The following is a 55,342-nucleotide window of genomic DNA, read 5'->3' as shown; positions in this document are numbered from 1 at the left end:
CGTCGCCGGTCAGTACGCGGGCATCGCGACCCTGGTGGCCGTCTCGGCAGCGGTCGCGCTCGGGCTCGCCGTGGTGCCGGACCGCTGGGTGGGACTGCTCGGCCTGGTGCCGTTCGGTCTCGGGGTGCGCGGGCTGGTCGGAGCCGCGCGAAGCGGCGGGGAGGAGGCGCCGCCGGTCGCCTCCGGGGTGATCTCGATCGCCGGGGTGACCATCGCCAACGGGGCCGACAACATCTCCGTCTACACCCCGCTGTTCCGTACGATCGGCCCGGTGCCGAGCGGCGTCACGATCGCGGTTTTCGCGGTGCTCGTCGCGGTCTGGTGCGCGGTGGCCTCCTGGCTGGGATCGCACGGGAAGGTCATCGCGCTGGTGGAGAGGTGGGGCAGATGGCTGGTGCCCGTGGTGTTCATGGTCATCGGCGCGGTCATTGTCCTCGAGTCGATATTTAGATAAATATGGACAATTCGCCCGAATTCAGGGTATATGGATCGGGGAATTATCCCTTATGCGAGAGCATTTATGCTTCTACCGTCATCGATGGTTCAAGGCGTGGATCGCCATGATCGCTCTCTCCTTCTCGCTCATCGCCGTGATGCAGACGGCCGGGAACGAGGCGTTGCTGCCCGCGGCGTTCTTCTACGGGGCCGCGGCCGGGCCCGTCGCCCTCCTGCTCGCCACCCACGACCGGACCCGGATCGGCGTCAGCGTGCCGCCCATGACGCTGGTGGGGATGTTCCTGTTCGGCGGTGGCGTCGCCCTCCTGCTCGGCGGCTGCCTCGACTCGCTCCTCATCTCGCCGAAGGACGACGTCTCGATCCTGCGGGTCGGGTGGATCGAGGAGTCCGCCAAGTTCGTCCCGCCCCTGGCGGTCGCCCTCACCGGCCGCCACCTGACCAGGGCCGCCGGGGTCGCCCTCGGGCTGTCCTGCGCGACCGGATTCGCCGTCATGGAGTCGATGGCCTACGCCTGGAAGAACGTCGCGGGCGAGGGCGGCGTGGTCGGCGCGGGCACGATCCTCTTCCTGCGGGGCCTCACCACCCCGTTCAGTCACCTCGTCTGGACCGGCCTGATCTGCGCGGTGGCGTTCGAGGCGTGGCGGATCCGCGGGCGCGTCGTGGTGACCCTCCCCGTCGTCACCGCCTTCGTGACGGCGGCCGTGCTGCACTCGCTCAGCGACGGCCTGCTCGTCCTGGACATCCCGCGCCCCGCCCGCCTGCTCTTCCTCGTCGTCGCGGCGGTGAGCTACTGGCTCTTCCACCGGGCCACCCGCGACCTGAGACCGTGGGAGGCCGACGACCGCCTCCCCTCCCACGCCTGACCACCCGCGCCCCGGAACCCGTCCGCGCTTCCCGGGACCCGTCGCGCGCCTCGGGAATCGCCCTGCACCTAGGAACCCGCCCGGCGCGGGCCACGGGGTGACCTACTCGTACGGCTCGTCGGGGGCCTTCACCGTGGTGAGGCTCTCCCCGGTGATCTGCGGATACACCACACCGTTGGGCATCTTGCCGAAGGTCTGCGGGATCCAGGTGCCCGTGACCTCGACCCAGGTGTCGGCCGGTGGCGCGTCCAGCCCCTTGACCGCGACCTTGAGCGGGAAGGCGTCCGCGGCGCAGCAGGCGATCTGCATCCGCGTGACGTACCACTGCCCCTTCTTCTTGGCCGGGGAGACGAAGCCGGTCAGCCTGACCGTGCGGCCGGTGAGGGACTTCTTGTCGTCGTCCCAGGCCCGGCCGATGAACTCACCGACCGTCATGTCCACGGGACCGTTGCCGGCCAGCGGGGTGAACGAGCTCAGGCTCTGGTCGCGGGGCGGCGGGGTGTCGTCACGGGAGGCGGCGAACGAGCCGAGCGCGGGCGGGGCGATCAGGAAGATCGCGAACACCGGCAGGCAGAGCAGCCACGCGACCCGGGGGCCTCCGTGCGCGTGCCCCCCGTGCGCGTCGTGTCCCTCACGATCCCCGGAAGAGCCCCCCGGCCCGTCCGAGCCGTTCGGACCGCTCGACCCGCGGGCGTCGTCGTGATCGTGTCCGGACGGCCGGTCCAGCGCCTCGTCGCGACCGCGCGGCGGGTGGCCGTGCCCCTCGGGTGCGGACTCCCCGGCGGCCAGGTCTCCGGCCCTGGAGGCCTGGAGCAGCCCGACGACCCCGAGGATCACCAGCACCACCCCGGCGCCGATCAGGAAAGGCCGGAAGCCGGGTTTGACGTAGTTGAGGTAGGTGGTGGAGAACGCCGAGATCCGCAGCACGGCGCAGCCCAGCAGCGTCAGGACCAGGTTCTGTGTCACACGGTTCATCGGGGGCCGCGCATTCCTTCCGCCCGGGCGGGCGTGATCGGTGAAGGGGAGACGGAGGACGCGATCGGTTCACGCGGCATCCACCGAAGCCGAAGGAGCCGCTGAGCCAGCCGGTCCCGCCGGGACCCCTTCGGCCGGGAAGACCGGGAAGACCGGGGAGGCCGGGGAGGCCGGGGCCGGGAAGGCATGGAAGGCCGGGGAGGCACGGAAGGCCTGGAGGACCGCCCCACGGGGGCCAGGGAAGGCCGCCTCACAGCAGCCACCAGCCGAACAGGACGCTCACCCCGACGGCGAGACAGAAGGTCAGCGGGACGAACCTGACCACGAAGGCCCTGCCGAACGTGCCGCTCTGCAGGGCGATCAGCTTGAGGTCGACCATCGGCCCGACCACCAGGAAGGCCAGCTTCGCGGTCGGGGAGAACGCGGTCATCGAGGCCGCCACGAACGCGTCGGCCTCCGAGCAGATCGACAGCAGCACCGCCAGCAGCGCCATCACCAGGACGGCCAGCCACGGCACCCCGGCGATCGTGGTCAGCCACTCGCGGGGGACGACGACGTTCAGCGTGGCCGCGGCCAGGCCGCCGACGATGAGGAAACCGCCCGCGTGCAGCAGGTCGTGCCGCATCGCCTCGGCGAACTGCGCCAGCCGGGGGCCGTCGCCGCGCGGGCGGGAGGGGATGCGCAGCCACTCGGTGCGGCCGAACCTCAGCCACAGCCAGCCGACCAGCACCGCCACGGCCAGCGATGCCCCGAACCGGGCGGCCACCATCAGGGGCTGCCCGGGGAAGGCGACGGCGGTGGCGACCAGCACGATCGGGTTGATCGCCGGGGAGGCGAGCAGGAACGCCAGCGCGGCGGACGGGGCCACCCCCCGTGACATCAGCCCCGAGGCGACCGGGACGGAGGCGCACTCACACCCCGGCAGCACCGCCCCGGCCATCCCGGCGACCGGTACGGCGACGGCCGGGTTGCGCGGCAGTGCCCTGGTCCAGAACGACGCCGGGACGAACGCCGTGATCGCCGCCGACAGGGCCACGCCGAAGACCAGGAACGGCAGCGCCTGCACGCAGATCGCCACGAAGATCGTGGCCCAGGTCTGCAGGGCCGGCGCGGTCAGGTGCGGGGTGAGCAGGAGACGGCCCGCCACGAGCGCGACGATGACGAGCGCGAACCCCCACGGCAGGGCGCCACCTGAGCCGCGCCGTCCCCAGGAGTCGGGGGGAACCGGGCTCTCGTCATCGATCCGCACGTCCCGCGGCCCGGCTCGAAGCTCAGACATGCCCCTCATCGTGCCAGACATCCCGTACGTCCCACGCGGAACATCACAGTTGCGACAGCAGCCATCGAGGGCCGGTGATCTCGGCGCCCAGCTCCACGACCCGTCCGCGCAGCCCGCGGTCGGCGGTGACCACCAGGACCCGCTCCCACGGCCGGGCGTCCCGTACGGCCTGGACGACGCTGTCGTCCCCGTCCGCGGGCGCGGGGATCACCGAGATTCCCGGGACCGGGACGCCGTCGCGGACGGCTCCGCGCGCGGCGCCCTCGACGACCGCGGACACCCGGGGGAACCAGCACTCCAGCGCGGGAACCTGACCGGGCACGGTCCGCAGGCCGGCGGCGGCGCGTGCCCCGATCTCGGCGAGCAACCTGGCGGTGGCCCCGGCGCGGTCGTTCCACCAGCCGTGTTCGGCACGGGCACCCACCAGGTTGGCGATGTCGAGGACGACGAGCCACGGCGAGAGCGCGAGGCCGATCGCCGGCCAGGTCTCGGCGAAGCCGGGATGCAGGTTCCTGGCGGTGACCTTCCCGGCCGGGAGCCAGCGCAGGTCCACGCTCTCGTTGTTGGCGGGGACCGCGTGCAACAGTTCCGCGGCCTCGGCGATGACGGTCTCGAAGGACCAGCCGCCGTGGTCGTCGAGGTAGACACCCTGCACCCGCAGGCCGTCGCCGTCCATCGCGGCCTCCTCGGAAGCCTCGCGCAGGGCGGCCTGGACGCCGTTCTCGTGGCTGTCGCGGGCGCCGCCCGGCAGACCCCAGGTGCCGCCGTGGTGGCTCCAGACGGCGCGTTTCTGCATCAGGACGTGCGGGGTTCCCGCGTCGTCGTGGTGAACGGCCAGCAGACCGGCCGCCCCGTACACGCCCCAGTGCCGATGACCGCGATCACACCGGGCCCAGCCGTCCCCGTCCCTGGCCGCCATGCGACCAATGATGCACCAGCCCCCGTCCCCCGCCGCCCGCCGACGGTAAGAAAGGAGGGAATGGCCGAATACGTCCGCCGATATAACGTGAAGCGCATTTCCTGTGGCCATGCCATGATCTGGCGTACGTGATCCAGCATGCTGACGTGGATCCTGCTTCCCGGTCGAAGGAATGTCATGAGCACGAGCGCGTTCTCCGTGCCTGTTCGCCGTCTGCGCCCGATCCGCGAGTTCACGACGGTCGTCGTCGTCCTGATCGCGTCGGCCTCGGTCGCGTCCGTCGTCGTTCCGGTACGGCAGCTCCTCGACGGGGAGAAGTGGCCGTGGCCGACGGCCGTCCCGGTGTACGCCCTGAGCGCCCTGCTGTGCCTCCCGGCGGGAATCGCCTTCGTGATCTGGCTGTTCTGGGCGCGTTTCAACGCCTACGCGATCTCCCCGAGGGTTTTCCACACCTACGCCACGTCGTTACTGATCCTCGGCTGGACCCCCCCGCTCTCCCTGTTCGTCCCCAAGGGGATCGTCGACGACATCTGGGCCACCTCGCGGCCCGGTGGCCTGTGGCCGGGCACCGATCTGCTCAGGGTCCGTCGTTCCGTCCTGATCCGGTCGTGGTGGCTGACCTGGTTGCTGTCGGGGGTCATGACCGTGGTGGCCGAGAGGTTCGTGGCGGGAGGGCTGAACCGGCTGGAGATCCTCGCTCTCGTCGCCTGCGTCGTGTCGTCGCTCGCCGCCGGGCTGCTGGCCGTCCGGGTGATCCTGGCGATCACCGATCTCCAGGAGGCGGCCCGTGCCGAGGACCGGCTCACGCGGGCGCGGCGGCTCGGGGAGGCCGGACCTTTCGAGGGCGGCGCTCACGGGGCGCACCTCGGGCTCGTCACCGTGTTCGTACGCGACCACGACGAGGCCATCGCCTTCTACGTCGACACCCTCGGGCTCGATCTCCTGGAGAACAGGCGCCTGGACGACGGCGGGCGCTGGGTCACCGTACGACCGAGAGGCGCGCGGGAGACGGCGCTCCTTCTCGCCCGGGCCTCCGGCCCCGAGCAGGAGGCGCGCGTGGGCGACCAGACCGGCCTGGTCTTCTGCACCGACGACCTCGTCCGCGACTACGAGCGGATGGCGGCGGCGAGCATCCCCTTCGAGGAGGCTCCGCGCCACGAGCCCTACGGTACGGTGGCCGTCTTCAGGGACCCCTACGGCAACCGGTGGGAGCTGCTCCAGCCCAACGTCTCACCGGCGTACGGCTGAGCCGTCGCGCGATCGACCTCTCGCGCGGCCGCTCGTCCGTACGGCCGGACCCCGTACGGTGCGGCCGCTCGCCCGTCGGCCGGACCTGTGCGGCGCGGTCTTCGCGCGGCTCAGCCGCCGCCCTTGGAGAAGTGCTGGTAGTCCTTGATGCCCGACCAGTCGCCGCCCCACTCCCAGCCCTCCCGTTCGAACGCCCTGACCACCCGGTCGCCCGGGTTGATCACGCCCTTGCCCCGCATCGGGCGTCCGGCGAACCTGCGGGCGTTGGCGTGCGCCACTGAGCCGTTGGCGTACACGTACGGGTTCTCGCGCGGGTTGATGTCGACGGCCCGGCCGTAGGCGTGCCGTGACCAGCTGTTCGACCCGGTGGCCGGGCGGCAGTTGAAGGCCGAGGTGTTGTCGGCGTCGATCGAGTCGAAGTCGTCGCCCCTGTAGACGTCGACCGACTGCATCCTGCGGATCGGCCAGCGCCAGTCGTACAGGCGCCGGAAGACCGAGACGACGTCCTCGGTCACGGCCCTGTGCACGACCAGTTCGCCGGTGTGCGCCCTGTCGTCGAAGCCCCAGTGGGTCATCGTGATCAGCCGCAGGTCGCCGACCGGGACGGGGCATCCGGGCCGCCAGGAGTACCTGAGCCGGTCGCGGGTGACGCGGGAGACCTTGGCGGAGAACGGTGGCGGGCCGGTCGGGGTCGGTGCCGCCTCGGTGGGCCCGGGAGCCGCCGGTGTGGTGCCGGTCGGCTCCGGGGCCGTGGGCGTCGCGCCGGTCGGGTCCACCGGGGTGGTCGGCGAGGGCGCCGGGACGGGGGCCGACGCGGCGGGCGGCGCCGGGCCGGACGGGGAGGCGGCCGTGCCGCAGGCGGCGGCCGTGAGGCAGCCGACGGTGACCGCGAGCGTCGCGCGCGCGTGGATCGTGAACCTGGGCCCTGGCACGTGCCGCCCCCTCATCGAAACAGACAAAAGCGACAATGGATCATTGTAGTCGATCGGTCACCCCGGGTGGCGGAGGGTCGTGACGGCGATTTCCCGCGGGCGATCGTGGGCCGCCCGGGCCCGGCGTCCGGGAGGGGGCGTCCGGGCTTCACTCATGGCCCCATGATCCATGTTCTTTGGGGAGGCTTTTCATCGAAACGTATCGCGCCTGTGTTCGAACCCACGCTACAGTCGTGGGCACGGGATCGAACACGGGTTCGGTCTGATGTCCGCCCAGGTGAAGGGGGGTGCACGGCGATGCTCGCGATGTCGCCCATGGCACCCGCCCCGCCCGCCCCCGTTCCGGCGGCGGGCCCGGCGACACGCCGTAGCTCTTTCTACGGAAATCTAAGCCGACCGCTATATCCCGTCATAAAGTCCGAGAGCGTGGACCCCGTTCGCAATCCCTACGCGCCCGGTGCCGGGCAGCGCCCCCCCGAGCTCGCCGGACGCGACCGCGAGCTCCAGCAGTTCGAGATCGTCCTGGAGCGGGTGGCGCGAGGCCGTCCCGAGCGCAGCATGGTGGTCACCGGGCTGCGCGGCGTCGGCAAGACCGTCCTGCTCAACACCTTCAAGTCGATGGCCATGCAGCGGCTCTGGGGCACCGGGAAGATCGAGGCCCGGCCGGACCAGTCGATCCGCCGCCCGGTGGCCGCCGCCCTGCACATGGCCGTCCGGGAGCTGGCCCCCCGGCATCGGGCGCCCGAGCGCATCGAGGAGTTCCTCGGCGTGCTCAAGGCGTTCGCGATGCGCGATCCCTCCGCGGCCAAGGGCACCTCGCACTGGTCGCCCGCCATCGACGTGCCCGCCGGCCGCGGGCGCGCCGACTCCGGCGACCTGGAGATCGACCTCACCGAGCTGTTCGTCGACGCCGCCGCGGTCGCCACCGACCTCGGGGTCGGCATCGCGCTCTTCATCGACGAGATGCAGGACGTCCAGGCCCCCGACGTCTCGGCCCTGTGCGCGGCCTGCCACGAGCTCTCCCAGAGCGGCGGCCCGCTGATCGTGGTCGGCGCGGGCCTGCCGCACCTGCCCAGCGTGCTCTCGGCCAGCAAGAGCTACTCCGAACGGCTCTTCCGCTACGCCCGGATCGACCGTCTCGACCGCGAGGCGGCCGACCTGGCGCTCATCGCCCCGGCCGAGAGCGAGGGGGTGGAGTTCACCCAGGACGCCCTCGACGCCCTCTACGTGGCGGCCGACGGTTACCCCTACTTCGTCCAGGCGTACGGCAAGGTCGCCTGGGACCTGGCGCTGCGCAGCCCGATCACCGCCGAGGACATCAGGGTGTCCGCGCCGGAGGCCGAGGAGGAGCTCGCGGTCGGGTTCTTCGGCAGCCGCTACGAGAGGGCCACCCCCGCCGAGCGCGACTACATGCACGCCATGGCCGCCATCGGGGACGAGCCCGTCGCGACGTCGGAGGTGGCCGAAGGGCTGGGACGCAAGCCGTCCAGCCTCTCCCCGGCGCGCGACAGCCTGATCAAGAAGGGCCTGATCTACAGTGCCGAGCGCGGGCTGATCGCCTTCACCGTGCCACATTTTGGAAAGTTTCTACGCTCACAACCCGTCTGATGGAACGAATGTTCGATACTCTAGGGAAGTGGAGATAGCCCTCTATACGGCTCTCTAGTGGGGAAGCTAGAGAGCCGTATAGAGTCACATCGTGCCGCCCTAGAGGAATCTAGGCCTCTCTAGCGTCCCGCCGATATCGGCAGAGATTCGCCGAGCGGCTCGCTCTCCACCGGCCGTCCGTCGGAGCCGACCATGGACACCCGCACCGCCGGGTGCCGCCCGCTCAGGTAGACCGCGAAGACCACGTCGACGGCTTCGCCGGTGTGGCTCCGTCCCGGATACACGAAGAACCGCCAGCACAGCTCGCGCCAGCTGTCGACCGGGTCCGTGCTCGACAGCAGCTCCGCGTGGGAGCGCCAGACCGTGCTCGACCGCAACCGGCCGAGCGCGGTCGCCGGGTCGAAACGGCGCTGCTCGCAGGGCGCCCGGTGGCGGAGCCTCGCGACGGCCTCCTCGACCTCGGGGGAGAGCACGGCCAGCAACAGCAGGCCACCGACCGCGGCGGGAGCGTGCGCCCACGTCATCGCGGCCATCATGTCCCAGCCGGAGGCCGCCGGAGTCCAGATCAGCCCCGCGGACATGGCCGTCAGCACCACGGTCCGGCCCAGCGACCGTCGCCCCACCGGAATGGCGCTGACCTCGCCGAAGCAGCCGCAGCCCGCGTCCGGCCGCCTGCGGCGCAGCTCCCACAGGACGTAGGTGGAGATCGCGAAGAACGCGGTGGTCCCCCACCGGAAGAACGGATGGCCGGTCGCCAGCAGGCCGGCCGTCAGGATCAGCTCACCGGCCGCGCACGCCAGCATCGTGGGCGGGCGCCAGCGCTCGGGCACCAGCACGGCGGGTCCCAGCCTGCTCAGCGTGCCCGGCTCCACCCCCCGGGCGACCGTCCAGATCTTCGCGGCCGTACCGGCGGCCAGCAGCAGGAGCACGACCGGCAACTGCCCGATGGCGATCGTCGTCGGCATCCGTGTCACCCCATTCCGAGCCGGGCGTTGAAACACCCGTTGGTCAGGTCTCCGCCGAGCTCCACGAAGGAGTGCGGTGACAGTTCCAGAATCCGGCCGCGCGGGGACGTCCCGCACTCCAGGCAGCGGTCGCAGAACCGGCCGGCCATGCAGCCGCACCCCACGATCGGCAGGAGGGAGGTACGCCCGGCGCAGACGTTGCGCACGTTGAGCATCGAGCCCAGAGCCAGGTACGGGAGCCCGGTGCACGACACCCCGGCGTCGTCGCACGCCGTGTCCGATCGCTCCAGCATGGGGTAGGCGACCCCCTGCTCGTCGCAGTCGAAGGTGTCCGACCAGGTCGCCGTGCCCGAGATGCGCGACTGCATGCCGCCGTAACCGTGGGGGGGCGCGGGGACCGCCGTCCACCGGTAGGGCGGCTGGGAGGTCGCGGGCAGCCGGGCCTGCGCCACGCCGCCCTCCCGCACCCCGATGGCGTCGAACAGGTACCCGGGCTCGAACCGCGGGTGTCTCACCCGGAGCCGCCCCGACGAACGGTAGGGGATGACGATGGTGCGCCGCCCGCGGTGCGGCCCGCAGTACAGCTCCACCGTGCGGTCCTTGCCCTCGGAGCCGATCGACTGGATCACCCCGGTGATCCTGGTGATGTCCGCCCAGATCCGGTCCACGACCCGGCCGGCCTGCAACGCCTTGACGATCACGTGGGAGCCCACCGGCAGGTCGGCCGGGCTGAGGGACTCACCGCGCCAGGCGGTCGCCCACGGCGCGATGACGAGCCGCTCCTCGTGGCCGTCCGGGGTGTCGATGACGATCAGGTGGGGACTGACGTCCAGGACCGTGCCGCTGACCGAGCGCAGGAGCTCGCCTTCGAAGGGGAGGGGGCCCGGCTCCTGGACGGTCCGGCCGAGCGCGGCCGCCGCCAGCACACGGCGGCGATCGGTGCTGTGATAGGGCATCGTCGCTCCCCAGGTTCTGCGAGGTGTGGCAGCCAGCGTCACATGCTTCGCGGAATTCCGCTGTCCGCTCCACCAATAATCGGGGTAGGTGTCCACCCCGGTACTAAAGTTCCCCTTCCTGGTGGAACGCATTGGTGTCCGTTCGATGACAAACTGTGATCATCGCCGCATGCGTTCCATCGTTCATCAAAACCGATCTTTGCCTTTGATGGATGAAATATAGGTTCCGGTTCAGCCGCAGTATGGGTCCCGGCTGCGATCGTGGCCATCATGAGCACCCGGAGCGCGGGGTGGTGATCGTGGTGGCCGGCGGGATCGACGAGGAGTTCCGCGAGTACGTCGTCGCCCGCGGCCCGACCCTGCTCCGCGCCGCCCACCGGCTCGCCGGCAGTCCGAACGACGCCGAGGACCTGCTCCAGTCCGCGCTGGTCAAGACCTACCTCGCCTGGGACCGCATCCAGGACCGCGCCGCGCTGGACGGCTACGTGCGGCGGGCGATGGTCAACATCAACATCTCCTGGTGGCGGCGGCGGAGGCTGGAGGAGTACCCGCTGGAGCGCCTTCCCGAGCCCGCCCTCCCGGGGGGCCGGCACCTGCCCGAACGGGTCGAGCAGGCGCTGGAGCGGCTGCCCGCGCGGATGCGGACCGCCGTCGTGCTGCGCTACTACGAGGACATGACCGAGCCCGAGATCGCCAAGGCGCTGGGCATCAGCGTCGGGACGGTCAAGAGCACGGTCTCCCGTGGGATGGCCAAGCTCCGGGGCGATCTGACCCCCTCGGAGGCGCGGAGACCGGAGCCCCGGGCCTGAGGCCCCGCTCCCCGCCGTCCCTCACGCTCCCCGGCCCGGGTGTGACCACGCCCTCCCCGGCTCACCGGGTGTCGTCGCCGCCGGGCGTACGGCATTCCCCTTCGGCGAGCCCGGCCTGGGCGGACGGCGCCCCGTCCGCCCCCGCGGTGGCGCAGGGGCGTACGGCGTCGCGGATGGTACGGAGCACGTCGAGGAAGGCGTCGAGCTGTTCGGGGGAGAGCAGCCCGGTGAACCAGGTCTCGATGTCGGCGAGATGCTGGGGCAGGATGCCGCCGAGCCGCTCCGTCCCGGCCTCGGTGAGGACCGCGTAGGAGGTGCGCCGATCGGTGGTGCACGCCTGCCTGGCGACCAGCCCCTCGCGCTCCAGCCGGTCGACGACCCGGGTCACCCCGCTCGTGGACAGGCTGGTCTGCGCCGCCAGGTCGCTCATGCGCAGCCGCTGCCGCGGCGAACGCGCCAGCCGGATCAGCGTCTCGAAGTCGATCACCGAGAGTCCCGCGGTCGCGAAGAGCGCGCCCGTCTTCGCCGATAGGCCGGTGGAGACCTCGGCCAGCAGGCCCATGGCCGTCAGGCGGGAGTCGTCAAAGGGGATCACGTTCACACTCTATCCGACGATAGTTGACGTGAGGAATATTCCTCGTGTAGAAATCTGTTGACGCAATCATCCACGCAGCAACGATCTCATCGGGAGACAACATGACCACTCGGACCTGGGAGAACCTTCAGATTCCCGCCGCGGGCACCTACGTTCTCGACGCCGCCCACACCCGGGTCGGCTTCCTCGTCAAGCACATGATGGTGAGCAAGGTCCGCGGTAACTTCGGTGAGTTCGCCGGCACCGTCACCATCGCCGAGAACCCCCTGGACTCCTCCGCGGAGATCACGATCAAGGCGGAGAGCATCAACACCGGCGCTCCCGACCGCGACAACCACCTGCGCGGCGACGACTTCCTGGCCAGCGAGAAGTTCCCCGACCTGACCTTCCGCAGCACCCGCGTGCTCGGCCACTCCGGCGACGAGTTCACCCTCGTCGGCGACCTCACCATCCGTGACGTCACCAGGCCGGTCGAGCTGACCGTCGAGTACGGCGGCGCCGGCACCAACCCGTGGGGACAGACCCTCTGGGGCTTCTCGATCACCGCGGAGATCGACCGTGAGGAGTTCGGCCTGACCTGGAACCAGACGCTGGAGACCGGCGGCGTCCTGGTCGGCAAGAAGATCAAGATCGAGATCGAGGGCGAGGCCAACCCGGCCGCCTGACCGTCAAGGCCGCGGGCCGTCGAAACCATCCACTGCTTGAGATGTAGCGTCCCAACAGTTGGGAATCCACAGCTTTTCCGCCCTCCCCGTCTGCGGACTTCCCAACTTGTCCACAGGGCAGGGAAGAGTTATCCACCATCTGTGGATAACTCTTCCCCAACTCTTGCCCGGGACGCGATCGACAACCGCTTTGCCGCCTCGCCGGATGGCCGGTACTCTGTGCTGAGCCGAACGGCAACCAGGAGGCTTCGCCTAGTCAGGTCTATGGCGCCGCACTGCTAATGCGGTTTGGGTTTACCGCCCATCCGGGGTTCAAATCCCCGAGCCTCCGCAGATCAGAGGCCCTCTCCCGAGACTTGGGAGAGGGCCTTTTTTGATCTTCAAGGGCTTCATAGTTGCAACGAGGGGTCAGGACTCCCCCAGAGCGCCGAGGCCAGACGTTCGCCGGCGTCGCGCATGAGCGGTGTGGACACATGTGCATAACGCTCGGTCGTGGTCACCCTCGTGTGGCCCAGGACCTCCTGAACGACCCGGATGTTCACCCCCTGCTCGATGAGCAGCGTCGCGGCGGTGTGGCGAGCGTCGTGCACCCGGACGTCCCGAGGGTTGAGGAAAAAGTCGCCGTCGTCGAACTGTCCGATCAGGATGGAATCGGGGAGGTATTCGGGGCGGTAGAACACGGAATCCTGGTCGTCGCCGTAGACGAAGTAGTCCTCATCTGACGCACTGTCGATCGGGTGGAGGGGATTGGGGTCCGCCAGTTCGGCCAGCCATGGGGCGAGGGATCGCACCCGCCCAATCTCGTGGACGGGCCGGAAGATGCCCTGCCCCCACCCGTTCGCGATGCGGAGGAAGGCGCGATAACTCGGCGGGAGGCGTATCCCGAGACGTTCCTCCTGCTCGGCGATGCCGGCCTCGCTTGCGCCTATCGCCGGGAACCCCGGTGCCTGCCCTGCCCAAGAAGTTCACGCCATGCGTTGTCGGTGTCGCTCATGGCGGAGACCCTAGCGATCACATCTGACACGTCATCCGATGTACGGCAGGTCGGTTCCGTCTAGGTAGTGCTCGATCCGCATGCGCATTGATCGGTCCATCTGGAGTGCGGTGATCTGGTTGCGGGGCACTCAGCGGACTTCACGTGATTCGTTGCTCGGCGCCAGCTCCCCGTGAGCGCTTGGGCGGAGGTCCGTAACGTGCGACGTGCTCTGGATTGGTGAGGGCTATGTATCTCCTCGGAACCTGGCCCTCTTGAAAACCGCTACGCCGGATCCTGACGATCAGCTCCTCGATACCCTTGACGGGTGATCGATCATGGCATTGAGTTTCCTCAATACCGTCTGCATGTCGTCCCTGCTGTCGTCGCACTTGCGAGCCCGTCCCGGCAACATGAGGTGTGGCTGAACCCCGACGAGTTCGAGAATCTCGACTACGTGGTGCACGTCCTGTTCGATGACTTCTGCGATGCACGCGAGCCACAGTCCTGGTTGGGAAAGAGCCTGCGCACAGACGAGGAGGTCTCGTTGATGGCAGACCTCGGCGCTGCCTATTCCGAAGTACAGGAGTCAGTGGGTGTGACCGCCATGGACGAGACATATCTGGGATCGCCCGGCTGGCCGGCTGTGTCGGCTGCAGCGGCGCGACTGGCTCAGGTGCTGGTAACGAACGACCTCACCGCTTTGAGCAGGTTGCATGACGCCGGGCACCGCTGGCCTCCGACCATGATCGAATGAGCGACCGTCGAAGCGATAGGGAAGCGGCCGAGGGGAACTGGAGCCTCCTTCGCGAGGCTGTGCACCACCTCGCTTCACCCGCACACGAACAGCTTCAATGGATCGGCTCCATGTCCATCGACGAACTGGCCCTCGATTTCGATGCTTTCTACCCCGCGTCGTGGCAGTCTCGTGACGCCGGATGGATGTGCGAAGGACTCGTTGCCCTGCTCAGTGCCATCGACCGGAAGCTGATCGACCTCACCGAGCAAGGCCCCTCAGCATGGACCGAGGAAGCCTTGCACTCCTGTCCCGGATGGGAGGAACTCAGAGGACTCGCCCGCCGTGCGCTCGCCCTCATACCGGTCCAGCCATGGGCCGTCCCTTCTTGATCGAGTCGCGCCACCCGCTCATCAGACGATCGAGGAAAGAGCGACGCTCACGGGAAGGCACAGACGGCATGGAGCGACTGGCCTGGTCGCAGTTCTAGTTGCGACCAGCCCCGTTCAACCCCGTTCTGGAGGGACCGGCCGAGCCCGTTGGTCCAGGTGGGACCGATCGGAACGGACAAGATCAGAGCTGCTAACGCGGTTTGGGTTTACCGCTCATCCGGGGTTCGAATCCCCGAGCCTTTGCAGGTCAGAGGCCCTCTCCCGAGACTTGGGAGAGAGCTTTTTTGATCTCTGAGGGCTTCATAGTTGCATGCCTTGAGAAGCGATCCTGCGGTGTGCCTTGAGAAGCGCGAGCACCTTGGGAAGGCATTGAAGGGTGAGCTTGCTCCTGTCCTTTCTCTGGCCGAGGCCGATCCCCCACACGTGTGTTTCGGGCGCCTGCCGGCATGGCCCGTACAGTCCTTGAGACAGGTCCTCTTGAAGCAGATGTGTCCCTGCTTTTCCGCGGCCGTCATCGGACAGACGCCGCGGCACCGTGCCGAAATCCGGGAAGCGTGGCCGGGGCGAACGCATTTCCCGGATGTATGGCAGGCTGAACACAAAGGGACTTAGGAGGTAGGGCGGAGGTCGTTCCTTTCCACGGGGTCGTTCCCTTCTTCAGGTGGGACCGGCCAGCGCCGCAGGAGAACCGCCGCCACGCACGCCAGGACCAGCCAGCCGACCACGCCGGTGATGCCGGCGACGGCGGGGTTGTAGGGCTCCTTCGCGTCACCGACGAGGATGACCACGGACGCCGCGCTGTTGAACGCGGCATGAGAGATGGCGGCCGGCCACACGCTTCCGCTCCTGAGCCTGAGCCAGGCGAGGAGGACGCCGTAGGTGGTGGACAGGCCGATCGTCATCAAGGCGGCCCACGCGCCGAGGTCGGCGTAGTTGTAGCCAAGAAGCGTGTAGGGAGCGTGCCAGGCACCCCAGATCACTCCCGAGAGCACGAATGCCGGCCACATGCCGTAGCGCCGCAGGCGGGGCACCAGCCAGCCGCGCCAGCCCAGTTCCTCCCCGAGGGCCGGCAGCAGGAGGATCAGCGGCTCTATCAGGATGATCGACGCCAGCCTGGGCAGGATCTCGATGAGCGAGTCGCTCACGGGCTGGGCGACGACCGGAAGTTTCTGCACTTCCCGAAAGACGCTCAGACCGTTGAGATCGAGGGCCAGCAGGCCCAGCAGAGCGCTGACCGCGACGGCGGTGAACACCACGAGGGTCGTTCCGAACCAGCCGGCGGTGAACAACAGGATCGTGCGCCGCCGGTCCGGACCCCATGCCAGTCCGGTGTCCCTTCGCCAGCTCCGGTGGCGCCCGGCGCGCCTGGCCACCAGCCACGCGGCCATGGCTCCGAGCGTGGGCAGGATCATCAACGCGACCGAGGTCAACAACGACGAGAGCGGTGACTCGAACGCGGAGCCCGGCCGCTCGCCCCGTAGCCACAGAGGCAGGCTGACCAGCCAGGCCAGGCCGTAGGTCACGACAAGGAAGACCGTCAGGTCTGCGTGTCTGCGGAACACCAGGGCAACCTCCGGGGGGACGCACGCGACCTCTCTGCTCGGAACACTACGGTGCGATCTTCGATCGGGCACGGCCGCCGAGGAGCGGGTAGGCGCGGGGCCGCGGTGACGAGGTCGCCGTCCGATCGGACGAGCACGTCGATCGGCCCGCGGCCGGCGAACGGTCGCTCGGAAGGCGTCAGGGTGAAACGGATCGCGACGAGGGGCAGGACTCTCCCCGGAGGGCGGAGGCCGGGGTGTTACGCGGTGCCCGGAAGCGGCGGCAGCGGCAGGGGCAGCCCCGGAAGGCCGTCGATGCTGGTGGCGACGTGCTCCTTCTTCTGGAAGTACTCGTCGAGCGACTCGTCGGTCTCACGCGCGAAGCGCGAGGCGTGCAGCGGGCGGTCCTCCTCGTAGGTCATGAACGGGACGGCGTACCCGCAGGTGTCGCGGATCTTCTCGGCGGTCACGACGATGATCGCGCGCAGGCCGTGCGAGGTCGCGTCGATGCCGGGGAAGTGGCTCATCAGCTCGGCCCAGCGCGCGTCGTCGCGGAAGACCGGCTCTCCGCGGCCGTGCACGCGCACGATGTTGGGAGGACCGTCGAAGGCGCACCACATCAGGGTGATGCGGCCGTTCTCGCGCAGATGGGCGATCGTCTCGGCGTTGCTGCCGGCGAAGTCGAGGTAGGCCACGGTGTGTTCGTCGAGCACGGCGAACGAGCCGTTGAGGCCCTTGGGTGAAAGGTTGACGGTGCCGTCACCGTCCAGTGGCGCCGTCGCGGTGAAGAAGATGTGCTGCGCCTCGATGAAGGCACGCAGCCTGCCGTCCATCCGCTCGTAGCTCTTTCCCATGGGCCGATTATGGCAGCGTGATGATCCCTTTCCTGGGGCAGGAGACAGGGATCACACGCCGGTGGAACCGGCCGTCCGCCCGGATCACGGACGGCTCTCCGGCCTGAGCCTCGCTTCGTCTTCGGCCTGGAGCGTGACGGGTCTTCGTTTCGGTTCCAGGGTGGAGGAATCGACTCGTGACGAGGTGAGCCGGAGAGGCGTCTGAGAACTTCGGTGGCGGCACGACCGCGACGTCGGTGTTCATGACCGTCGGCAACGACGGCCTCGCCTACCGCTACGGCCGGGTGAGAGAGATCACAAGGATCGACGTGACGCGCGGGGAGGCGGTCCGTGGGGTCGCGGGCTCACCGGCCGAGCGAGAGCGGCAAGGAGACCGGGCCGCCGGGGACGCGGACGGTCAGCAGGCCCCGGAGCAGGTGATCTCGGGGTCTCCGGTGCCGGGGACGATCAGGGTCAGCACGGAGCGCGCCGCGGGGACAGGACCGTCGCCGACCACGCCGTGCGGAGGTGACCGGATGTGAACGGATGTGATCCGCGTCACCCGTCCTCGCCGGTCTCCGGGGCGGGCGAGGAGAGGTGCCCCGGTCAGTCGATCCGGATGATCACTTTTCCGAAGGGGCGGCCGTCGAGGTAGTGGGCGAAGGCCCCGTGCGCGTCGGCGAAGCCGAACACGCGGTCGATGACCGGCCGTAGCCGGTGCGCGCCGATCGCCTCGTTCATGGCCTCGTGGGCGGCGCGGCTGCCGACGAAGAGCCGCCTGACGGTCACGAGGCTGGACGCGTAGGCCTCGTTGGAGATCTCGATGCCGGACCCGCGGCCGTCGGCGGATCGGGACGCCGTCGAGAGCAGCACGATCTGCCCGTACAGGGCCGAGGCCCTGACCGACTGCTCGATGGTGGCGGGCCCGACGGTCTCGACGACGAGGTCCGCCCCCCGGCCGCCGGTGAGGTCGCGTACCGCGCGTCCCCATCCGGGGGTGGCGGCGTGGTCGACGACGTGGTCCGCGCCGAGCTCGGTGAGCCTGGCGGCCCTGGCGTCACCGGAGGTGGTGGAGATGACACGGCAGCCCAGCAGCTTCGCGAACGCGAGGGCGAAGAGCGAGACGCTCCCGGTGCCGAGGGTGAGGACGGTCTGCCCGGGCCGGAGGGGCTCGCCGCCGACGACCGCGTTCCACGCGGTCACCCCGGCGCACGGCAGGCACGCCGCCTCCTCCCAGCTCAGGTGATCCGGTACGGGCACCGCCCACTGCTGGTCGAGGAGGGCGTACTCGGCCAGCATGCCGTCCAGGGTGCAACCGAACTGGTCGAGGAGCTCGGGCCTCAGCCTGCCGTCGTGCCACCGGGGCCAGTAGGCGCCGACGACCCGGTCGCCCACCGCGAAACGCGTCACCTTCTCGCCGACGGCGACGACCTCACCGGCTCCGTCACTGACCGGGACGACGCCGGGCACCGACGGCAGGGCGTAGCGCCGCTGCAGGATGAGCGCGTCGCGCCGGTTGAGCGAGACCGCGCGGACGCGGACCAGGACGTCGGTCGGCTTCGGCGTCGGTACCGGTTCCTCACGCGGCACGATCCCGCCGGCGAGCCCGGGTCCCTCCAGCCGGTAGGAGCGCATGGTCGTCCCGCGGGTGGCCGGTTCACCCGTCATCGGCGGGTTCACGCCTGGATGAACTGGTGGTCGGTCAGGATCCGGCCGTCCTCGTCGAGGACGAGGACCTCCAGGCCGGCGCCCGCAGGCTCGCCACCGCCCGTGGGCACCATCTCCCAGGCGAACGTGACCATGTCGCCGGCACGGCCGGCGCCGCCCCGCGGCCTGAAGCGGAACGCCCCGGGCGCGACGAACTCCTCGTACGAGCGGGTCACCCTGACCTCCAGCTCCCGGTGCCCGCGCGCCTCGAGGACGGCGGTGAGGCCCAGCGCCCCGGCGGCGTCCCGGATCTCCTGCGGCGGCTGGAGTCTCTGGACGCCGTCCTTCGCCCACAGCCCGGCGACGGCCTCGCGGCGCAGCCCGGGGTCGGGTTCGTTCCAGACCGCCACGTAGCGGCCGACCAGCTCCTGGACGTCGATCATCGTTCTTCCCCCGGGGGTGACGTGTTGGTGGACACCGCCGATCCTGGGCGCGACACGACGGCCCGGCAATTCCCTCCGGGGAATGGCCGTACGCCGCTCACTGCGTTAGACAGGGTGCGGTGACCGGCACCTCGGAACGCGACGGGCTCGCCGGCGTCCTGCGCGAGTGGCGCGGGCGCCGCGGCGTCAGCCAGCTGGACCTCGCCCTGCGGGCCGGGACCACGCAGCGGCACGTCAGCTTCATCGAGAGCGGCCGGTCGCTGCCCGGCAGGGCCATGGTCGTACGGCTGGCCGAGTCCCTGGAGATCCCGCTCCGGGAGCGGAACGCGCTGCTGCTGGCCGCGGGCTACGCGCCCGCCTACCCGGAGACCCGGCTCGACGACCCCGGGCTGCGGCCGGTCCGTACCGCGCTGGAGGGCGTCCTGCGGGGGCACCAGCCGTACCCCGCGGTGATCGTCGACCGGCACAGCGACCTCGTCTCGGCCAACGACGCGTTCTGGGCGCTGACCGAGGGGGTGGCGGCCCCGCTGCTCGCGCCGCCCCTCAACGTCCCCCGGTTGTTCCTGGACCCCCGGGGCATGGCGCCGCGGATCGTCAACCTGGACGTGTGGGCCTGGCACGTGATCGACCACCTCCGGCTGGAGGCGGCGCGCAATCCCCGCGACCGGCTCTCGGAGCTGCTCGCCGAGCTCACCGCGCTGGTCCCGGAGCGACCCCGCGACCCAGGACCGGACCACCTCGGCTTCGCGGTCCCGCTGCGGCTCCGCCTCGGCGGCGGTGAGTTGCGGCTGCTGACCACGCTGACCCACTTCGGGACCGCGGTCGACGTCACCGTCGCCGAGCTGCGGATGGAGGCGTTCCTGCCGGCCGACGCGGAGACCGCCTCCGCCCTCACGGCCCTCACCGGTCTCGGACGGCCCGCACCGGCCACGCCTGCGGAACCGCCCGATGGAGGCGCCGCCACGCGCCGGATCACACCTCAACCGCCCGATGACGGCGACGCCGCGCGCCGTGCCACGTCTCCGGAACCGCCCGGCAGCGCCGCTACGCGCCGGGCCGCGGGGTCGTCTCCCGCCTGATCCACTCCAGGTAGTCGGCCGTACCGGCCACGAGCGCGACGGCGACGATCTGCGGCACCTCGTAGGAGTGCAGCTCCCGCACGCACCGGGCCAGGTCCTCGAACCGCCCGGTGGTCGTCTTCATGAGCAGCAGCCACTCGCCGGAGCGCTGGACCTCCCCGGCCCACCAGTAGGCCGACTCGACCGGCGCGATGATCTGGCAGTCGGCCGACAACCGGCGCTCCACCACCGCCGCGCAGATCAGGTCGGCCTCCTGACGGCTCGCGGCGGTGACACGGACCTCGAGGCAATCCGGAACACGTTCGATCATGCCGACACACTGCCGAATCGTTCCGCGGTCATCAACACGGCCGCGCGGCGAGCCGCCCTGCGATCCCCGCCCGGGGTACGGCTCCGGGGTGGCGTGGCGGTGGCGTGATGTCATGGCGGTGACGGGGTGCCGCGGCACCGGGCGGGAATCTCGTCCCGGAGGTCCTCCCGGCCGATGTCAAGACGGGGGCGCCGGCTCCGACCATCCGGCGAGAGGGCCCGCCGGGGTCCGCGACGACGGGAGAGACGCGATGAAGTTCCTGCTGAGCATGCACATGAACCCGGCCGTCTGGGAGTCCCTGACCGAGGACGAGCGCAACGAGATCATGGGCGGGCACTCCACGTTCATGGAGACGGTCACCGCGTCCGGTGAGATGATCATGACGCAGGGGCTGGCCGATCCGTCGCAGAGCGCCGTGGTGCGGGTCCGGGGCGGCCGGCCGGTGGTCACCGACGGGCCGTACCTGGAGGCCAAGGAGTACCTCGGCGGCTTCTACCTCATCGACTGCGAGAGCAGGGAGCGCGCGATCGAGCTCGCCGCCGTGATCCCCGACGCCGGGGTCGAGGGCATGGGCATCGAGGTGCGGCCGGTCATGTTCTCCGCGGGGCGGCTGGACGTGTGACGGCCGTCGAACACGCGACCGAGGACCTGCTGCGCGAGCTCGCGCCGCAGGTCCTCGGCGTGCTCGTCCGCCGCCACGGCCGGTTCGAGGAGTGCGAGGACGCCGTGCAGGAGGCCGTCCTCGCCGCGGCCGTCCAGTGGCCCGCCGGGGGCGTCCCCGACAACCCCCGCGGCTGGCTGGTCACCATCGCCTCGCGCAGGCTGGTCGACCAGGTCCGCAGCGACACCGCCCGCAGGGCCCGGGAGATCAGGGTCGTCGCGCGGGAGACCGAGGCCGAGGTCCCGGACGCCGACGACACGCTGGCGCTGCTGTTCCTGTGCTGCCACTCGTCGCTGACCCCGGCGTCCCAGACGGCCCTCACCCTGCGGGCCGTGGGCGGCCTGACCACCGCCGAGATCGCGCGGGCGTTCCTCGTCCCCGAGGCCACCATGGCCGCCCGCGTCAGCCGGGCCAAGCAGCGCATCAGGGCCGCGGGAAGCCGGTTCGCCATGCCCGCGCCGGAGGAGTGGCCCGAGCGGCTGGACGTCGTGCTGCACGTGCTCTACCTCATCTTCAACGAGGGGTACACCGCCACCTCCGGGGGCGACCTGCACCGCGCCGACCTGTCCCGCGAGGCCGTCCGCCTGACCCGCATGGTCCACCGGCGGCTGCCCGAGGACGGCGAGGTGGCCGGGCTGCTGGCCCTGATGCTCCTGACGGACGCGCGCCGCGCGGCGCGCGTCACCTCCTCGGGGGACCTGGTCCCCCTGGCCGACCAGGACCGCGCCCTCTGGGACGGAGATCTGATCGCCGAGGGCGTCGCCCTCGTCACCGAGGCGATGGGTCCGGGCTCGATGGGGATGGGCGTCGACTCCCGTGTCGACCTCGTCACCGGGGCGATGGTTCGGCCCCCTCTCGGGCCGTACCGGCTGCAGGCGGCGATCGCGGCGACCCACGCGAGCGCGGAGCGGGCCGAGGACACCGACTGGCGGCAGGTCCACGTCCTGTACCGGATCCTCGAACGGGTCGCGCCCAACCCGATGGTCACGCTCAACCGGGCGATCGCGCTGGCCGAGATCGAGGGGCCCGAGGCCGGGCTCGGCCTGCTGGCCACCCTCGACGGCGACGACCGGATGGCCGGTCACCACCGCCTGCACGCCGTCCGCGCCCAGCTGCTGGAGAAGACGGGTGACCTCGCGTCCGCCCGCGAGCACTACGGCAAGGCCGCGCGCGGCACCGCCAGCCTCGCCGAACGCCGCTATCTCGAATCCCGCGCCCGTCGCCTGCGCGCGTCCGGCGACCCGTTCGCGTGAGGCGATGCGACATAGGTCACACGTCATATCGTGAACTCCCGCCGTCCGTACGGGTGAAAGCCGGGTGATCGACGCACGGGGACGGGAGCACCATGTGATCATCGAGGAATTCGGCAGGGTCGACGACGCCGAGCTGATACGGCGCTCGGAGAGCGCCCCGGAGGCGTTCGCCGACCTGTTCGACCGGCACGCACCCGCGTTGCGGCGCTATGTCGCGCGGCGGCTGGGGTCCTCCCTGGCCGACGACATCGTCTCCGACGCCTTCCTGGCCGCCTTTCGGCGCCGCCACCGCTACGACGCGGGCCATCCCGACGCACGACCCTGGCTGTACGGCATCACCGCCCGGCTCATCGGCCGGCACCGCAGGACGGAGGTCCGGTTCTACCGGGCGCTGGTCCGCAGCGGCGTCGACGAGATCGCCGAGCCCTACGCCGAACGCGTCGACGACCGGGTCGCCGCCCAGCAGGCCGGGCTGGCGGCGGCACTGGCGAAGCTGTCCCCGGTGACCGGGAGGTGCTGCTCCTCGTGGCCTGGGCCGACATGTCGTACGAGGACGTCGCCCGCGCGCTGGACATCCCGGTCGGCACCGTCAGATCACGCCTGCACCGGGCCAGGGCCAGGACACGCCAGGACCTCGGTGGTTCCGACCCCGCGGCGACCCGAGAGGAGTCTTTCGATGGATGACCTGCGATCGCTGCGCGAGTGGCGCGCCGAGGTCCCCGAGCCGGAGCAGGAATGGGTCCTCCGGGAGCGGCGGCGGCTGCTGACGCGGATGCGGGGACGCGGGCGCGGGCGGGCACCGGGGCGCCGCCTGCTCGTCGTCGTGGCGGCGGGGGCCACCGCCGTGCTCGCCGTGCTCGCCGTGCTCGCCGTGACCGTCCTGCGGCCGGAACCGCCCGCCCCCGCACCGGTGAGGCTGCCGCCGGTCGTCCGGCTCGACTCCGACGTGGTGCTGGCCCGCGCCGCAGAGGTGGCGGGCAGGCGGAAGGGCGACCGGACGCCCCTGCCGACGCAGTGGCAGTACACCAGGACGCTGGACGAGCAACCGAACTCGGACACGGCCGAGACCCGGGAGGGATGGATGCGCTACGACGGCGGGCAGAGCGCCGGCTTCGACGAGAACGGCGAGCTGGTCGTCGAGGACTTCCCCCGGACCCGGGCGACGACGACCTGTCGCCACAGCGGTACGACGCCAAGCTCCGCGCGCTGCCGGCCGATCCGAGGAAACTGCTGGCCAAGGTCACCGGCGACCGCCACTGGATCGACTACCCCCGGGAGGAGAGCGGCCCCGAGAACGCCGAACCCGACGACGCCCGCGCCTACCGGGTGATCATGCTCTGTCTCAGCAGGTACGGCTCCATGCCACCGCGGCTGGAAGCGACCCTGTTCCAGGCCCTGGCGCTCATTCCGGGTGTCCGGATCGAGCAGGGCGTCGTCGACGCCGCGGGCCGCGCGGGCCTGGGCGTCTGGAAGGAGGGGCTCGGTGACCGGTCCACGCGCCGCTACTTCATCCTCGACCCGGGCACCTACCGCTACCTGGGAGAGCAGACGATCTGGGTGCGTGACGAGTTCCTGGGCGAAAGCGAGCCCGTCTTCCACAAGGGGGCGGTGTGGAGGACGGCCCTGCTGTCGTCGGTGATCGTCGATCGTCCGGGGCAGCGCGGCTGAGCGCTCGTCGTACGGCCCGAGGGGCTCGCCGCCCGCGCCGCGGGCGGACCGCCGCCCGTGGCGCGGCGCGTCCGTCCGGTACCCCGAAATTCGGGCCGCTGATCGGTAGCATGGGCGAATCGTGATGAGTTATGTGATTCTGGGCTGCCGTCTGCTGCTGCTGGGGATCTTCCTGGCGTCACTGGCCGGCAAGGTGCGGAGCCGTCAGGCGTTCCGGGAGTTCGTCGCGGCGACCGCGACCCTGCTGGCGGTCCCGTCCGCCCCGGCGCGACGGTTCGCGCTGCTCGCGATGGCGGCCGAGGCGGCGATCGTGGTGCTGCTCGCCGTGCCGCCCACCGTGCCGGCCGTCGCGCCGCCCACCCTGCCCGCCGGCTTCGCGCTGGCGGCCGTCACGCTCGCCGGTTTCGGGTACGCGCTCGCCCGCGCCCTGAGGCAGGGCAGGACGGCCCCCTGCCGCTGCTTCGGCGCGTCGTCGGCGCCCGTCGGCCGGCGTCACGTGATCCGTAACCTGGTGCTGATCGCGGCGGCGGCGACGGCGGCGGTGGCGGCGCTCGGCGGCGCGCCGCAGGCCGTCGAGACGCCGGGGGTCGTGATCACCGCGCTGGCGGCCCTGGTCTGCGTGGTGCTCGTCACGCGCCTGGACGACATCGCGGAGCTGTTCCGCCCCACGGTCACCGGACGCTGAGCTGTTCCGCCCCACGGTCACCGGACGCCGGCCCCACCGCGGAGGCGAAGGCCGCGGTCCTGACCGCGGAGGCGAGGGCCGCGGTCCTGAGACGTTTCCGCGGCGGGGCCTCCGGACCGCCGGACGGCGGCGCGTCAGGGGCGCGGGCGGGCGGACATGGCGCGGTGCACCACGCCGAGCAGGTGCTCGCCGGTGACGTACCCCCAGTGCCGGGAGTCGGCGCTGCGCGCCCGGTCGTCACCCATCACGACCAGGCACCCGGCGGGCACGCGGACGTCGCGCCCGCCGGCCTCACCGGCCTCGCCGACGGCCGGGCGGACCTCCGGGGGCACCGGCTCCCCCCGGACCGCGACGACCCGCTTGATCAGCCAGACGGCGGGAACGTCCCCGGCGGGGGACGGCCTGCGTGCCACGACGAGCTGCCCGGTACGCACCCGCGGCAGCGGCGTCCGGCGTACCAGCACCCGGTCCCCGTCCCGCAGGGTCGGCTCCATGCTGGGCCCCTCGACGGTGACCACCACCAGGCGGCGGCGTACCCACAGCCACGTCCCGGCCGGCGGCAGGACCAGCGCGCCGAGGACTCCCAGCGTGATCGCGTTCATCCCGGGGTCACCGCGGGCACCTCGCCGGCGTATCCCCGCGCCTGCAGCGCGAACAGCCGGGCGTAGACGCCGCCCTCCTCCAGGAGCTCGGCGTGGGTCCCCGTCTCGGTGATCACGCCTCCCTCCAGCACGACGAGGCGGTCGGCCTCGCGAAGCGTGCCGAGGCGGTGGGACACCAGCAGGCTGGTACGGCCGGCGCGGTGCGCGCCGATGCTCGCGTGGATCCGCGCCTCGGCCTCGGCGTCCAGGCCCGAGCTCGGCTCGTCCAGGATCAGCAGCTCCCGTTCGTCGCGCAGGAACGCCCGCGCGAGCGCGAGCCGCTGCCACTGGCCGCCGGAGAGGGTGACGCCGTTCTCCGTACCGTCGTCGGACTCGGGGGAGAACATCCTGCTGAGCATGGTCTCGTAGCCCCGGGGAAGCGCCGCGAGCACGGCGTCGACCCCGGCGCGCCGCGCCGCGTCCTCGATCCGGGACCGGTCGTGCAGGGCGTCCAGGTCCCCCAGGCCGATGTTCTCGCGCGCGGTGAGGTCGTAGGACATGTAGTCCTGGAAGACCACGCCGACGCGCCGGCGCAGGGCCGCCGGGTCCACGTGGCGCAGGTCCACCCCGTCCCACAGGACGGCTCCTCGCGTCGGGTCGTAGAGCCGGCACAGGAGCTTGACCAGTGTGCTCTTGCCCGCGCCGTTCGTCCCCACCAGCCCGACCGACTCCCCCTGGGGGATCGTCAGGTTCACGCCCCGCAGCACCCATTCGTGCTCGTCGGAGTAGCGGAACCACACGTCCCGCAGCTCGATGCCCCGGCGCAGCGCGGGCAGCGCGGCCGGTGGGCCGGCGACCGGCAGGTCCGGCGCCATGCGCGTCACCTCCAGGTAGTGCTCGAAGAGCAGCAGGTGCTGGTGGGTGCCGGCCAGGTGCTGGATCAGGCCGCTCAGCGCCGCCTGCACGCCTGCCACCGCGGCCACGAACATCGCGATGTCGCCCGCCGTCAGCGCCCCCCGTCCCGCCGCCAGCACCGCCCAGACCAGACCGGCGCCGGCCACACCGGCGCCCAGCAGCCCCAGGCCGCTCTGCGCCGCGGCCTCGCGGCGGTCGGTCCCCCGCTGCGCGGCGTGCGCGGTGCCCAGGTGCGCGAGCATCCGGCCGCGCAGGAAGTCCCCCAGGCCGAACAGGCGGACCTCCTTGGCGGCGCGGGGATCGGACAGCAGGGCGGAGTAGAACAGCCGGCGGCGCTCGACGGGGCCGAGCCGCCACATCATGGTGGCCCGCCGCCGGGACAGCGCGAGTTCGGCCAGCAGCACGGGTACGGCGGCCGCGACGACCAGGAGCGTCATGACGGGGCTGAGCAGGAACAGCGAGCCGAGGAAGCCGATCCCGGTGGCCAGTGACTGGACGAGGCCGAACGTGCCCGTCACCACCGCCGCGGGGGTGCCGTCGGCGGCCTGCTCGGCGAGCTGAAGCCGGTCCAGGAAGCGCGGCTCCTCGAACCTGCCCAGGCCCGGGAACCGGTTGACCGCCGCGTACAGCCGGTCCTGCGCCAGCAGCGTCGTTCGTCGTCGCAGCTCGGCGCGCAGGTACTGGGTGACCTGCGGAAGGGCGGCGGACGCGGCGCCGGCGAGGGCGAGCGCGAGGGCGAGGTGCAGCAGGGCCGGACCCGGCGCCGGTGTCACCACCCCGTCCAGGACCAGTTTGGTGAGCCAGGCCACCGTCACCGGCAGGGCGGCGGCGGTCACGGTCGTCACCAGCTCCAGCGCGACACAGTGCGGAGCCGCCCGGATCGCCAGCGTCCACGCCTGCGGCAGTCCCGCCGCGACCACGCGACGGGAGGGCCGCCCGGTCGTCGTGCCCGGGTCGTGCCGGGAGGGCCGCTCGGTCGTCATACCCGAGTCGCGGCGGACAGCGCCTGGAGGGTGGAGCCGTCGGCCACGACCGTGTCGTCGTCGACCAGTGCCAGGGTGGGGAAGGCGCCGACCGCGAAGGCGGCGGCGATCGGCCCGTCGTACCGCTCCATCACGACCCGCGCCACGGGCCGCGCCTGCGCGATGAGGTTCACCGACGCCTCGTCCGGCTGCTCCGCGACCACGACGACGAGGACCCGGTCACGGCCCCCGGGGAAGGTGCGCGCGTACTCCACGAACTCGGGCAGGCGCTCCAGGCACGCGGCGCAGGTCGTGGAGAAGAACCCGACCGCGTTCCGGCCCGTGAGCTGGGCGCGCGTGAACGGGTCGCCGTCCACGGTGATCGCCGTGAAATCCGGGATCCTCCCGTCGGGGGAGAGCCGCAGGTTCGCGGATCCGGCCGTCGAATGCGCGGCCAGCGATTTGTCGTGCTCCCGCAGCCGACGAATGACGCCGAACGTCAGAACAAGGTTCAGGGCCCCGACGATTCCCACGAGCACTACGGCGGCGAGCAGGTACGGCGTCACTGAATTCCTATCCTTTTCAACGATTGAATGTTCGGCCCGGACGATTCCGGAGGGCGGATCGGGAAGATCGGCCGCGGTGCGGGGCGGCGATCTTCCCCGATCGCCGCCCCGCACCGGATCACCCCTACTCGCAGCGGGCGACGCGCCAGTGGCAGCCGTTGCAGCAGTGGTAGCAGTTGGCCACCCACTTGCAGCGATAGCCGGTGCAGCTGCACAGGTCGGCCTTCGCGGTGACCCGCGGGGCGAACGCGCCGAGGAGCCTGTCGGCCATTCTCTCAATGGTTGCTGTCATGGTGCGGGCATCCTTTCGATGGTTATCGGAAATGCTTTTCACGCGGAATTCCTGTGGAACTCGGGGGAACCGTAAAACTTTCCGGTTGTCTCCGCAAGCCTCTTTTTCCGGGCGTTTCACCACTGTCTTTAAAAGGATTTCCCGCCGAGAGTCGGCACGCCGCGGTACCCCGGCCGGCGCGTCGGGTGCGGTGAAGGAGGGGTAGGGGCCACGCCGGGCCGGTTCGGCACGGACGAAGACGCGCTCGACGGGGGCGGTGGCACCGGCCCCGGAGCCGAACGCTCCGGGGCCGGGCCCACGGCGACCGCTGCGGGAGGTCGCCGCCGGTCGGTGATCACGGTTTCGTACGTCTCAACGGCGCGCGGCGCCCCGGTGGTCGCGCCCCGTCACGGCACCGCGACCGAGGCCTCGGTCCGGTCGGGTTCCCGTGCGGTCGGGTTCCCGTGCGGTCGAGGACCGGGCCTCCGGCCGCCGTGGCGAAATGGTGATCATGGTTTCTCCCGAAGAGCCGATCGGGAAGATCTGGTCATCGAGATGGTGTCACCGGCCCGGATAGGTGCCGTATATGCCGCGTATACACGGCTGACCACAGGGCCGGGCCGCCGCGTTCCCCCCGGCGCCGGAGCCGGGGTCCCGCCACGGGCGAGGGGGCCGGGGTCCCGCCTCCGGGAGGGGCGCCGGGATCTCGCCGCCGGGAGGGTCTCCCGCCGGGACTCCCGGGGCCGACGACCCGCGCCCGAAGGACGGTCAGCCGGTCGCGGTGGCGCCGAGCCGGTCGAGGTGGTCGCGTACCACCCCGGTCCTGCGGTGCCGCAGGTCCTCGAAGAGGGCCAGGGCGCTCCTGAGATGGGCCAGTGCCTCACCGTCGTGCTCCAGCGCGGCGTGGGCGAGACCGAGTGCCTCGTGCGCGTCCGCGCGCAGCGAGGTGTCGCCCGCCCGTACGGCGAGCGCGAGGGCGCGCTCCCCGCACGACACGGCCTCCTCGGAGGCGTCCATGTCGCGGTGGAGGGCGCTCATGCTGACCAGGATCTGGGCGACGTCCCGGTCGCCGCAGCCCGTCTCGCTGATCTTCAGGGAGGTCCGGTAGTGGCTCATGGCCCGGGTGAGGCGTCCGGCGAGGTGGTGGGCCTCACCCAGGTTGCTGTGCAGCAGGGCGGTGAAGTGGTGGGCGTCCGTCAGCTCCGCTCCCAGGGCTCCGGCCTCCTCCAGCCACCGGATCGCCTCCTCGGGACGGTGGGCGTTGACGTACGCGGCGGCGAGGTTCAGCAGGGCCGTGGCCGCTCCGAGGGTGTCCCCGAGCCCGAGCCGGAGCCGGTGCGCGCGGTGACAGGCCGAGACGGCACGTTCGGTGTCGCCCAGCAGGCTGTGCGCGATGGCGAGCCGGCCGGTGATCATCGCCTCGCCCGCGGGGTCCCCGGCCGTCGCGGCGGCCTCGGCCGCGACGGTGTAGAGGTCGGCCCACTGACCGGTGTGGTGGCGCCGGTGCAGCCATCCGAACATGGCCGCCGCGATCTGCCAGGCCAGGGCCGGATGGGACCGCGCCGCCCGCCGTACCGCGGCGTCCAGGTTCGCGGCCTCGGCGTCGAGCCAGGCCAGGGCCGACGCGTCGTCGGCGAACCCCACCGGCCGGGTCGGGGAGGCGAAGTTGGGCCGTTCCTTGGGCCGCAGGACCCGGTCGGCCGCGTTGGCGGCGTCGCGGTACCAGGTCAGCAGCGCGGTCAGGCACCGTTCCCGCTCGCCCGCGCCCTCCTCCGCCAGGGACCGCTCGCCCGCGTAGATCCTCACCAGATCGTGCATCGCGTAGTGGTCGCCGGGCACGGGTGCGAGCAGATGGACCGACACGAGCCGGTCGAGCAGCTCGCGTGTCTCCCCGGCGGACCCGCCCGACAGGACCGTGGCGGCGGCCAGCGACGGCTCGGGGCCGGGGTGCAGCCCCAGCAGCCGGAACATCGCGCGGACCGGTTCGTCCAGCGGGCGCAGCGAGGCGCGCAGCACCGCCCGGATCGATATCTCGTTCTCGTCGACGGCGAGCCTGTCCAGCCGCACGCGCTCGTCGGCCATCTCCGCCACCAGCGCGGGCAGGGCCGTGTCGTACGCCGACATCTCCAGCCGGGAGGCCGCGATCCGCAGGGCCAGGGGGATCCGGTCGCACAGCTCGGCGAGTTCCTCCACGCCCGTGGCGTGACCGGCGTGGGCGAGCCGGTCCCGGATCAGGGCGACGGCGTCGGCCACCGGAAGCGGTCCGAGCGGGACCCGTGGGACGCCGTGCGTGGTGGCGAGCCCGTCCAGGCGGAGCCTCGTGGTGATCAGCGTGAGGCCCGGCGCTCCCCCCGGGAGCAGCGCGCGCACCTGCGCGGCCGAGGCGGCGTTGTCGAGCACGATCAGCATCCGCCGATCGGACATCCGCGACCGGAAGACGGCGGCCCGTTCCTCGGTGTCGGCCGGGATCCCCCACGACGGGACGTCCAGGGCGCGCAGGAAACGCTCCAGCACCAGGCCCGGGTCCAGCGGCTCGCCACCCCCGAACCCGCTCAGGTCCACGAAGAACTGCCCGTCGCGGAACAGGTGACGCGCGCGGTGGGCCCACCGGACCGCCAGGGCCGTCTTGCCCACGCCCGGCGGTCCCACGACGGCGACCACCCGGGCCTCCTCGCGGGAGCCCACCGCGATCTCGTCCAGGCGCGCGAGCTCGTCGTCACGCCCCACGAACCCCAGCGGACCGGCCGGCAACTGGGCGGGCACCACCCGGTGGCCGGACGCGGGCGGACGTGCCGGTGTGGCGCGGTCGTCCGTCCCGGGCGGCGGACCCTCGGCGGTGTCCCACAGGCGCGGGTCGGAGGTGAGGATGGCCCTCTCCATCGCGCGCAGTTCCGGGCTGGGCTCCAGTCCCAGCTCGTCCGCGAGGATCCCGCGCGCCCGCCGGTAGGTCTCCAGGGCCTCCGCCTGGCGCCCGGACCGGTAGAGCGCGAGCATCAGGTACGACCACAGCCGCTCGCGGAAGGCGTGCCGGCTCACCAGCGCCGTCAGTTCGGCCACCAGGGAGGCGTCCTGCCCCAGGTGCAGATCCGCCCTTATCCGTTGCTCGACGGCCACCATGTGCCACTCCTCCAGGCGGGACCGCTCCTCGCGCAGCGCGAACTCGGTGGAGAGGCCGGAGAACGGGGGCCCCTGCCACAGCTCCAGCGCCTCGCCGAGCGACCGCCGCGCTTTCGCGGCGTCGTCCGCGGCCAGGGCCGCCTGCCCGTCCTGGACGAGCCCGACGAACCGGCAGGCGTCCACCTCGTCGCAGCCGGCGTCGAGCCGGTAGCCGGCGTGGCCCTCGCGCAGGATCCGGCCGGTTCCCAGCACCAGGCGCAGGCCGCGCGCGTAGAGCCGGATGTTGGCCTCCGCCGACGGCGGGGGCGCCGAGCCCCACAGCGCGTCGACGAGCCGGTCGACGGTGAGGAAACCGTGGGGGTGGCCGAGCAGCATCGCGAGGAGGAGCCGCTGCTTGGGCGGGCCCAGGGCCAGGGGGGCGTCACCGGACCGGACGCGCAACGGACCCAGGATCTCGAACTGCACGATGACGCTCCTTCCGCTCACCACGTACGGAACCCCACGCGCGCCCGCCGTTCGGTCATAGGACCGTCCGGTCACGGCCACCGTCCGGTCACGGCCACCGTCCGGTCACGGTCGCCGCTCGTGCGCGGCCGTCGCCGGCGGGCGCCGTGCCGGCGGCCGGTCCCAAACGGTGATCATGGACCAAAGCGTAGAGCACACCACGCCGTCCGGCGGGTCTCCCGGCTCAGCGGAGGAGCCCCGACCCGTGGGCGAGGATCGCCGCCTCGACCCGGTTCCGGACGCCGAGGCGGATGAGGATCGCGCTGACCTGGCCCTCGACGGCGCCCTCGGTCAGGAGGTGTTCCGCCGCGATCTCCGCGCTGGACCTTCCCTGTGCCAAGGACACCGGGACAAGGCGCTCACGCGGCGTGAGCCCGGCGAGGGCGCCGTGCTCGGGAGGCCACGGCGCGGCGGGACGGGGCAGCCGGCGGATGAGCCGGGCGGCGCCTGGGACGAGAGGCAGGCGCCGCCGTCCTCGTACGCGCCGCATCCGGCCGGGGACGGGGGCGGAGCGGGGGCGGAGCGGGCGGCTCAGTGGCGGGGGATGCCCAGGGTGACGAGCAGGTCCTCGTGGAGCTGGAACCACACGGCGTGGTAGGACGCGAGGTCGTCCGTCACGTACTCCAGCGCACCGGCCTCGGCGCGGGCGAGCGCGTCGGCGAGCCGGGTCCGGTACCGCCGGAACCGGAGCATCGCCGCGTACAGGTCCGCGCAGGCGGCCTCGGCACGCCGGTGGAGGTCGGCGAAGCGGTCCAGGACGCGGGCGTCGTAGGCCGGGTCGTCGTGCTCGTTCGGGACCACGACACCGTCGACGGAGCGCATCTGCCACGCCGTGCACAGATCCAGCAGCTCCGGGTTGAGCACGAGAAAGCCGTCGTAGGCCCGGGTCACCGTCTCCCTGGTCCCCGCCGCGTCCAGCTCGGCGGAGACCCACTCGGCGTCGGCGGCGCGGCCCGCCTCGGTGAGTCCCCATCCGCCGAAGACCCCCGGGGTACGCGTGACGAGACCGGCCACCGCGAGGTCGATCAGCTCGGACTCGACGTCGGGCTCGGACATCCCCGTCGCCTCGGCGAGACGGTCGAGCTCGACGAACCCGATGCAGCGGAGGGTGTGGAGCGTCAGCAGGTCCACGCCGGTCACGTGGGGCGGGTTCGACACGTCGGTATGCTACCGCGATGGGCTGGATTCACCCGATCTCGGCGGAGGTCGAGGAGACCGCGAGCGTCCTCGGCGGCAAGGGCTACGGCCTCGTCGTGCTGCGCCGTCTCGGCCTGCCCGTGCCCCCCGGGTTCGTCATCGGCACCGGCGCCTGCCGCGCCTTCCTCCGTGACGGGCGGCTTCCCGAGGGACTGGACGCCGAGCTGGCGGCCGCCGTCCGCGATCTGGAGACCGTCACGCGACGGCGCCTCGGCGCGGTCGAGCGGCCGCTGACGGTGTCGGTCCGCTCGGGCGGCGGCGTGTCGATGCCCGGCATGATGAACACGATCCTCAACCTCGGCCTCACCGCCGGGACCACGGCGGCACTGGCCGGTGAGACGGGCGATCCCCGGTTCGCGCTCGACGCGCGCCTGCGGTTCCTGTCCGGCTTCGCCTCGGCGGTCCACGGCGTGGAGCAGGACGTCCTGGAGGCCGTCGCCCGCGGGACCGCCGGACGCGGTGCCGATGACGAGGAGAGCGTCGGCGGCGTCGGCGGTGGCGGCGCGGGGAGCGGCGCCGGTGGCGAGGGGAACGGCCGGCAGGGTGAGGGAAGTGGCGCCGGTGGCGAGGAGGCACGTCTCGATCGGGCGATCCGGGCCGTCGAGGCCCTCGTCCGCGAACGGGCCGGCGAGCCGGTGCTGGACGACGCGACCGGGCAGCTGGAGCCTGCCGTCAGGGCCGTGTTCTCGTCCTGGGACACGCCGCGCGCCACCACCTACCGTGAGCTGAACGGTATCCCGCACGACCTCGGCACCGCCGTCGTCGTTCAGGCCATGGTGTACGGGAACCGCGACGACCACAGCGGCACCGGTGTCGCGTTCAGCCGCGACCCCAACACCGGTGAGAACGTCCCGTTCGGCGAGGTCCTGTTCGGCCGTCAGGGCGAGGACGTCGTCTCGGGCAGGTCGGCGACCCGGCCGCTGTCCGACCTGGCCGGCCGGGAGCCGGCGGTGTGGGCCGGTCTCCTGGACGCCATGAACCGGATCGAGGAGCACTACCGCGACACCTGCTACGTGGAGTTCACCTTCGAGGCGGGTGAGCTGTGGATCCTGCAGGTGCGGTCCGGCGGCCTCGTCGGACGCGCCGCCGTCCGCGCCGCGGTCGACCTGGCCGACGAGGGCGTCATCGGCCGCCGCGACGCGTTGCTCCGGGTCTCTCCCCGGCATCTGCGACACGTCCGTACGCCCCGGATCGAGGTGACCGGCGCGACCGACGTCCTCGTCCGGGGAACGGGCGCCTGTCCGGGGGTCACGACGGGCAGGGTGGCGACCACCGCCGACCGGGCGGTGCGGATGGCCGCCGACGGCCCGGTGGTCCTGGTGCGTCCGTACACCTCCCCGCTCGACATGCACGGCCTGGCCGCGGCCGCGGGGGTCGTGACCGCCGCCGGCGGGCCGGCCAGCCACGCCGCCGTCGTCGCGCGAGCGATGGGGAAACCCGCCGTCGTGGGCGCCGCGGGCCTCGTCGTCGACGCCGCCGCCGGCCACGTGCGAGCCGGCGGGCGCACCCTCCCGGAGGGCACGCCCATCACCATCGACGGGACCGGAGGAGAGGTCGTCGTCGGCAGCCCCCGCGTCGTGACGGCCGTGACCGACCCCCACCTGCGCCGCCTGCTGGAGTGGGCCGACGAGGTGACGGGCCAGGGCCCGGACGATGACCCCGGCCGCGGTCGGGACGGTGGCGCGGACGGTGGCGCGGACGGTGGGAAGACCGGCGGGTCCGGGGACGGGACGGGCGGTGCGCGGGCCGGCGGTTCGGGCGGTGACGAGGTGGAACGTCTCACGGCGGCCCAGGCGGTCCTCCGTCGCGCCCGGTCGTGACAGGCCAGGCCTCGGACGGCCGGTGCCCCCGGTGGGAGATCAGCGTTCGACGGCCAGTTTCACCCCGAGACCGACGAAGATCCCCCCTGTCGCGACGTCGATGCGGCGGCGAACCGCCTGTCGCCGGCGCAGCCACCCGCCGATCCGTCCCGCGAGCACGCCGACCGTGCCGTCGACGATGAACTCCAGCACGATCAGGATCGTCCCGAGGATCGCGAACTGCACCCACACCTGTCCCAGAGCCGGATTGACGAACTGCGGCAGGAAGGCGATGGTGAAGGTGACCATCTTCGGGTTCAGCAGGTTGGTCATCAGGCCGCTGAGGTAAGCCCGGCGACCCGACATCCCTCCGCCGGCGCCCGTCATGTCCAACTGCCCTTCCTCGCGGTTACGGATCATCTGGACACCCAGATAGATCAGGTACGCGGCTCCAAGGATCCGGACCACCGTGAAGGCGATCGGAACCGCCTCGAAGAGCGCGGCCAGCCCCGCGGCGGCCACGGCGATGTGCACGGCCTCACTGGTCGCCACCCCGGCCGTGGCGAGCAGCCCGGCACGCGGACCCCCGCGTATCCCGCATCCCAGGACGAACACCATGTCCGGGCCGGGAGTGATCATGGCGATGATCGTGGTCACGGTGAAGAGCATGAGCAGATGCTGATCGATCGGCATCTGGCGATCGTTCCACACGGGCCGTTGCGCGGCACAGGCGATTTCCACCGGGCACCGGGGTCTCGGGGGCGGCGACGTGTCCGAACCACGACGGGGGCGGCGACGACGGGGGCGGGCCGTCCGGGCCGGCGGCGACATGACCCGTCCGAAAACCGGTTGCCGGGGTGGAGGGTGCGTGTGGCAGGGTCGCCCGATGCCTGTTTCTCGCTGTGAGCTGTCGCGCTGGCAGTTCGATCTGACCTGGTCGCTGTTCGAGTTCCATCTGGAACGGCTGACGGCGGAGGACTTCCCGTGGGAGCCCGCCCCCCTCTGCTGGACGGTGCGACGGGGGGCCGACGGGCTGTGGAGGCCGGACTGGGAGGAGACCGAACCCGACCCCGTGCCGGTCCCCACGATCGGCTGGGTCTTCTGGCATGTCGGTTGGTGGTGGTCGGTGGCCCTCGACCATGCCCGGGGGCGGCCACCGCGCCGGAGGGAGGAGATCGAGTGGCCCGGCGACGGGCAGGCGGCGATCGGATGGCTGCGGGGCCTCCGTACGGAGTGGCTGGCGGTGCTGGACGGGTTCACCGACGCCGATCTGGACGCCACCGCGTCGTTCCCGTGGCAGGACGCCCCCGAGTTGACCGTCGCGCACACGGTCGCCTGGGTGAACGCCGAACTGATGAAGAACGTGGCCGAGATCGGCCAGCTCCGGTTGGTACGCGCCGCCTCGGCGGGGTGAGAAGGTGGCGGGCCGCGGGCTCGCCGGTGCCGTGGCCGTCGTTCCCGACACCCGCCACGCGCTCGTTCCGGCGACGTGCGCTCCGGCCACGTGGTGATCCGCGCGGCTTCCACGCGGATCCCACGCGGTCCTCACGCGCCCCTGGCCGGAGCGTGCCGTGCCAGGTGGTCACCGGGCACGACATCCGCTCTCGCTCCCGTCCGGCGTGATCCGCCGGTGGTGGACGGATCCACGCCGTACGTACTCCGGCGGATCGTCCCCGCCACGGACCGGTGGGCGACCGGCCCGGTCCCAGGGGACCTGGCCGGCTCTACCGAACGCACATGATCGGCGACTTCGCCGTATCGGCGAGAGTGGCCGTCATGACGGTTTCCGGAAGGCAGACGGTCCCGGAGAGGCCGAGGACCCCGGCGAGATCGCCAGGACCGACGGAGCACAGCACTCCGGCGTGGTCGGCGACGCCGATGGAGCAGGACGATCCGGCGTGACCGGTGGGTACGGCAAGACCGATCATGCCGATCGGTCCGGACGGACCGGTCAGGTCGAGCGAGCCGATCGAGCCGAGCGAGTCGATGACGTCGATGGAACCCATGGAGCCGACGGCGCCGACCGAACAGACCGGACCTGGCGAGGCCAGGTAGTACCCGGAGATCACGGGAACGCCGGACATGCTCGTACACCCGGTCGCCTGCGCCGGCCTCGACGTTCCTGCCGGTCCTCTGGGACCCACGGGTCCCCTCGGTCCCGCCGGCCCCCTCAGGCCCGGAGTGCTCACGGTTCTCGTCGTGTTCAGCACGGTCACGCGCCCGGCGGGTCCCACAGGTCCAACCGCCCCTGCCGGTCCCGCCGGTCCTACCGCTCCCGCCGGTCCAACCGCTCCCGCCGGTCCCGCCGGTCCTACCGCTCCCGCCGGGCCCGCCACTCCCGCGGGCCCCGCCGGTCCGGTCGCTCCTGCGCGCCCGGCCGGTCCCACGGCTCCTGCCGGTCCTACTTCCCCTGCTGGGCCCGCGGGCCCTGTCGCTCCCGCGGGTCCCACAGGCCCCGCGGGGCCTGCCGGTCCCACAGGCCCCGCCGGTCCCGCGGGTCCGGCCGGACCTGCGATTCCCGTCGGTCCCGCGGGTCCGAGGGTGGACGAGGTGGAGGAGGTGGCGGTGTTCGTGGTCCCCGTCGCGGCAGGGCCCCTCACGGTTCCCGCGTTCGTCGCGCCTCCCACTCCTACCGGGCCGGTAAGCCCGGTAAGCCCGGTGAGACCGGCGGGCCCGGGCGGTCCAGGCGGACCGGGAGGTCCGGGAGGTCCGGGCAGCCCGCGCGGACCACGCTCCCCCCTCCAGCCGTGATGCCGGCCGGAGCATCCGCAGCGGCGGTGCGCCCTGCGACACCCGCAGTGTCGGTTTCGATGGAGGATGGGTTTTTCGTCCTGGTGTATAGATCGATGAAGAAGGCCGGTCTTCCCGTTGTCGCTGTGCGGCGCGGACGTGAGAACCCCTGCCGGTTCGATCGCGGCGTTCGCCGGCATCTGGTTCGACGACATCGCGAGAACGCCTGCCATCGTCGCGACGGCCACGGTGCCGACGCGCTTGCTGGAGAGGAGGGATGGCACCCACCTGCTATTACGAGGAAGCAATTGATTTCCCCATGTCATTGCTAATTCCGAAAAATCCGGATCCGTCACGCGGTCACGGAAGTGACAGCGAACAGGAGATACCCGGGTCTTATTCGGACAACGCGCCTGCATAGTTCAGGAAGAGCAAATTAACGGTGCGCCGAAGGAAAAGCTACCCTCGTCCGTGTTTTAGTGTGACTTGATGTGATTATTCAGTCGTATGGCAAATAGAGGTTTCTGTGCTTCCCGGCCTGAAGGTGCGCCCCCTCGGAGAGGAGCCGGGCACCGCTCTGGAATGTCCGGTCCGGTGCCGGTACGAGAACCTTCTCCCATGACGCCGTACCGGCAATTCGGCGGACGGCGCCGGTGCGTACCGGCACCCGGACGGCCGTCGCCGGCTCACACCGTCCAGGCCGGGCGCCGCCTCCGGTGCCGGTCCAGGCCCCGGGGCCGGACTCGGGAACCCGAAGCCGGGACCGGGACCACGGACCGGGACCGGACCCGGATGCCGTGGTCACCCGCGGTTCCTATTGCTCACGAATGATGATCTCCGGGAACGACGGGTCGTTCTGGAGATCCCTCAGCAGCCTCTCGGATCGCGTGAGGCGGTCACGCCCCTGCCGTACGTTCCCGGCCGGGCCGTTCCCGGCCCTGCGGCCACGGTAGCGGTCGAGGGGGCGTTCCTGCTGGCCCTGCGACCGTCCGCGCCACCTGTCGTAGGACCTCGCGGGACGGTCGCGGTACTGCCGCCGGGAAGGGTCGGGGTAGGGGTCGGAAAGGCCGAAGGGAGCCCCCTCCGCGCTCGGCCGTGAGGTCGAACCGGACGGCCACTCCTGCGCCGTGGCGGCATTGACCGGCTGGGCCGACGTCATGAGGATTCCGGCGAACGCCGCGACGGCGAGAACGCCCACCCGCCTGCCGGAGGCCGGCTCCGATATCCCTCTGCTCTTTCGAGGAAGCACGTTATTTCCCCATCCGTTTCTGGTTCCGAAAACGCCTGATATGCCTCGCTGCCCCATAAGTGGTAGCAGCTAGGAGATACCCCCCGGACAGTCGGATAGGGCATTGAAACCGTTGGGGACAAGCAAATAAATGACACCGTTAATAGTGATTGTGGTTTATCTTCTTATTTAGTGCTATGTCCCTCTTGTTCGGTGCGTGTGAAAGGCGGTCCCGTCCTTCCGGCCTCCCGCGGTACGGCTCCCGTGGTGCGGCGTCCGGTCTCGCGAGCCGTCATCGACGGGCGCGAAGGTCCGACAGGAGCGGCCGGGACAGGCGTACGGTGATGAACTCGTTGTCGTCGGGCTTGCCGGGAGCGCGGCCGGACGAGAACGGGAAGTTGTTGTCGTCGAGCACGCCCAGCGTGCGGTCGTCGAGGATCACCACGTCCTCGATGGTCTGGAACGGGAAGCGGAAGGTCTCGCCGAAGCCGCCCAGCCGGCGCGGGTCGGCCAGGTCGAGCAGGTCGGCGACGAGGGTCTTGCGCAGATCCGCGTACCGGGTGTCCACCAGGTAGATGCGCTTGACGCGCGCCTGGTCCCCCTGCAGGTTGTCGCGCTCGATGACCAGGAACCGGCTACGGTCGACCGCGATCATGTCCCCGATCGCGTTGTCGGGGCTCTCCAGCCGGTAGGTCCACGTCTTGCCGGTGTAGGCCTTGCCGCGCAGGCTGAACTCGTTCATCCGCAGCGTGCCGGGGGCGTCGCCGGTCACCGTGCCCTCCAGCAGCGGGTACAGCGTCCTGCCGTCGACCGAGCGTGCCATGCCCTCGAAGCCCTTGCTCCGGCCGAGGTTGGGCTGCTCGCCGTCGAGGGACGGATTCTCCGGCGCCTTCACGCCGGGCAGCGGGACCGGTGCCTCCAGCAGCGTGCCGGAGCGGGAGAAGTGCAGCAGGAACGGGCCGAACTCGTCCCCGATCCAGTAGGTCCCGTCGGAGGTCCGCACGATCGACTCCACGTCGAAGTCGGCACCGGTCAGTTTCCGGTCCGCGCGGGTCAGCGGCCAGGTGACGTGCCCGTCGGGGTCGCTCAGGTCGAAGCCGCCCAGCACCTTCACCGCGCCACGCCGGAAGTCCGGCTTGATCCGATGCACCCGGAGCAGGAAGTCGGCACTGTTGGACTGGGAGCCGTACCCGTTGTCCGACAGCACGTCGAACGTGCCGCCGGACCGCCGTACGATGCCGCTGAACCCCTGCACCGGCTGTCCGGTGAACGGCGGGGTCACCCCGTTGACCGGGGCGGTGCCGAGCTGTGCCCCGGAAGGCTCACTGCCGGGCACGAAGGTCAGCGCGGGCAGGGAGGCGAATCCGGTCAGCGTGGCGCGGCCGAACCCGTGCCCACCGAAACCGTTCCGTCCCGCGTCGTTCCGCTCCGCGTCGGCCTGCCGGGTGGGGGCCGGTTCGGCGGTGGGAGGGGTGAGAGCGGTCCAGCCGGGCGCGGCGGCCGCCGGCGCGGCCATCGCCAGCGCCAGCGCGGCCGTGCCGATGGTGATCGTCATGCGTCGTCTCATGGCGGCACGCTAGGCAATCGGCGTGAACGGCCGATGTTACGTCGCGGGCCGTGCGGCGAAAACCAGATACGGACTGTACGGAAAAAGGAAGAGAGCTGTCCGGAAGTGACGCGAGCCGCAGGACGCGTCCGCCGGCCGGGACGCAGGCCCCGGGATCTTCTCGCCGCGCCCGCAACGGAATAAAGTTCCGCGCATGAGGATTTTCGCCAACATCACCGAGATCAAGGCCGCCGTCGGGGAACACCTCGGCCACACCGACTGGCACGAGGTCACCCAGGAGCAGGTCAACCTGTTCGCCGACGCGACCCACGACCACCAGTGGATCCACGTGGACGTCGAGAAGGCCGCGCAGGGCCCCTTCGGGGCCACCATCGCCCACGGGTACCTGAGCCTGTCGCTGCTGCCCTTCTTCATGTCGCAGCTGTTCCGGGTGAACGGCCTGGCGATGGGGATCAACTACGGGCTGAACAAGGTCCGTTTCCCCTCGCCGATCCCGGTCGGCTCCCGGATCCGCGCCGGTGCCGAACTCATCGACCTCAAGGGCACCCCGTCGGGCTATCTGTCGAACATGCGGATGACCGTGGAGATCGAGGGCCGTGACAAGCCCGCCTGCGTCGCGGAGACCCTCTCCCTCTACATCCCGGCCGAGACCTCCTGACCCTGGAGGCGCTCTTCCCCTGCGTCCGGGCCGAGACCTCCCGATCGCGGAGCCCTTCCCCCGCATCCCGGCCGAGACCTCCCGATCGCCGGGGACCGGCCGGGAACGCCCCGGCGCGCCGTCCCGCGCCCCCACCGTCGCGCGGGCTCACCTCTCCGTGGAGAGTTCCTGGGCGAGGATCGCGGCCTGGACGCGGCTTCGCAGCCCCAGCTTGTTGAGCAACCGGCTGACGTGGGTCTTCGTCGTCGCCTCGGCCATGTCCAGCTCCACCGAGATCTCCATGTTCGACATGCCCCGCCCGATGCAGGCCAGCACCTCACGCTCGCGCGGCGTGAGGACGCCGATCTCGTACGACGTGCGCTGCGGAACCGACGCGCCGAAGGCGGAGATCAGCCGCCGGGTGACCGCCGGCGCGATGAGCCCCTCGCCCGCGGCCACCAGCCGCACCGCCTGGACCAGCGCGTCGGCGTCGGTGTTCTTCAGCAGGAACCCGGCGGCCCCGGCACGGAGCGCGCCGAAGACGTACTCGTCGATGTCGAACGTGGTGAGGATCAGCACGTCGGTGATCCCGCTCAGCTCACGCGTCGCGGAGATCCCGTCGAGCCGGGGCATCCGGACGTCCATCAGCACCACGTCGGGACGGAGGTCGCGGGCCATCGCGACGGCCTGCTCCCCGTCGGACGCCTGGCCGACGACCTCGATGTCCCGGTGGCCGTCGAGAATGAGGACGATTCCGGCACGGACCGCGGCGTGGTCGTCGGCGACGAGAACTCGGATGGTCATGCGCTCTCCCGGGTGGGCAACTCGGCGCGGACGCGCCAGCCGTCGTCGTACGGTCCGGCCTCGAAGACGCCGCCCACCAGGACCGTACGCTCCCGCATGCCGACGATCCCCGTACCCGCGCCGGGAAGCCCCCGCGTCGCGTCACCGAGCGGGTTGTCCACGACCAGGGTGATCAGGCCGGGCCGGTAGCCGATCACCACCTCCGCGACCTTGCCGCCGTGCTTGAGCGCGTTGGTGAGCGACTCCTGGACGATCCGGTACCCGGCCAGGTCCACCGCGGCGGGCAGGTCCCCGGGGGCGCCGTCCACCCGGAGGCGCACGTCGAGCCCGGCCTCCCGGGCCCGTTCGACCAGTTCCCCGACCTCGGCGACCCGCCTCCGCGTCGCCTCCGGCTCCTCGCCGTCCTGGCGGAGCAGTCCGATCATGGAACGCATCTCCGCCATACCCTCGACGCTGTTCTCCCTGATCGACTCCAGCACCTCGCGTACCCTTCGCGCCTCGAGATCCCGGCGGGAGAGGACGGCGGTGGACTGGATGGCGATCGCACTGAAGTGATTTGCGATCATGTCGTGCAGTTCCCGCGCCATCCGTGTCCGCTCGGCCTGCACCGCCGCCGCCCGGTCCAGCTCCGCCAGCCGCGCCACCTGCTCGGCCCTCGCGCGCTCGGCCACCGCCTGCTCCTCCAGCTGCCTCACGAGCATCGCGGTGAAGACGGGGGTCACCCCGACCAGGCCCGCCTGCACCAGGAAGATGGCGGCGGCCGCCCACTGCCTCAGGAGGGCCCCTCCCAGCACGCCCGCCAGGACCGCGATCACCGAGGTGATGATGAGCATCCGCCGGCCCAGCGACCGGGGGCCGTACCTGACACCGGCGTACAGGTTGTCCGTGATGATCAGCACTGTGCCCAGGGACGGGCCCATGGCGAAGTCCCCGACGAAGGCCACGACCCCCAGCCCGAGCGAGAGCAACGGCCTGGTCCGCCGTACCGCGACCCCCGCGCACGTGATCACCAGCGGCCCGAGGAACAGGTACGCCGGGGCCCACCGGTGCTCGTAGGCTCCCGCGGCGAGAAGGACGACGGCCGCGACGAAACACGCCACGGCCCACAGCGCGTCGTCTCGTCTCATGCCCCCATCTCATCACCCCGGCCGACCGGGCGGATCGGGCGCGGGACGGGTAGGTCGTACACACAAGGATGTAGCCCGGCTCACCGGCGCCGACGCCCCCACGCCCGGGACGGTCCACCTTCCAAGACGGGAGGGGCCTTCCGGCAGGGGGTCTCGTTCTTCCGGCACCGCGGCCTGAAGATCACCCTGTTCGGCAGCCACTTCCTCCTTCTCCGGCGGCACCGGCGAATCCGGCTCCGGCGTCCCGAACACGGGCGGATCGGTAACCGGTTCGAGGCATCGCCCAAAACCCGCTATGCTTGCTTACGCAGCGAGCGGCCGTAGCTCAATGGATAGAGCATCTGACTACGGATCAGAAGGTTGGGGTTTCGAGTACCTCCGGCCGCACAGCAGGTCAAAGGCCCTCCGGGATGATCCCGGAGGGCCTTTTTCGTGCCTGTACAGCAGCTCCGTACAGCAACGCGAGCTCACACAGGCGATCTCCTGCGAACAGCGCGCGTCAAGGTCGGGGCGTCGCGCTCGGAGCGAGAACGACGATCGTCGAGGGCCAGAACCTGGTGCTGTGACCGGAAACCTTCACCGGTCTCGCGTGTAGCCGCCGGCGTCGGTTGGATGTGTCCTACACGTCCGGCTGGCGCGAGGAGGCGCGGTGGGAGAACCGGTCCGAGCACGAAGACCGATGCATTGCCGCTCTGCGGGAGTGGGTTGAACAGGAGCGCTCAGGTAAGAGGGGCTGCCCCTCACCCGCCCAAGTCAAGTCCTAGTCGTTTCCAAGCGTGATCTTTTAGACCTGTGGGGCGGATGAGATCCATTCGCGGCAACACAGGGGGATCCAGCAAGCATGGGAATGTTTCGTAAGGCCATGCCCGTCGCGACGGCGGTAGCCGCGCTGGCGATCGTGGCGATGGCGCCCGTCTCGGCGGCGTCGGCCTCGGCGGTGACGATCAGCGTTCAGCGCGCTCACGTCGAGACGGTGAAGGAGTGGCGGTCGAATTTCACCTGCCCGACGAACCAGGTGCTCACCGGTCGCAGCCACTACGGCGATGAGAACGCCGACACCACGTATTCCTGCAGCTTCATCTTCATCAACGGTGAGCAGGTCAGGGTGTCGCTGCTCGACTGGAGTACGCAGATGAAGGAGAAGGACTCCTTCTACGAACCCACCCTGGGGAGCGTCGCGATCGCCGGGCGGATGCACACCGGTGACGAGAACGGCATGACGCGGTACCGCCCCGCGACGCTGTTCTGGCAGGGCCGGCAGGTGCAGTTGATCAACAAGACCTGGAGCGGCATCCACAAGGAGAACAACCACTCCTGGACCGCCGGACACAACCAGGTCATGACCGGCCGCCTGCACCTCGGGGACGAGAACGGCAAGACCCAGTACCAGTACTCGACGGTGACCTTCGCGGGCTGAACCCGCAGACGTACTGGTACGAGAAAGAAGGAAAGACGATGACGAATCACCGCACGACCGTGTCCGCCGCGCTGGCCGTCGCCGCGCTGGCGGCCGTGACCATGGGTTCTCCCGCAGCGGCCGCCGATTACACGATCGAGGTCCGGGCCGATTACACCCAGACGATGCCGTCCGAGAAGAACTCCCAGTTCATCTGCCCGGTGAACCAGGTGCTCACCGGCCGCAGGCACGTCGGCAATGAGAACGCCCCGACCACGTACTACTGCGGAACGATCTACATCAACGGGCAGCAGGTCTTCGTGTACTCCGGTGACTGGACCCAGCCCCGCAAGGAGAGCGAGGGCTATATCGTCGCCCCGGCCGACCAGGTGCTGGTCGGCAGATGGCACGAGAAGGACGAGAACGGCCCCACGAGGTACCGCACCGCCGCACTGTACTGGCAGAACCGCCAGGTGAAGGTGACCGGCCCGATCTGGAGCGACCAGTACAAGGAGAGCAGCCACACCTCGATGGCACCCTCCAACCAGGTCATGACGGGCCGGGTCCATAACGGCGACGAGAACGGCAAGACCCAATACCAGTACTCCAAGCTGGTCTTCACGGACTGACCCGAGGCCACGCTGCGACATGGCTCTGCTCCTGCGCGGCCAGGGGCAGAGCCTGCGCGCGGACGGTGTCCTCATCGGCGGCCACCAGGCGCGCGATCACCGCGACGGTGTTCCCCCCGGCCGAAGCCAACACGATCATCGCCCGCCGGTACCGGACCGAACCGGTGCTGCCCCGGCGGACGATCTGCTGCAGCTTCTGCCCTTCGGCGTCATCACAACACCGCCTTACAGGATCGCCCTCCATCGGCCCGCAACCACCATCTGAGCAGGGCTGGATGCCCTGGACGAGGCATCTGCCCTTCCCTATGGATCAGAAGGCTGGGGTTTCGAGTACCTCCGGCCGCACACATGCAAGAAGGCCCCTGAACAGGTATTACGCCGTCAGGGGCCTTTTTCGTTGTGTCGCTCAGCCGGTCTCTTCGGTGTCTGTGGAAGCCAACCTGGGAGCCAAAGGCGCTGACCTGCCCAGCAGAGCCCCGGAGATCGCCGCCGACGCCGCCCGCTTGTCCCCCTCCGTCAGATGCCCGTAGACATCCTTGGTGATCGCGATGCCGGCGTGCCCGAGGACGTCGGAGACGACGTGCGGCGGCGTGCCCTGGGCGAGCATGAGCGAGGCCCCGGAGTGCCGCAGCTCGTGCGGGTGCCAGTGAACCGAGGCCGGCCTTCCGCGCCAGCTTCGAGAACAGGTGGGAGAAGGTGTCGGGGTCGGACGGATTGCCGAGCATCGAGGGGAAGATCAACCCGTTTCGGTCCACTCCTCCCCGGGCTGGAGACGTTCCGCGTTGTGCACGGCCCGATGCCGCTTGAGCGCGTCGACCAACTCGGGCGTCAGGCAGAGCGTACGGCGTGACTTCCTGGTCTTGAGTTCGGTGATCACGAGCTTGGTCTTGCGTTCCGCGCCGGGGGTACGGTTCTTGATCCGTTTCACCGCGTGCGCCACACGCAGGGTTCTGGCCTCCGGGTCGAAGCCGCTCCACATCAGCCCGAGAGCCTCACCGCGGCGAAGGCCGAAGACGAGCGCCAGGAGGACGAGCGCCCCCATTCGATGCTCCGCGACCTCGTCGAGAAGCCTGTGCGACTGGTCGATCGTGAGCGTACGGCCCTCGTCGGTGTTGAGCCGGGGAGGCATCGGCAGAGCCGCGACGGCGTGGCGTGCCGGTAGATCGACGCGGCCAGGTCACTGTCGTATCCCATCCGAGCCTTGAGGCCGGCCAGGCGCGCCCTCGATCGCGCGGCCAGCGTGTTGCCGGTGTGTCGCAGGTCGTGGAAGTGCAGGCCCTTGACGCCCATCTCCTTGAGCGCGTCCGCCCACCTGGCATGGCCGGTTCCGCCATGCCTCTGGGATGATCTCGACGATCCGTTCCCGCCGAGTGAAGAGGCCCCGCTTGAACACCGAACAGCCGCCGCCCGCCGACCTGCGCGAGTACTACCGGCGACTGATGAACAGCAGGCAGTGGCTCGGTGTGAGCATGTGCTGGACGGTGGTGGTCCCCGAAGACGGACGAGCGCTCACCCTGGACCAGGCCGCTGCCCGGCTGGCCGGAAACACCCCCTACCGGCTGCACGAACCGGCGTCGTTCGAAGCCGTCGGACCGCCCGAACGCGACGCCTATCCTGTGTTCGTCGATCGATGCGGCCCGACCACCGTTCTCTTCGAGTGGGACTCCCTCGGGACGGAGCCTGTCGTGCTTCGGCGGCTCAGTGAGGGGGCTCACGTCTACAGCGCCTGGTGGGACGTCAACGCCAACAACCAGCTGAGCTTTGCAGCCGGAGGCGAGCACCTCCTGGCGATCGACGGGATGTTCCCCGGACAGCGGGAACACCACGCCCACCTGGCCCGCTGGCCCGGGCTGCAAGCGATGACGGATTTCTTCGCCGAACCCCCGCCCGAGGACCCCGACGAGGACGAGAACGACCTCGATGGTCGTGCCTACTACGACTGGAAAGCCGCCTTCCTCGCGGTCATCGACCACACCACCGGGGTGTGGCTGACCGGCGAGTGGCTGGAGCAGCCACATCCCTACGTGACGGTCCGCATGCCCGACGCGACCCACTGACCCCTGAACGGCCGCACCTGGGTTGCGTACGCGAGAAGCACTCCCCCGGAACTTCCCTGATCCGGTGCCTGGAGATCGCGTCTTGACCGACAAGGCACTTGGCGCAGGCGCGCGAGAGCACTTTCACGCTGTTGCCCGCCCACTCGGCTGCCTGCTTCGGCGAGACACCCGCGTTGAGCCAGGTGGGCTGGCAGGCGCACCGGAGGTCATGACCCGTTTGCCGGCGGGGAGGCGTACTCCTCCGGGCTGAGGACCGTGCGGCGGGCCTTGTCCCAGACGCGTGGATGGTGCTGGTTGCCGGCACACCACCGTGAGCGCCGTAGAAGATCCGTCCGTCCGGACCGGTGCCGAAGGATCTTGAGGTGCTCGCCCATGATGGTCACAAGCTCGGGGGCGCACGGAACCGGGCGGCTCTCCCCCTCGGTGCGGTGCTCCAGGCCGCGGTCGTCGCGCTGTTCGCCCGGGACCACTCCGGCAGGTCTCACTCTGCGCGCGGTTCCGGAACGCCTTCTTCCAGGGCCTGCCGTCCGCCTGCCAGCGCACGTGATAGGCGGTGACCTTGACGCCTTGTAGACCTCGGTCTTGTAGCCACGGATGTTGTAGGCCAAGGCGCAAGAGGTCAACGGACATCTGCTGAGCCCATGATGACGGGCGAGCCGGTGACCGGTGTTCAGCGCGTCGATCGGCCATGCCGGACAGATTCCCCTTGATGCCGACGCGCTCGTGATGTCCCTCTTCATCGACTGCTCGCCGTGGGTGGCGGCCCGGGCCGGCATTGGAAGGAACATGGCCTCAGGCCGATGTTTTATGTCAGAACGATTTTCCTGTTTTTGTGCACTTCGTAGTTATTCTGCCACCACTCCAGCCTCACTGGCACCTCTGGAATTGCGTGATCGTGAAGTGTGTCGTCATGGATATTGACGGTTCCGCTGACCGGCTTCATCGTCAGGAATGACCGAGCAAGGTGGCCGCCTGTGATATAGGACCGCTGCGCTGGAGACGGGCTCGCCAACCTCCTCCGGAGAACCGAATCATGGCGTTATACGTGCCGATCCTGAAGGGCCGCTCGCCTGACCTGCAGGCACTGGAAAAGGCGAGCGATCTGGTCAAGCGCAACATCCGTCCGATTGTCGAGGTCGTACCACGAGGTGATGACAAAGATATCAAAACCACTGTGGAGAGAACCGTGGGGCAGGTGAAGAGATACGGCCTGCGCGATCTGGTGGTCGCGTTTGATGCGGCGCCTTTGAGAGTGCGTTTCGGAGAGTCGGCCTCGATGGAGGCGCTACATCTTCTCGACGCAGAACTCAGAACTTTCGATTTCTCCTGCCGGCCTGTCGTCCGTCCCGAAGACGATCCGCGTACTCTCGAAGGAGTACGACACATGGTGGGAACCCATCACCTGGGCGTATGTCTTCGCGTGAACGAGCCCTATGTGTACACCCTCAGTGATTCGCGCATTCTCCTTGAGCAGCTCGATGCCCTGGGATTGGCAGCCGAGCAGGCCGACGTCGTACTTGACTGCGGCTTCATCCGAGACGTTCACGACACGGCCGACCGCCTGTCTGGACCTTTACGGCATCTGCAGGAACATCCTTGGTGTTCGGTGACGATCGTGGCGGGATCGTTCCCGGGGCCCGACTTCTTCGCCAACACTCCTCGCCGGAGAGTCATGTCGATTCCTAGACTGGAGGCGGCGCTGTGGACTCGCGTCTCCCGGCGCTGGCCTGAAGTCCACTATGGCGACTATGGAGTCGATCACCCCGGCCCGCCGTCGGAAGGACTGCGCCCCGATCCCAACCTCCGCTATACCGTGGACAGAGAATGGCGCTTCTATCGACAGCCGAAGGACACAGGCGGCAGACACCGATTGTTTCACCGTCTCTGTCGGGATCTGCTGAAATCCCCCGACTGGCCGCTAGAGGGCTCCGCTTTCTCCTGGGGGGACGATCGGATCGCCTCGGCCGCACGCGAGGACATCGGTCCGGGGTCCGGCGCTGAGTGGAAGGCATACTCGGTGTCGCACCACCTGGCGGTCATCGTGGCCTTGCTGGAGTCTGAGTATGTGCCGCAGCGTGCCGCGTCGCCGGCTGGAATGTCCGACGGCCACGGTGGCACGCGGACGTGATGCCGGAACGCGAGGGCACATCTCCGTTCACTTCTGGTGACGCTGATCGTCAGCAGGGCACTCAATGTCGCGCGGAGGGCCGTTCTCGGGTGCCTGGAGGGTGATTCGACCTCCGGCCGGGCCTGCAGGCGTCGGCGTGGCCGGAGATCACCCTCCCGAAGCCGGTGGGCAGCGGTATCAGCCGAGAACCGTCGCCGAGCGCCCCTCGTCCACGGTGTACGCGCCCGCGGAGATCACGCGAGGTCCACGGTGTACGCGCCCGCGGAGACCGCGCCGAGGTGCGCGGGGTTGGGGGTCAGCGAGACGACGCCGCCGGGCAGTACGCGCGAGCTCTCCTCGACGGTCGTGAACGTCGCGGGCATCGATCCCCCCGGGAACAGGCGCTTCCCCGTCCCGATGACGACCGGGTACTGGAGCAGCCGGTAGACGTCGACGGGTCCCGCCTGGTGCAGCGTCTGCACGGGCTTCCAGCTTCCGTGAACCTGGAGCTCCCTACCGGGAAGCTCCTCGAGGCGGCGTACCTCGTCGACCAGGTCCCGCGTAGGACCGCCGTCGGGTTCCAGGCGGCTTCCTCGTGGGTCAGCGTCGAGCTGACCGCGCACTTCGGCAGCGTGTTGAGTTTTACGGCGATCAGGTCGTCAGGGTCGGTGGCCTTCGACCAGTACCCGCCGAGCAGGCCGAAGCTCGTGCGGCCGAAGAGGAACGCGTCGGCCTCGCGGAACCAGCCCTCGACGACCTCGTCGGTGTGCGCCGAGGCGTGCGGGACGAGCCACCCGCCGCGGTCGAAGCCGTCGGAGCGGTCCTCGTGATCGAACGCGTCTGTTCGGCTGGAGATCACTGATGTGAGGGGGACCGGATCGAGCCACTGATGCCGGCCGGTCCGGTCCGTGGACGACGGTGGGCAGACCACCGCATCCCCTGAGGCCATCGCTTGGAAATATCGCGTCGGCTCGCCCTGGCAGGCGCACGGCGGTGGTGACCTTCCGGGCCTCGACGGGGACTTCCCGCCGCCCGGAAAGCAGGGAGAGGCGGATGCGCGGGGACCCGGCCGGCCGGTTCGGGGTACTCAGCTCAGCCTGAACGAGCTGGCGCGCTTGTAGCAGCCGTAGTGGCCGAGATGCCCGTACTTGTCGATCCACCGCTTACCGGCGCAGTCCTTGACGAGATCTATGGTGGAAGAACACGTCGCAGTGCGTGCCGTTGCCCAGCTTGGTGTTCACCGAGCTGACCCGGTCGCCCCAGCCCATGTGGTCCAGCCTCTTGAACTCGTAGTCCGCCTTGCCGGACGTGCTCCCGCTGCAGTCGCGGGGAACGGAGATGGTCACGGTGTCGCCCCGGGAGTTGTAGTTGATCCAGTCGTAGAGCACGGCCACGGCGTAACCGGCCGCGTTGGCCACTTTGATCGCCCGGGACAGGCTGCCGTAACAGCCCATTCCCTTACCGTACCTGTCGGCCACGCAGTGGCTGGCCGCCCTACCGGCGGGCGCCGAGACCGACGCGGCAGACGCGGCAGACGCACCGAACTCACTTCGATCGGCCGTCCGATCACGGCACGACCTGGCGGCGAGACCGCCCGGATCGAGTCGGGTAGGCAACGGGGCGCCCACGAGATCCGGTCGTCGACGGACGCCCACCGCTGCCGGTAGGCGATTCGGACAGCTTCGGCACGAGACCACGTCCTGCCGGCGTCCATCGTTGTCAGCATGCACCGACAGGATCGCTCTGACGATCGGCGGCGTACCGATTCACACCCGCGACAAGGACGCCGGGGGAATACGAGCCGCTTCATCCTCGGGACCTCTCCGCGACTCTGGAAGAGCTCGGCGCCATCACGCTTCCGGTGCTCAGGGGAGCGATGCGATCACCCTCGCGTCTCGCTCGACGGGGGACTTCGGCCGGACGGAACGGCTGGGTTCTGTCTCCTTTCGTCGGTGTGCGTACAGCCCTCGGGAAAGGCGGCGACGACGGGGCCGAGGAACTGGCCGCCGTCCCAGTGACCGATGTCGCCGGTGTGGTGATCGGGTTCGTAACCGATGGGGATGACCTCGGGAACCGCCATGTGCGGGAGAGTAGCGGCCGGGGCCGACGGAGCCTTCGCTATGCGTGATCTTGCTAACGGAAGCGCTGACATCGTCCATGGACACGAGCGGACACCTGTGGAAGATGATCAAAAGCGAGTGGTTCCGAGCGGGACTTCCTGACACTCGTGGACGCTGGCGGATGATCTCGAACCGGCTGCGGATCAGGAGGTCGGGGTTTCGAGGCCTCCGGCCGCACAGCAGGTCAAAGCTTCTCCGAGATCACTTCCGGAGGGCCATTTCGTGCCCGTACAGCGGCGTCGTACAGCAACGTGGGCTCGCACGGGTGATCTCATCCGGCTGAGTCGCTCCTCATGGAAAGAGGAGCGCCGCCACTGATGGGGGCAGCGGCGAGGGCGTCGGACAGCTGGTGCAGGGACGAGACGACGACCGAGCCGTTGATGTCGGCCATGTGCTTGCGGCTGTCACGCAGGCCCGCGACGCCGATCGCCTGGGTGCCGAGGTCCGCGGCCACCGTCATCATCTGGACGGAGGCGCCGACCACGGTGCATTCGGCGGGTCTCACGGCCAACGCCTTCCTTGCCCGGCGTAGGAGGGCGATTCCCGTCGGCCTGCTCGAGGGACGGTGGTGCCGGTACCCGATGGCCGGTCCCACCAGGTGCCGCAGCTCGTGCCGGTCCAGGTAGGACTCGATGGTGGCGGAGTAACGGCTGCCCACCACCGCGGCTCTTCTGCCGCCGGCCTGACACGCCAGCAGGGCCTCGCGTACCCCGGGCGTGGGAACGGCCGTCGTGACCGCGGCCGTCTCGGCCGCGCGCAGGATGTTCTCCGCCTCATCACCGTGGGCGGGACTGACCTGGTAGGCGTAGGCCACCATCCACAACGGGCTGGTGGTCGTGAGGAAGGCGACGGCCTCCACCAGCGTCGCCGGGTGTGGGGCCGGGAGTCGCGCGCGGATGTCGTCGACGATCGCCGGAGTGTCCGTACCGGCGAACAGGTCACAGATGACGCTGTCGAAAACGAACAGCATGGCGCGAGTGCCTTCCAGGACTCGCGCGACATGGGGGCGTACTCGCATGGCGGGCAAAAGGCCTCCTGGGCACGATGTCGTGGCCGTCTTGACGCGACACCATGCGAACCGGGTCTTTTTTCCTGATGTTGGAAGGTAGCACCACGAAGCCGGATCCCTGCTGTGCAGATCATGTGGCCACGGGAAGTGCGCGTGCGGAGGCTCGAAGGTCGCTCAGGTGGTGGAAGGCATGGCTCCTGCTCTGGTCCAGGGCGAGCGGAAGCTCCAGTCGAGTGATCAGCGCAGACCCGGCGTTCCACGGCTACGGGCGTACCAGCCGGCACACCTGGGCGTTGTCGGACATCCAGATGGTCAGCTCCCTTTCGCCGGGTCGATGTCATCCCCGCTTCCCGCGAGGTCCCCCTCGTGCGGCACAACGGAGCGGCTGACTGGCTGCTCCCCCTGCACCAGGCCCGGCCATCCCCGTCGTGAGGTCTTCCTCAGCAGGGTTCGTAAGCGCTTCGCGGAGAGCATCGGATCGCCGTCGGCCCAAGCGCATGGCCGACAACGACTTATCCGAGGCTGTTCAAGCAATCCCTGCACCTGCGGACGGCGGCCAGACGGAGGTTTCCCTCGGTGGCCTGAACAGGGCTGCCGTCGCCGATGCGATCCCAGACGCCGGGTTCTGGCCCACGGACCCACCCCCAGGCTGGAGCGACCACATCGGACTCGCTCATGTGATCACACGCGCCCGGCAGGTGAGCCATCCTCCTGGAGGAGATCAGGATGGTGTCCGGCGCGAACCTCACCCAGCGAATCGGACCGGCCGCGTTCTGCGTACCGCGTGACGCATCGGCTCCGGGCAAGCCACACGCACAGCCCTCACCGACGATCAAATCACACCGTTCGCAATGCCCCACGCGCCTCTCCCGCCACCCGGAATGCTCAAGAGTCTAATGACAGCACTCACGAAACAGCGCGCGGAATGGCAGCGGCTCTCACCGGCCGGCTCTTCTACGATGCGGCGAACCGCTGCCTGACGATCACCGACGCCGGCGACCCGGAGCCAGGGACCAGTGTGATCCCGGTCTGGCCGAGCGGCACCCGCCCGGTGATCGAAGCGGGAAAACACGGTGTGGATCTGCCCGGAGACGGTCCCGTTCTCCTGGAAGGAGAGTCGATCGAACTCGGCGGCGGATACGTCGATTGGGAGGCTCATCCCCCATCCGGGTTGAAGATCCCGAACGCCTGCATCCCGGATCTCGCGAACTCGATGATTTTTCAGCTGCATCCGAAGCAGCCGATGGTCTGAGACCAAAGAGGCCAAAGAGGCCAAAGAGGCCAAGAAGGCCACGGGCCACCACCTGGAGGCGGTGACCATGAACGCCTGACACCGCCGGTCCGCCTCATCGGCGCCTTGATCACGGCCATGTCGTCCCGATCGGCCGGCCATGGTTCACCGGCTCGGCAGGTGGCCGGCACTCGGTCAGCCTGCCCTTTCCCCTCGGCCCCGGCTTCGAGGCCCGCACGAGGGACGGCGGCCACGCCCGCATCCTCCGGCTCCTGCCGATCACCCCGGCGGAACGCCACCTTGTCATGGACGCCGGTCTCGAAGCCCTCGAACCGCTCTGCGAGGAGAAGCAGGTCGACCACACCGAGCCTCGCCGGCCGTCGGTCGTCTGACGGTGGTTTCGCCAGAAGCCACCGGCCGGGGCGGCCGTTCCCAGGCTTGGGACCTTTGAACGGGGCGGCGGGCCCGCCCGGCAGAGTGCCGGAGATCGCCGCCGACGCCGTCCGCCTGTCGGTCAGCGGTTGAGGTTCTTGCGGTAGCGCACCTTGGTGACGGGCGGGACGTCGCTGCGGTCGACAACGACCGCGCCGTCGTGGTGCCAGCCGTTTCGCTCATAGAAGGTGCGGGCTCGGGTGTTGCCTTCCAGGACCCAGAGGGTCGCCTCGGCGTATCCGGCCGCTGTCATGGCGTCGAGGACGGCGGTGGCCAGTGCCTTGCCCACACCGGTGCCCCAGACGTCGGGGGGCGTGTAGAGCGAGCCGATCATGCCCACCTGCGTGGAGTCGTCGTCCTCGTCGTCCGTAGGGTAGAAGCGCGAGTATCCGACAGCGCGGTCCGCCCGCTCGGCGATCAGGGTGCCGGCCAGTGGCCCTCCGAAGCCGGTCAGCAGGCCTTCCCATGTCTTCGTCAGTGCCTCATGGTCGAGGCCGTCCAGATACTCGTCCGACAGAAGTCCGCGGAAGGCCGCCTGCCATGACGCCCTCTGGACACCGGCCAGGGCCGGGGCGTCCTGCCGCGTGGCGAATCTGATGTGGTGCGTCAGTGGTCTTCTCCGATGGTGTCGTCATTCCGCGTGCTCGCGGACCCCGGTCGTGACCGGGTGACGGGCGTAAAACAATGATGTACCTCCCCGAAGAAGGGAGGGACACGGCGGGGGAGGTAGACGGGCGATCCGGAGGGTTCTCCGGGAGCCGTTCCGCGGCGTGATGGACGGATCGGCATGGTCGGACGGGATTCTCCTGTCCGCTTCGGGCCGACGCGATGGAGTCCGCGCGCTCGACCGGACTCCGGGCCGGATCTCCCCTCAGATCTCAGCGGCCAGCTCGGGGAAGACCTTGGCGACCTTGGCCGTCAGGTAGTCGCCGTACGTGCCGGAGAAGGCTCTGAGGTCCTGGCCGTCCCAGCGCGGGCGGTCCTCGCGGCCGGGGACCGGCGGGAGGGGCGGGACCTCGTCGTGCCAGCCGGGGTCGAAGAAGAACGGGAACGACAGGCGGTCGCGGCCGGAGGCGTTGCGGACGCGGTGCGGCGTGGAGCGGTAGTGGCCGGCCGTCAGCCTGTCGAGCATGTCGCCGATGTTGCACACGAACGTGCCGGGGATCGGCGGGGCGTCGATCCAGCCGTCTCGGGTGCGGACCTGGAGGCCGGCGTTGTCGTCCTGGAGCAGCAGGGTCAGCAGTCCGTAGTCGGTGTGCTCGCCGACGCCCCACTCCTCGGCGGCGCCCGTGCCGGGCGGGTAGTGGAAGATCCGGAACAGGATCGTCGGGTCCTTGGTGTACCCGTCGGCGAAGTAGTCCTCGGGCAGGCCGAGGCTCAGCGCGACGCCGCTCATCACCCGCTGCGCCGTCGCGGTCATGACGTCGAGGTACGTCAGGACCGCCCCGCGCAACTCGGGGACGTCGGCGTCGGGGAACAGGTTGCGGCCCCTGAGCGGGGTGCCGTCGGGCTCGGCCTCGGCGCCGAAGTAGACGCCCTCCTTCAGGTCGGGGCGGCCCGAGGTGAGTTCGCCGCCGACGGGGAAGAAGCCGCGCCAGGCCCGGCCACCGCGCGCCATCGCGATCCGGAGTTTGCGCTCCTCGGGCAGCGCGAAGAAGCGGCGCGCGGCCGCGTCCAGCTCGCCGATCAGGCTTTCGGGGACGCCGTGGCCGCTGACGTAGAAGAAGCCGCTGTCGACGCACGCGGCCTCGATCCGGGCGGGGACGTCGGGGGCCGACAGGTCGATGACCGGTAGTTCTCTCGTCATACCGGCATTGTGCCGTCTTCTTCGGGTGGGTATTTGGACCGGGAGCGGGCGTGTACTT

The 55,342-nt window shown here is 70.4% G+C and carries 54 protein-coding genes, 2 tRNA genes and 5 pseudogenes (1 of these 61 cut by a window edge); 28 read left to right on the top strand and 33 right to left on the bottom strand.

What is annotated here, in order from left to right; all coding sequences use genetic code 11:
* Positions 1-454, top strand: the 3' portion of a protein-coding gene (locus AB0G16_RS25645) for a cadmium resistance transporter (RefSeq protein ID WP_362809815.1). The gene continues 122 nt to the left of window position 1, outside the view; only the last 454 of its 576 coding nucleotides appear in the window; its start codon lies off the left edge, out of view; it ends in the stop codon at positions 452-454.
* Between the two features lie 52 nt (positions 455-506).
* The gene (locus AB0G16_RS25640) at positions 507-1,319 is read left to right on the top strand and encodes a PrsW family glutamic-type intramembrane protease (protein ID WP_362809812.1); all 813 of its coding nucleotides are present in this window, start codon (positions 507-509) and stop codon (positions 1,317-1,319) included.
* 102 nt (positions 1,320-1,421) lie between these two features.
* On the opposite strand, the gene AB0G16_RS25635 is transcribed toward AB0G16_RS25640, so the two are convergent.
* The 3 genes from AB0G16_RS25635 to AB0G16_RS25625 all read right to left on the bottom strand — a co-directional run bounded on the left by AB0G16_RS25635 (position 1,422) and on the right by AB0G16_RS25625 (position 4,492).
* Positions 1,422-2,294 (bottom strand): TIGR03943 family protein, encoded by an 873-nt coding sequence (locus AB0G16_RS25635; protein WP_362809809.1) that lies wholly within the window; start codon positions 2,292-2,294, stop codon positions 1,422-1,424.
* Between the two features lie 250 nt (positions 2,295-2,544).
* Entirely contained in the window at positions 2,545-3,573 is a 1,029-nt protein-coding gene (locus AB0G16_RS25630) for a permease (protein ID WP_362809806.1), read from the bottom strand.
* 43 nt (positions 3,574-3,616) lie between these two features.
* A complete protein-coding gene (locus AB0G16_RS25625) occupies positions 3,617-4,492 on the bottom strand; it encodes an NUDIX hydrolase (RefSeq protein ID WP_362809803.1) in 876 nt (291 codons plus the stop codon).
* A 138-nt stretch (positions 4,493-4,630) separates the two neighbouring features.
* Here AB0G16_RS25625 and AB0G16_RS25620 point away from each other — a divergent pair.
* Both AB0G16_RS25620 and AB0G16_RS25615 read left to right on the top strand, forming a co-directional pair.
* Positions 4,631-5,248 (top strand): annotated as a pseudogene (locus AB0G16_RS25620) (DUF4328 domain-containing protein); the annotation flags it as partial.
* Between the two features lie 123 nt (positions 5,249-5,371).
* Positions 5,372-5,740, top strand: coding sequence for a VOC family protein (locus AB0G16_RS25615; RefSeq protein WP_362809876.1), 369 nt, complete (start codon positions 5,372-5,374; stop codon positions 5,738-5,740).
* Positions 5,741-5,850: 110 nt separating this feature from the next.
* Here the strand turns inward: AB0G16_RS25615 and AB0G16_RS25610 are convergent, their stop codons facing one another.
* Positions 5,851-6,672 (bottom strand): M15 family metallopeptidase, encoded by an 822-nt coding sequence (locus tag AB0G16_RS25610; protein ID WP_362809800.1) that lies wholly within the window; start codon positions 6,670-6,672, stop codon positions 5,851-5,853.
* A 426-nt stretch (positions 6,673-7,098) separates the two neighbouring features.
* Between AB0G16_RS25610 and AB0G16_RS25605 the strand changes: the two genes are divergently transcribed.
* Positions 7,099-8,280 (top strand): ATP-binding protein, encoded by a 1,182-nt coding sequence (locus AB0G16_RS25605; protein WP_362809797.1) that lies wholly within the window; start codon positions 7,099-7,101, stop codon positions 8,278-8,280.
* 119 nt (positions 8,281-8,399) lie between these two features.
* Here AB0G16_RS25605 and AB0G16_RS25600 read toward each other — a convergent pair whose 3' ends face one another.
* Positions 8,400-9,245, bottom strand: a complete 846-nt coding sequence (locus tag AB0G16_RS25600; protein WP_362809794.1) for a MauE/DoxX family redox-associated membrane protein — start codon at positions 9,243-9,245, stop codon at positions 8,400-8,402.
* 5 nt (positions 9,246-9,250) lie between these two features.
* Positions 9,251-10,201, bottom strand: coding sequence for a hypothetical protein (locus AB0G16_RS25595; protein ID WP_362809791.1), 951 nt, complete (start codon positions 10,199-10,201; stop codon positions 9,251-9,253).
* A 212-nt stretch (positions 10,202-10,413) separates the two neighbouring features.
* Here AB0G16_RS25595 and AB0G16_RS25590 point away from each other — a divergent pair, with 212 nt between their 5' ends.
* Positions 10,414-11,010, top strand: coding sequence for a SigE family RNA polymerase sigma factor (locus tag AB0G16_RS25590; protein ID WP_362809788.1), 597 nt, complete (start codon positions 10,414-10,416; stop codon positions 11,008-11,010).
* 61 nt (positions 11,011-11,071) lie between these two features.
* Here AB0G16_RS25590 and AB0G16_RS25585 read toward each other — a convergent pair whose 3' ends face one another.
* Positions 11,072-11,605 carry a MarR family transcriptional regulator gene (locus AB0G16_RS25585; RefSeq protein WP_362809785.1) on the bottom strand — a complete coding sequence of 178 codons (534 nt, stop codon included), beginning with the start codon at positions 11,603-11,605 and terminating at the stop codon, positions 11,072-11,074.
* Positions 11,606-11,706: 101 nt separating this feature from the next.
* Between AB0G16_RS25585 and AB0G16_RS25580 the strand changes: the two genes are divergently transcribed.
* Entirely contained in the window at positions 11,707-12,270 is a 564-nt protein-coding gene (locus AB0G16_RS25580) for a YceI family protein (RefSeq protein ID WP_362809782.1), read from the top strand.
* 241 nt (positions 12,271-12,511) lie between these two features.
* A tRNA-Ser gene (locus tag AB0G16_RS25575) sits at positions 12,512-12,601 on the top strand.
* Positions 12,602-12,659: 58 nt separating this feature from the next.
* On the opposite strand, the gene AB0G16_RS25570 is transcribed toward AB0G16_RS25575, so the two are convergent.
* Positions 12,660-13,199, bottom strand: a complete 540-nt coding sequence (locus AB0G16_RS25570; protein WP_362809873.1) for a tyrosine-type recombinase/integrase — start codon at positions 13,197-13,199, stop codon at positions 12,660-12,662.
* Positions 13,200-13,571: 372 nt separating this feature from the next.
* On the opposite strand from AB0G16_RS25570, the gene AB0G16_RS25565 reads away from it, so the two are divergent.
* Both AB0G16_RS25565 and AB0G16_RS25560 read left to right on the top strand, forming a co-directional pair.
* The gene (locus AB0G16_RS25565) at positions 13,572-14,000 is read left to right on the top strand and encodes a hypothetical protein (protein WP_362809779.1); all 429 of its coding nucleotides are present in this window, start codon (positions 13,572-13,574) and stop codon (positions 13,998-14,000) included.
* Positions 14,001-14,110: 110 nt separating this feature from the next.
* Positions 14,111-14,371 (top strand): hypothetical protein, encoded by a 261-nt coding sequence (locus AB0G16_RS25560; RefSeq protein ID WP_362809776.1) that lies wholly within the window; start codon positions 14,111-14,113, stop codon positions 14,369-14,371.
* A gap of 608 nt (positions 14,372-14,979) precedes the next feature.
* On the opposite strand, the gene AB0G16_RS25555 is transcribed toward AB0G16_RS25560, so the two are convergent.
* The 4 genes from AB0G16_RS25555 to AB0G16_RS25540 form a co-directional block, all read right to left on the bottom strand.
* Complete coding sequence (locus tag AB0G16_RS25555; RefSeq protein ID WP_362809774.1) at positions 14,980-15,933, bottom strand: CPBP family intramembrane glutamic endopeptidase; 954 nt, start codon at positions 15,931-15,933, stop codon at positions 14,980-14,982.
* A 239-nt stretch (positions 15,934-16,172) separates the two neighbouring features.
* A complete protein-coding gene (locus AB0G16_RS25550; RefSeq protein ID WP_362809771.1) occupies positions 16,173-16,766 on the bottom strand; it encodes a pyridoxamine 5'-phosphate oxidase family protein in 594 nt (197 codons plus the stop codon).
* A gap of 585 nt (positions 16,767-17,351) precedes the next feature.
* Positions 17,352-18,413: an NAD(P)-dependent alcohol dehydrogenase gene (locus tag AB0G16_RS25545; protein WP_362809769.1), complete on the bottom strand. Its 1,062-nt coding sequence runs from the start codon at positions 18,411-18,413 to the stop codon at positions 17,352-17,354.
* Positions 18,414-18,421: 8 nt separating this feature from the next.
* Positions 18,422-18,835 carry a hypothetical protein gene (locus AB0G16_RS25540; RefSeq protein ID WP_362809766.1) on the bottom strand — a complete coding sequence of 138 codons (414 nt, stop codon included), beginning with the start codon at positions 18,833-18,835 and terminating at the stop codon, positions 18,422-18,424.
* Positions 18,836-18,954: 119 nt separating this feature from the next.
* Here AB0G16_RS25540 and AB0G16_RS25535 point away from each other — a divergent pair, with 119 nt between their 5' ends.
* Positions 18,955-19,914 (top strand): helix-turn-helix domain-containing protein, encoded by a 960-nt coding sequence (locus tag AB0G16_RS25535; protein WP_362809763.1) that lies wholly within the window; start codon positions 18,955-18,957, stop codon positions 19,912-19,914.
* Here the strand turns inward: AB0G16_RS25535 and cutA are convergent.
* Positions 19,880-20,224, bottom strand: coding sequence for a divalent-cation tolerance protein CutA (gene cutA, locus AB0G16_RS25530; protein WP_362809760.1), 345 nt, complete (start codon positions 20,222-20,224; stop codon positions 19,880-19,882). The two genes, AB0G16_RS25535 and cutA, sit on opposite strands and share 35 nt — an antisense overlap.
* 250 nt (positions 20,225-20,474) lie before the next feature.
* On the opposite strand from cutA, the gene AB0G16_RS25525 reads away from it, so the two are divergent.
* The 6 genes and pseudogenes from AB0G16_RS25525 (at position 20,475) to AB0G16_RS25500 (ending at position 24,491) form a co-directional block, all read left to right on the top strand.
* Positions 20,475-20,846 carry a YciI family protein gene (locus AB0G16_RS25525; protein ID WP_362809757.1) on the top strand — a complete coding sequence of 124 codons (372 nt, stop codon included), beginning with the start codon at positions 20,475-20,477 and terminating at the stop codon, positions 20,844-20,846.
* On the top strand, positions 20,843-22,138 hold the full coding sequence (locus AB0G16_RS25520) for a sigma-70 family RNA polymerase sigma factor (protein WP_362809754.1): 1,296 nt from the start codon (positions 20,843-20,845) through the stop codon (positions 22,136-22,138). Before AB0G16_RS25525 ends, AB0G16_RS25520 begins: the two co-directional genes overlap by 4 nt.
* A gap of 64 nt (positions 22,139-22,202) precedes the next feature.
* A pseudogene (locus AB0G16_RS25515) lies at positions 22,203-22,454 on the top strand (sigma factor); the annotation flags it as partial.
* A gap of 224 nt (positions 22,455-22,678) precedes the next feature.
* A complete protein-coding gene (locus AB0G16_RS25510; RefSeq protein WP_362809870.1) occupies positions 22,679-22,822 on the top strand; it encodes a sigma factor-like helix-turn-helix DNA-binding protein in 144 nt (47 codons plus the stop codon).
* A 648-nt stretch (positions 22,823-23,470) separates the two neighbouring features.
* Complete coding sequence (locus AB0G16_RS25505; RefSeq protein ID WP_362809751.1) at positions 23,471-23,806, top strand: hypothetical protein; 336 nt, start codon at positions 23,471-23,473, stop codon at positions 23,804-23,806.
* Positions 23,807-23,930: 124 nt separating this feature from the next.
* On the top strand, positions 23,931-24,491 hold the full coding sequence (locus AB0G16_RS25500; RefSeq protein WP_362809748.1) for a MauE/DoxX family redox-associated membrane protein: 561 nt from the start codon (positions 23,931-23,933) through the stop codon (positions 24,489-24,491).
* 134 nt (positions 24,492-24,625) lie between these two features.
* Here the strand turns inward: AB0G16_RS25500 and lepB are convergent, their stop codons facing one another.
* The 7 genes from lepB to AB0G16_RS25465 form a co-directional block, all read right to left on the bottom strand.
* On the bottom strand, positions 24,626-25,093 hold the full coding sequence (gene lepB, locus AB0G16_RS25495; protein WP_362809745.1) for a signal peptidase I: 468 nt from the start codon (positions 25,091-25,093) through the stop codon (positions 24,626-24,628).
* Positions 25,090-26,970 carry an ABC transporter ATP-binding protein gene (locus AB0G16_RS25490; protein WP_362809742.1) on the bottom strand — a complete coding sequence of 627 codons (1,881 nt, stop codon included), beginning with the start codon at positions 26,968-26,970 and terminating at the stop codon, positions 25,090-25,092. The genes lepB and AB0G16_RS25490 overlap by 4 nt, the downstream gene beginning before the upstream one ends.
* Positions 26,967-27,515, bottom strand: a complete 549-nt coding sequence (locus AB0G16_RS25485) for a TlpA disulfide reductase family protein (RefSeq protein ID WP_362809739.1) — start codon at positions 27,513-27,515, stop codon at positions 26,967-26,969. The genes AB0G16_RS25490 and AB0G16_RS25485 overlap by 4 nt, the downstream gene beginning before the upstream one ends.
* A gap of 124 nt (positions 27,516-27,639) precedes the next feature.
* Positions 27,640-27,807, bottom strand: a complete 168-nt coding sequence (locus AB0G16_RS25480; RefSeq protein WP_362809736.1) for a hypothetical protein — start codon at positions 27,805-27,807, stop codon at positions 27,640-27,642.
* Positions 27,808-28,554: 747 nt separating this feature from the next.
* Positions 28,555-31,368 (bottom strand): BTAD domain-containing putative transcriptional regulator, encoded by a 2,814-nt coding sequence (locus AB0G16_RS25475; protein ID WP_362809733.1) that lies wholly within the window; start codon positions 31,366-31,368, stop codon positions 28,555-28,557.
* Positions 31,369-31,591: 223 nt separating this feature from the next.
* Positions 31,592-31,897 carry a LuxR C-terminal-related transcriptional regulator gene (locus tag AB0G16_RS25470; protein WP_362809730.1) on the bottom strand — a complete coding sequence of 102 codons (306 nt, stop codon included), beginning with the start codon at positions 31,895-31,897 and terminating at the stop codon, positions 31,592-31,594.
* A 41-nt stretch (positions 31,898-31,938) separates the two neighbouring features.
* The gene (locus tag AB0G16_RS25465; protein ID WP_362809727.1) at positions 31,939-32,565 is read right to left on the bottom strand and encodes a transcriptional regulator; all 627 of its coding nucleotides are present in this window, start codon (positions 32,563-32,565) and stop codon (positions 31,939-31,941) included.
* A 17-nt stretch (positions 32,566-32,582) separates the two neighbouring features.
* On the opposite strand from AB0G16_RS25465, the gene AB0G16_RS25460 reads away from it, so the two are divergent.
* Positions 32,583-34,424, top strand: coding sequence for a pyruvate, phosphate dikinase (locus AB0G16_RS25460; RefSeq protein ID WP_362809724.1), 1,842 nt, complete (start codon positions 32,583-32,585; stop codon positions 34,422-34,424).
* Positions 34,425-34,463: 39 nt separating this feature from the next.
* Here AB0G16_RS25460 and AB0G16_RS25455 read toward each other — a convergent pair whose 3' ends face one another.
* Positions 34,464-35,096 carry a LysE family translocator gene (locus AB0G16_RS25455; protein ID WP_362809721.1) on the bottom strand — a complete coding sequence of 211 codons (633 nt, stop codon included), beginning with the start codon at positions 35,094-35,096 and terminating at the stop codon, positions 34,464-34,466.
* A gap of 193 nt (positions 35,097-35,289) precedes the next feature.
* On the opposite strand from AB0G16_RS25455, the gene AB0G16_RS25450 reads away from it, so the two are divergent.
* Complete coding sequence (locus tag AB0G16_RS25450; RefSeq protein ID WP_362809718.1) at positions 35,290-35,817, top strand: DinB family protein; 528 nt, start codon at positions 35,290-35,292, stop codon at positions 35,815-35,817.
* A gap of 310 nt (positions 35,818-36,127) precedes the next feature.
* Here AB0G16_RS25450 and AB0G16_RS25445 read toward each other — a convergent pair whose 3' ends face one another.
* The 3 genes from AB0G16_RS25445 to AB0G16_RS25435 form a co-directional block, all read right to left on the bottom strand.
* The gene (locus AB0G16_RS25445; protein ID WP_362809715.1) at positions 36,128-36,487 is read right to left on the bottom strand and encodes a hypothetical protein; all 360 of its coding nucleotides are present in this window, start codon (positions 36,485-36,487) and stop codon (positions 36,128-36,130) included.
* Positions 36,488-37,947: 1,460 nt separating this feature from the next.
* Positions 37,948-38,331 (bottom strand): hypothetical protein, encoded by a 384-nt coding sequence (locus AB0G16_RS25440; protein WP_362809712.1) that lies wholly within the window; start codon positions 38,329-38,331, stop codon positions 37,948-37,950.
* A gap of 322 nt (positions 38,332-38,653) precedes the next feature.
* Complete coding sequence (locus tag AB0G16_RS25435; protein ID WP_362809709.1) at positions 38,654-39,928, bottom strand: esterase-like activity of phytase family protein; 1,275 nt, start codon at positions 39,926-39,928, stop codon at positions 38,654-38,656.
* 193 nt (positions 39,929-40,121) lie between these two features.
* Here AB0G16_RS25435 and AB0G16_RS25430 point away from each other — a divergent pair, with 193 nt between their 5' ends.
* The gene (locus tag AB0G16_RS25430) at positions 40,122-40,586 is read left to right on the top strand and encodes a MaoC family dehydratase (RefSeq protein WP_362809706.1); all 465 of its coding nucleotides are present in this window, start codon (positions 40,122-40,124) and stop codon (positions 40,584-40,586) included.
* Between the two features lie 147 nt (positions 40,587-40,733).
* On the opposite strand, the gene AB0G16_RS25425 is transcribed toward AB0G16_RS25430, so the two are convergent.
* Together AB0G16_RS25425 and AB0G16_RS25420 are read right to left on the bottom strand one after the other, a co-directional pair.
* Entirely contained in the window at positions 40,734-41,369 is a 636-nt protein-coding gene (locus AB0G16_RS25425) for a response regulator transcription factor (protein WP_362809703.1), read from the bottom strand.
* Positions 41,366-42,496: a histidine kinase gene (locus AB0G16_RS25420; RefSeq protein WP_362809700.1), complete on the bottom strand. Its 1,131-nt coding sequence runs from the start codon at positions 42,494-42,496 to the stop codon at positions 41,366-41,368. The genes AB0G16_RS25425 and AB0G16_RS25420 overlap by 4 nt, the downstream gene beginning before the upstream one ends.
* A gap of 314 nt (positions 42,497-42,810) precedes the next feature.
* On the opposite strand from AB0G16_RS25420, the gene AB0G16_RS25415 reads away from it, so the two are divergent.
* From AB0G16_RS25415 to AB0G16_RS25405, 3 genes are all read left to right on the top strand, one after another.
* Positions 42,811-42,883, top strand: a tRNA-Arg gene (locus tag AB0G16_RS25415).
* 454 nt (positions 42,884-43,337) lie between these two features.
* Entirely contained in the window at positions 43,338-43,913 is a 576-nt protein-coding gene (locus AB0G16_RS25410; protein WP_362809697.1) for a hypothetical protein, read from the top strand.
* 38 nt (positions 43,914-43,951) lie between these two features.
* Entirely contained in the window at positions 43,952-44,521 is a 570-nt protein-coding gene (locus AB0G16_RS25405; RefSeq protein ID WP_362809694.1) for a hypothetical protein, read from the top strand.
* Positions 44,522-44,579: 58 nt separating this feature from the next.
* Here AB0G16_RS25405 and AB0G16_RS25400 read toward each other — a convergent pair.
* Positions 44,580-44,765 (bottom strand): annotated as a pseudogene (locus AB0G16_RS25400) (IS630 family transposase); the annotation flags it as partial.
* A 162-nt stretch (positions 44,766-44,927) separates the two neighbouring features.
* Positions 44,928-45,650, bottom strand: a pseudogene (locus AB0G16_RS25395) (site-specific integrase).
* A 256-nt stretch (positions 45,651-45,906) separates the two neighbouring features.
* Between AB0G16_RS25395 and AB0G16_RS25390 the strand changes: the two are divergent.
* Together AB0G16_RS25390 and AB0G16_RS25385 are read left to right on the top strand one after the other, a co-directional pair.
* Positions 45,907-46,578, top strand: coding sequence for a DUF6461 domain-containing protein (locus AB0G16_RS25390; RefSeq protein ID WP_362809691.1), 672 nt, complete (start codon positions 45,907-45,909; stop codon positions 46,576-46,578).
* A gap of 1,045 nt (positions 46,579-47,623) precedes the next feature.
* Positions 47,624-48,706 carry a beta family protein gene (locus tag AB0G16_RS25385; protein WP_362809688.1) on the top strand — a complete coding sequence of 361 codons (1,083 nt, stop codon included), beginning with the start codon at positions 47,624-47,626 and terminating at the stop codon, positions 48,704-48,706.
* A gap of 233 nt (positions 48,707-48,939) precedes the next feature.
* Here the strand turns inward: AB0G16_RS25385 and AB0G16_RS25380 are convergent, their stop codons facing one another.
* Positions 48,940-49,239, bottom strand: a complete 300-nt coding sequence (locus AB0G16_RS25380) for a dihydrofolate reductase family protein (protein WP_362809867.1) — start codon at positions 49,237-49,239, stop codon at positions 48,940-48,942.
* On the opposite strand from AB0G16_RS25380, the gene AB0G16_RS25375 reads away from it, so the two are divergent.
* Positions 49,183-49,515 carry a hypothetical protein gene (locus AB0G16_RS25375; protein WP_362809879.1) on the top strand — a complete coding sequence of 111 codons (333 nt, stop codon included), beginning with the start codon at positions 49,183-49,185 and terminating at the stop codon, positions 49,513-49,515. The genes AB0G16_RS25380 and AB0G16_RS25375 overlap by 57 nt on opposite strands.
* A 333-nt stretch (positions 49,516-49,848) precedes the next feature.
* Here the strand turns inward: AB0G16_RS25375 and AB0G16_RS25370 are convergent, their stop codons facing one another.
* Both AB0G16_RS25370 and AB0G16_RS25365 read right to left on the bottom strand, forming a co-directional pair.
* Entirely contained in the window at positions 49,849-50,139 is a 291-nt protein-coding gene (locus AB0G16_RS25370; protein WP_362809685.1) for a hypothetical protein, read from the bottom strand.
* Positions 50,140-51,076: 937 nt separating this feature from the next.
* Positions 51,077-51,775 (bottom strand): hypothetical protein, encoded by a 699-nt coding sequence (locus tag AB0G16_RS25365; protein WP_362809682.1) that lies wholly within the window; start codon positions 51,773-51,775, stop codon positions 51,077-51,079.
* Between the two features lie 964 nt (positions 51,776-52,739).
* Between AB0G16_RS25365 and AB0G16_RS25360 the strand changes: the two genes are divergently transcribed.
* The gene (locus tag AB0G16_RS25360) at positions 52,740-53,066 is read left to right on the top strand and encodes a hypothetical protein (protein ID WP_362809679.1); all 327 of its coding nucleotides are present in this window, start codon (positions 52,740-52,742) and stop codon (positions 53,064-53,066) included.
* Between the two features lie 113 nt (positions 53,067-53,179).
* Positions 53,180-53,437 (top strand): annotated as a pseudogene (locus AB0G16_RS25355) (suppressor of fused domain protein); the annotation flags it as partial.
* A 122-nt stretch (positions 53,438-53,559) separates the two neighbouring features.
* Here AB0G16_RS25355 and AB0G16_RS25350 read toward each other — a convergent pair.
* Together AB0G16_RS25350 and AB0G16_RS25345 are read right to left on the bottom strand one after the other, a co-directional pair.
* Positions 53,560-54,075 (bottom strand): GNAT family N-acetyltransferase, encoded by a 516-nt coding sequence (locus tag AB0G16_RS25350; protein ID WP_362809864.1) that lies wholly within the window; start codon positions 54,073-54,075, stop codon positions 53,560-53,562.
* A gap of 273 nt (positions 54,076-54,348) precedes the next feature.
* A complete protein-coding gene (locus AB0G16_RS25345) occupies positions 54,349-55,284 on the bottom strand; it encodes a 2-oxoglutarate and iron-dependent oxygenase domain-containing protein (protein ID WP_362809676.1) in 936 nt (311 codons plus the stop codon).
* Positions 55,285-55,342: the final 58 nt, after the last annotated feature.

It is taken from the genome of Streptosporangium sp. NPDC023615, assembly GCF_040640155.1.
Lineage (GTDB): Bacteria > Actinomycetota > Actinomycetes > Streptosporangiales > Streptosporangiaceae > Streptosporangium.
Note: the sequence above shows the minus strand (reverse complement) of the source record. Positions and strands in the feature narration are given on the sequence as shown.

Excerpts from the sequence above, each read along its gene's own strand:
- AB0G16_RS25445 (WP_362809715.1), bottom strand. The coding sequence starts at position 36,487 with ATGTCCGGCGTTCCCGTGATCTCCGGGTACTACCTGGCCTCGCCAGGT.
- AB0G16_RS25470 (WP_362809730.1), bottom strand. The coding sequence starts at position 31,897 with ATGCGGCGCGTACGAGGACGGCGGCGCCTGCCTCTCGTCCCAGGCGCC.
- AB0G16_RS25550 (WP_362809771.1), bottom strand. The coding sequence starts at position 16,766 with ATGGGAAAGAGCTACGAGCGGATGGACGGCAGGCTGCGTGCCTTCATC.
- AB0G16_RS25635 (WP_362809809.1), bottom strand. The coding sequence starts at position 2,294 with ATGAACCGTGTGACACAGAACCTGGTCCTGACGCTGCTGGGCTGCGCC.
- AB0G16_RS25370 (WP_362809685.1), bottom strand. The coding sequence starts at position 50,139 with ATGGGCTGTTACGGCAGCCTGTCCCGGGCGATCAAAGTGGCCAACGCG.
- AB0G16_RS25500 (WP_362809748.1), top strand. The coding sequence starts at position 23,931 with ATGAGTTATGTGATTCTGGGCTGCCGTCTGCTGCTGCTGGGGATCTTC.
- AB0G16_RS25430 (WP_362809706.1), top strand. The coding sequence starts at position 40,122 with ATGAGGATTTTCGCCAACATCACCGAGATCAAGGCCGCCGTCGGGGAA.
- AB0G16_RS25360 (WP_362809679.1), top strand. The coding sequence starts at position 52,740 with ATGGCAGCGGCTCTCACCGGCCGGCTCTTCTACGATGCGGCGAACCGC.
- AB0G16_RS25640 (WP_362809812.1), top strand. The coding sequence starts at position 507 with ATGCGAGAGCATTTATGCTTCTACCGTCATCGATGGTTCAAGGCGTGG.
- AB0G16_RS25410 (WP_362809697.1), top strand. The coding sequence starts at position 43,338 with ATGGGAATGTTTCGTAAGGCCATGCCCGTCGCGACGGCGGTAGCCGCG.
- AB0G16_RS25425 (WP_362809703.1), bottom strand. The coding sequence starts at position 41,369 with ATGACCATCCGAGTTCTCGTCGCCGACGACCACGCCGCGGTCCGTGCC.
- AB0G16_RS25345 (WP_362809676.1), bottom strand. The coding sequence starts at position 55,284 with ATGACGAGAGAACTACCGGTCATCGACCTGTCGGCCCCCGACGTCCCC.
- AB0G16_RS25590 (WP_362809788.1), top strand. The coding sequence starts at position 10,414 with ATGAAATATAGGTTCCGGTTCAGCCGCAGTATGGGTCCCGGCTGCGAT.
- AB0G16_RS25365 (WP_362809682.1), bottom strand. The coding sequence starts at position 51,775 with ATGCTGTTCGTTTTCGACAGCGTCATCTGTGACCTGTTCGCCGGTACG.
- AB0G16_RS25540 (WP_362809766.1), bottom strand. The coding sequence starts at position 18,835 with ATGATCGACGTCCAGGAGCTGGTCGGCCGCTACGTGGCGGTCTGGAAC.
- AB0G16_RS25525 (WP_362809757.1), top strand. The coding sequence starts at position 20,475 with ATGAAGTTCCTGCTGAGCATGCACATGAACCCGGCCGTCTGGGAGTCC.
- cutA (WP_362809760.1), bottom strand. The coding sequence starts at position 20,224 with ATGATCGAACGTGTTCCGGATTGCCTCGAGGTCCGTGTCACCGCCGCG.
- AB0G16_RS25560 (WP_362809776.1), top strand. The coding sequence starts at position 14,111 with ATGTCCATCGACGAACTGGCCCTCGATTTCGATGCTTTCTACCCCGCG.
- AB0G16_RS25490 (WP_362809742.1), bottom strand. The coding sequence starts at position 26,970 with ATGACGACCGAGCGGCCCTCCCGGCACGACCCGGGCACGACGACCGGG.
- AB0G16_RS25435 (WP_362809709.1), bottom strand. The coding sequence starts at position 39,928 with ATGAGACGACGCATGACGATCACCATCGGCACGGCCGCGCTGGCGCTG.
- lepB (WP_362809745.1), bottom strand. The coding sequence starts at position 25,093 with ATGAACGCGATCACGCTGGGAGTCCTCGGCGCGCTGGTCCTGCCGCCG.
- AB0G16_RS25505 (WP_362809751.1), top strand. The coding sequence starts at position 23,471 with ATGCTCTGTCTCAGCAGGTACGGCTCCATGCCACCGCGGCTGGAAGCG.
- AB0G16_RS25595 (WP_362809791.1), bottom strand. The coding sequence starts at position 10,201 with ATGCCCTATCACAGCACCGATCGCCGCCGTGTGCTGGCGGCGGCCGCG.
- AB0G16_RS25455 (WP_362809721.1), bottom strand. The coding sequence starts at position 35,096 with ATGCCGATCGATCAGCATCTGCTCATGCTCTTCACCGTGACCACGATC.
- AB0G16_RS25450 (WP_362809718.1), top strand. The coding sequence starts at position 35,290 with ATGCCTGTTTCTCGCTGTGAGCTGTCGCGCTGGCAGTTCGATCTGACC.
- AB0G16_RS25545 (WP_362809769.1), bottom strand. The coding sequence starts at position 18,413 with ATGACGGGTGAACCGGCCACCCGCGGGACGACCATGCGCTCCTACCGG.
- AB0G16_RS25625 (WP_362809803.1), bottom strand. The coding sequence starts at position 4,492 with ATGGCGGCCAGGGACGGGGACGGCTGGGCCCGGTGTGATCGCGGTCAT.
- AB0G16_RS25580 (WP_362809782.1), top strand. The coding sequence starts at position 11,707 with ATGACCACTCGGACCTGGGAGAACCTTCAGATTCCCGCCGCGGGCACC.
- AB0G16_RS25480 (WP_362809736.1), bottom strand. The coding sequence starts at position 27,807 with ATGACAGCAACCATTGAGAGAATGGCCGACAGGCTCCTCGGCGCGTTC.
- AB0G16_RS25510 (WP_362809870.1), top strand. The coding sequence starts at position 22,679 with ATGTCGTACGAGGACGTCGCCCGCGCGCTGGACATCCCGGTCGGCACC.
- AB0G16_RS25460 (WP_362809724.1), top strand. The coding sequence starts at position 32,583 with ATGGGCTGGATTCACCCGATCTCGGCGGAGGTCGAGGAGACCGCGAGC.
- AB0G16_RS25420 (WP_362809700.1), bottom strand. The coding sequence starts at position 42,496 with ATGAGACGAGACGACGCGCTGTGGGCCGTGGCGTGTTTCGTCGCGGCC.
- AB0G16_RS25600 (WP_362809794.1), bottom strand. The coding sequence starts at position 9,245 with ATGCCGACGACGATCGCCATCGGGCAGTTGCCGGTCGTGCTCCTGCTG.
- AB0G16_RS25405 (WP_362809694.1), top strand. The coding sequence starts at position 43,952 with ATGACGAATCACCGCACGACCGTGTCCGCCGCGCTGGCCGTCGCCGCG.
- AB0G16_RS25630 (WP_362809806.1), bottom strand. The coding sequence starts at position 3,573 with ATGTCTGAGCTTCGAGCCGGGCCGCGGGACGTGCGGATCGATGACGAG.